Source organism: Anabaena sp. UHCC 0204, assembly GCF_009711975.1.
Classification (GTDB): Bacteria; Cyanobacteriota; Cyanobacteriia; order Cyanobacteriales; family Nostocaceae; genus Dolichospermum.
Genome location: NZ_VIKW01000004.1, coordinates 210,201 through 257,919, shown reverse-complemented (window position 1 = coordinate 257,919; position 47,719 = coordinate 210,201). Strand labels below are relative to the sequence as shown.

The window sequence follows — 47,719 nt, the reverse complement described above, 5'->3', positions numbered from 1 at the left end:
TGGTAATTTAACTATAGCTGCTAATACTAATATCACAGCCGATACAGATAGTGATGGAATAGGAAATTTTGCCTTGAATGGGACTCTATTCAATACTAATAATAATCCTCTCACGATCATTGCGGCTGATGTCCAATTAGATGGAGTATTAAATTTAGGTTCTGCCAACTTAACGTTACAACCTTCAACTGATAATAATACAGTTGGTATTGGCAGTGGTGCTACTGGTATTTTCAATCTCAATACAACTGATTTAACGAATATCACTACTACTGGTAATGTCACTATTGGCAGGATGGATAATACTGGAGTTGTGAATATTGCTGCATCTGGAAATCCTCTTGATTTGAGTGGTATAGATTATAATTTGATAGTCATAGGTGGTGGTGGTTTGAATATTAATAGCAATATTACTACAGAAAATGATCAAACCTATGATGGTGATATTAACTTATCAAATAATACGGTTTTAGAAGGTAAAAATATTGCTTTAAATGGTAATATAAATGCCTCGACAAATGGGGGACAGTCTTTAACTGTTAATGGTAGTGGAAATACTACTTTGGGGAGTGATGATACTCAAGAAGTTGGTGGAATTAATCGGCTAAGTTCTTTAACTATGAATGGTGCTGGTACAACTACTATTAAAACTAATGCAGTCAATACTACAGGTAATCAGACTTATAATAATGGTGTGATAGTAGGAAGCGATACAACTATAAACAGCAGCAATAATAGTAATGTTGCTTTTAATAATACTATTGATTCTGATGGTACACCACGTAGTTTGACTATTAATGCGGGGGGATTGACTAGCTTTAATGATTCAATTGGAAACACCAGTTCACTGTTTTCTTTAACCACGGATGTTGGTGGGACGATTGCTATTAATACTACCAGTATTAAGACAGCAGGGGATCAAACTTATGGTGAATTAATGTCTTTGGGTAGTGATGTAGTTTTAGAAAGTACAGATAATGGCAATATTACCTTCAATGATCAGGTTGATTCTGGTGGTGGTATAGCGAGAAACTTAACTGTGAATACTGGTGGTATAACTCGCTTTAATAATGCAGTTGGTGATAATAATCCTCTCAATTCTTTGACTACAAATATCGAGGGGAGTACAGAAATTAATAATAATGTTACTACCACTGGTACAGCAGGACAAACCTATAATGATCAAGTCAAATTTACCAATAATGCAATTATTACAAGTAATGCTTTAAACTTTGGTAATGATGTGAGCGGTGTTGGTGTAGAGTTGACAATTTTGCCAGTGACAGCAACTCAGGCAATTACTTTAGGTGGAACAAGTAATGATATCAGCGGTGTGCTGACTCTGAATAAATCAGAAATAGATTTCTTCCAAGATGGATTTAATTTAATTACCTTTGGCCGAGTTGATGGTAGTGGTTTAATTACATTAACGGGTGATGTGACATTTAAAGATCCTGTAGTTGTGCGATCGCCTATCGGTTCAGGAGCAATTAATGGTACTAATGCTAATATCACTGGCACAGGTGATGCTAGTGTAACTCTCCAAGCCAACCAAGATATTGTTACTGGTAATATTAGCACCCAAGGTCAAGCAATTAGTATCACTACTCCTAATGGTAAAGTGACAACAGGTTCTCTGATTACCAGTTCGACCACAGGAAATGGTGGTGATGTCACCCTTCAATCTTTTGGCAACATTAATACAGGCAATATCAATAGCAGTTCTACCTTTGGGGAAGGAGGTAAAATTGACATCACTATTACAGATAGAAATATCCCCGTCGAACTATTAACCGCAGAAATTCTCTCAACAGGATTGGTAGCTACAGGTAACATTGATAGTTCGGGTATTACTGGTGGTGATATCACCATTCAACCCTTCTCTTCCCTAATTACAGGCAACCTCAACTCCAGCGGTACTTTTGGCAAAGCCGGTGATGTTACTTTGGGACTAAGCAATCAAATTATTCAGATAGGTTCAATCAAGGCAGAAAGCATCAGCAATCAAGGTGGTAATGTAGATATCTCTGCATTAGTTTATTTTATTGCTAAAGATAGCTTCACCTCTCTAAATGGTCAAAAAGCCAGTATTTCCACCTTGGGCTTACCTAGTAGTGGTGTATTTTCACTCTTGCATGGTGCATCTATATTACAAGTTGGCACACTTCCCATAGATAGTTTAGGAAATATTACAGGTAGCGGCACAAAAGATGCAATTATAGTTGGTGAAACCAGACTCAGTAATATCAATATACCTGGTAATTTCAGCGTTCCTAACATTAATATCGTTAGCCAAGAACCACCTCCTAATGTTCCTAGAACTGCCTTATTGAGTGGTTCTCTCGGACTAGCAGCACCAAATAACACAGATGTATCGCCAAGAGGAGAAACTAAAATTCATAATGAAGTTTCTAGTGTTCTAGGTATTAATGTTCGGGAATTATCCGATACTGAAATTCAGAGTAGACTCACGAAAATTGTTGGCATTAAACCAGCTATTATTGAGGCCTTTTTTAAACCAGATTGGAACTTTCCACAAGGAAGTGCCAAAGAACAAGATTCAGATAAATTATATCTAGCAGTAATCACAGCAAATAGCCAAAAAATTGAAAAACCAGTACCAGGAGTAACCAGGAAAAATATCAAAGAGATTAGGCAGAACTATCTCAGGAGACTTCAGGATGCTAATTTAGCTAGAAGTGATAGTAAATCCTATCTAAATTATAGCCAAGAACTATATAATGCCTTAATTAAACCCATCGCTCAAGATTTAGTAGAACTGAAAGTTGATACTCTATCTTTTGTGATGGATACAGATTTACGTTCTTTACCAATTGCTGCACTTCATGATGGAGAAAGATTTATTTTTGAAAAATATAAAATTGGGATTATGCCCAGTACCTCACTCACATTACCGGAAAAACCAGAATCCTATGATGTGAGACAAACTCAAATTCTTGCTATGGGAGCATCAGAATTTGACAATATTAATCCATCATTAGATCCATTACCAGCAGTACCAATTGAATTAAATACAATTACAAACATCTGGCTAAATAACTCATCTGCAACCAAATCTCAAAACAGTAAGCCCTATTATCTCAACAAAGAATATTTTACAATTGACAATTTCATCAAAGCCCGGTCATTAAATCAATTTCGGATGATTCATTTGGCAACTCATGGTAAATTTGAAGGAGGATTAAAAAATTCTTATATTCAGTTTGGTGATGGAAAAGTAACATTAGATAATCTCGCAACTACATTAAACTTAAATAGTTCACCTTTTGTAGAGTTAATGGTACTTAGTGCTTGTGAAACAGCGATCGCTGATAAAGAAGCAGAAATGGGATTTGCTGGTATAGCAGTCAAAGCAGGAGTAAAATCCGTTTTAGCTAGTCTTTGGTCTGTAGATGATGCTGGTACATTAGCATTGATGGTCAGCTTCTATAAACATTTACAATCCAACCCTATTAAAGTAGAAGCACTACGACTAGCTCAATTAGATATGATGACAGGAAAAGTCCAATTTAAGGACGGTTATATAGTTATCAATGATGAACGGATCGAAAAATTACCCCCAGATTTAGAAGATTTAAAAGATATAGATTTTAAACATCCTTATTACTGGAGTGCATTTACTATGATTGGCAATTTTTGGTAATAAAAGGAAGAATTAGAAGTCGTAGGGGCGAAGCATTCGGACAATAGCCTTAGACAAAAATGGATAATTGATAGCCCGAATGCTTCGCTCGTACAGTAGTTAATTGTTAATTATCATCGTTACGCTATCAGCAAACATTAATTAAATAACCAGCAAATTAAATCGCTAATAAAATTATGATGTCTCAACTCAAATCAAAAATTGACGCTTTGTTATTCAATCCCCAATTATCTCAAGCAATATCTAGATGGAGTAGTAAAGTATTAATCGTCAGTGTGGGGATGACAGTTATAGTCTTGGGAATTCGCCAATTAGGGGGATTACAATCTTTAGAATTGCAAGCTTTTGATTATTTAGTCCGCCAACGTCCTAATGAACCTGAAGATAAAAGATTATTGATAGTTGGTTTCACAGATGAAGATATTAATAAAAAAATTCCCTATCCCATATCTGATCAAAAACTTGCGGAAATTTTAGAAAAGCTGCAACAGTATGAACCAGCAGTAATTGGCGTAGATATATTTCGAGATATCCCCATTGGTGAAGGCAATGAAACCTTAAATAAAACTTTTGAAGAGGCAAATACAACTATTATTATGCCTTGCGGGATGAGTGATGCTGAAAAAAATTCTGGTGTCAAACCACCCTCTAGCATTCCTTCTGAACAGGTTGGTTTTGCTAATAAAGACCCTGATTCAGATGCAATTATTCGCCGCAGTATTTTAGTTAGTAGTCCCCCCTCTTTAGACAAACCTTATCCAGACAAACATCTTTGTAATGATCCTCAACAAATCCTCTCTTCTTTTCCCTTTCTGATTTCACAATATTACTTTCCTGAAGACATCCAAATAGACCCACCAACAGACACAACACCCCTGAAAATAGGTAAAATTGCATTCCAACGCCTAGAAAGCAATGCTGGTGGTTATCAAAACTTAAAGGCCTCCGATTATCAGATTTTACTTAACTATCGTTCATCTCAATCACCTAGTCGGATAGTAAGTATTTCTGAACTCCTGAATAATCAGGTTGCTCCAGAATTAATCAAAAATAATGTAGTTTTAGTTGGCTATACTGGTACTAGTTTTAAAGATACTTTTCCCACCCCCTACAACCGCAACTCTGATACACCAGGAGTCGTGATTCACGCCCAAATTGTCAGTCAAATTATTAGTGCTGTTGAAGATAATCGTCCCCCTCAAATTCTGTATTTTCCTGAATTAGGAGAATGGTTATGGATTTGGGGCTGGGCTGTTTTGGGAGGGTTACTAACTTGGCCAAAATTAAAACCAACAGGGTTAGTTATCACCGCAATAGTAGTCATGGTAGGTGGATTATGTGTAGTTTGCTATGCGGGGTTATTTTTCTGGGCATATTGGCTACCTCTTATTCCTTCCGTATTAGTATTAGTAGGAACTTCTACCACTGTATTATGGATAGAACGTATCCGCATTGCTCCCGAAATGGACTGGGACGGTATACGGGAAGAAGAAACCAAAAAGAAAGGACAAGCTGAAAAAACCGCACGTCAAGAGTTTCTCAAACAATTAGCTGAAAAAGCTGATGAATTAAAAAGAGAAGCCATTGATTTCAATATGGAAGAAATTCAGGATTCCCTACCTTTTGAGCGTCTAAAATCTTCTTACATGGATAATTACTTAAATAAATTAGCTCTCAAAGCACAACAAATGCGAGATAATTGGCGCATCCTCACAGAAAAACCCTTTGAGCAAAAAAAAGCATCAATCCGCACCTTAGTAAAAAAATCTCAATATTTACGTAGCAAATTCGATTAATATAATACGGTTGAATAATCACAACTCTCATTAACGAAAATATATGCCGAAGATTATATCTTTTTACTCCTTCCGAGATGGTACAGGTAAATCAACTATTGTGGCTAATCTAGCAGCAGCGATCGCTAGAAAAACAAAATACAAAGTCGGAATTATCGAAACTAATCTTTCATCTCCAGGATTGCATTATTTATTCCCAGGACAAGAACGCCTGGATTACCTCAATCACTATCTGAAAAAAGAATGTTCCATTAGCAAAGCTGCATACAAATTTGATTTCCAGATGGAAAATCAAAGTTTTAACATTGACCTGATTCCTGCTAGTCCTAAAATGGGAGATATTGCTCAAAGTCTCAATTTGGAATTAGATAATCAATATCCTAAATATATTTATGATGGATTCAACACTGTAATTGAAAACTTAAACATTGACTATTTATTAGTTGACTGTCCAGCCGGAATTAGAGAACAAACTCTATTACCTATTAGCATTTCTAACACCATCGTCATCGTCTTGCGTCCAGATATCCAAGACCTCCAAGAAACAACTATGTCATTAGAAATTGCCGAAAAATTAAGTATTCCTAAAAAAATGCTAATTATGAATCAAGCCGTTAATAATGAAGAAGAATTGACAACCGAACTACATAAATTTTTCCATCGTCAAGCAACTGTAGCTGGAATACTACCTACCTCTGAAAAAATTATCCAGTTTTCTATACCCAAACAATTACAAAATAACAAAAAAAATACATCTAGTTTATTTTATGTAGAAAATCCAGAAGATCCATGGAGTAAAAAAATCGAAAAAATCGCTAACAAAATTATTGCCTAAAGCTATAAAAACCGCCACTCAAAATCATTCTTGTCACCAGCCTCTTTTCCTTTTAAATGCTACTAAATTACAGATAAATAACAAATTATAGTGGACGCATGAATCAGCGCACTTTGACTAACCAAAAACCCCTAAGTTACATTATAGATCCCACAGGAAATATCGTTGCTGAAGCTGGAGAAACATTTAAATTAAGAGTAACAGTATTTAATCAAGGTGGAGAAGATGCCCTGATTAATATCCGCATAGATAGCATCAAATATATAGATAAAAACTACTTCGGCCACACATTAAGAAATATCCCACCTAGCCAAAGTCTAGGTTTAAATGCGGAACAGAATGGAGAAGTAATATTTGACATTGAAATTCCATCTGATTCCATTGCTGGATTATACGAATATATACTTATATTAGATGCCCCAGAAGCATCACAACATTATCGAGAAGAACGCATTCAGCACCAAGGAAAACTATTAATCAAATCTTTTGTTAAATCATCTGATACAGCGAATGATCCTACCTTTACCGTTGAACCATATACCAGTTCCTCCTCACCGATTCCTCTCCAACCAGGTGATAAATTAGACCTCATAATTAAAGTTGATAATCGTTCACAACGGGTAGATAGATTCCGTCTGAGTTGTCCAGATTTAAACCTAATTTGGCCTGATTTTCCTAAAGATAATCTGCAAATTAACTATACACCAACTGGTTATACATCAAGATCACTTCCTACCTCCGACACACTAGAATTAAACCCTGGAGAAAAAGGAGACATTCAGGTTGAATTAACTATCCCATCTGATAGTATAGCTGGAGTTTACTCGCCTACCATTCGGATCTATTCAGATAACGAAGAATTTTCCCCTAACCAGCAGAAATTAGTCCTATTGGATATGTTTTATATCCAGGTAAAAGGGACTTATGAATTAGATATACAAATGCTTACCAAGGTAGGAAAAGTTCAAAACTTACCAGGATTATTTGAATTACAATTTTATAACAAAGGCAACACAGTTAGGGAATTAAAAATTAATGTAGAAAGTGCAGATCAAGAAAATATATGTACTTATCAATTAAACAAAGAAGATATATCGTTATTACCTGGAGCATCTACAAGCATTAATTTAACAGTACAGCCTCCTCAGTTATGGTGGCGACGACCTTTTTATGGTAGGTCATTTAACTTCATAGTAGAAATTATAGATACCCAGGACTTACCATTAATTAATAATCGGTTTCAGGGGGCATTAATTTGGGAATCTCGTCCTTGGTGGCACTTTATCATCTTAGCTTTAATAATTTTAGGCGTAATTACAGGTACAGGTTTTATCCTCTGGTGGCTATTATTTAAACCCAAGCCATTACCGCAGATTGTCCATTTGTATTCAGAAAGCACTTTTTATAAAGAAATTAATGATGATGCAGTTAGATTAAATTGGCAAATTACCGAAGCAAATAGAATTAAAAATATTCAAATAGTCGGTTTTTCCCCTGAAGGAATCATCACCAGCGCCCCTGTAGTTTACGATTTCCAACAGGGTATTCCTCCGCAACTACAAGATTCTTGTCAGATTAAACAGCAGGTATTGAACTGCGAAAATGTGATGACAGATGCTCGAAAATCAGGTGACTATAACTTTGAAATTACCATCTCTTACCAACAAGGAAAAGGCACATTATCTCAATCTCTAAAAACTAATAAAATCAATATTGAACCTATTCCTCAACCTCAGATTATTTCTTTAACATCAACTCAACCTGAATATCAAGAAAATGCCCTAGATAGGAAGGGTATTCTACTGAATTGGGAAATTAATAACCCAGAACAAATCAAAGAAGTAATATTAGTTGGTAAAACACCTGAAGGAGCAATACAAACTCAATTAAAAAAATATGATTTGCAGTCATTAAATAAATTGTGTTCTCAGCAAGCAGAAGTCCTCAGTTGTAAAAATGTTCCTACTGATGGTATTAATCCCGGAAATTACTTGTTTGAATTAGCAGTGATTCCCAAAAAAGGACAACCCGAAAAAATAGAAGTTAAAAAAACCGATTTAATTAAAATCAAACCCATACCTACCCAAATAGTCGAGTTTAAAATTCAAGGTGCAGAAGCCCGCCCCAACTATATAATTCCAATTATTGCTAATCAACAGATGCCCTTGAATGTATCATGGAAAGTCAAGGGTAGTAAGAATATTAAAGTTGAACTTCTTCCCTCACCAGGTGTAGTTCAACCAGAGGGAGCAATTTCTTATTTGTTAAATACTGCTAATCCTATTAAAGAAACAATTACTTTACAAGTAACTAATGAAGCAGGTGAAGTAATTACTCGTTCTACAGTTATTGAAACTCTTGTTCCACCAATATCACCCTCAGAAAAATCCTCAGATATTCCTAATATTCCGCCAGGAGCTTTGTCTCCAGAGAATCCTGTACCAACTGGTGCTGGTAATCAAACTGAAAAAACTCCAACTGCACCTAATGGAACAAAAACACCTCCACGAAGATATTTACCAAATTCTCCAGAAAATGACATATTACCACCTGAGGAATTACCACCTCAATTTCGCTAATAAATAGATTGATCATTTAGTTAGTAAATTCTCAAAATTAATTATGAAACATTTTTATTGGTTGCCACTGATATTCCTAGCGACATTTTCAATTTTAAATTTACCTGGAGAAGCTGCCAATAGAAGGCAGTTAGAACAATTATTAAAAACTGGAGAATGTATTAAATGTGATTTGCGAAATGCCAACCTGAGAGGAGCAGAATTAAATGGAGCAAATTTACAAGGCAGTGATCTTAGAGGAGCAAAACTTAATGATTTGAAAGCGACAAGAGCAATTTTAGAAAATACAAAATTAGAAAATGCTGATTTAGAAAATGCCAATCTTAGTAATGCCAATTTAAAATCATCTGATTTGTTAAGAGCTAAGTTAATTCAAGCTAATTTATCAGGAACGAATCTATCAGGTTCTAATTTATTCATGGCTAATTTGAAAAATGGCAATTTAGAAAATGCTGTTTTCAATAAAGCTAATTTAAAAGAAGCTAATTTAGAGGGAGTTAATTTAAATGGTGCAGATTTAACTGGAGCAAATTTAGAAAATGCTAATCTTCTGCACGCTGATTTGAGAGCAGCTAAAATTAGTCAGGAAACAGTTATAGATAGTAAATGGCTGTTTGTCTGGAAAGTAGCTAATCAAACTGCTGGTAAAGAATTAGCAGGAGTAGATTTAGTCGGTGCAAATTTACAGGGGATTAACCTAGATTATGCTAATTTATCAGGGGCAAATTTAGAAAATGCTGCTTTATTTATAGTTAACTTACGAGGAGCGAATTTGTATGAGGTAAATTTAACCAAAGCTCAACTTACCTATGCTGATTTAAGTAGAGCTAATCTGAGAGGGGCAAAACTTCTAGAAACTGATTTTCGTTATGCAAATCTAGCTGATACTGATCTAAGACAGGTGAATTTCCAAGATACAAAAATCAATGAAGGAACGATTATTGATCCAAAATGGCGCTTGGTTTGGGAAATTACCAATCAAGGAGGTGAAAGTAAGGATATGTCCCAAGTTAATCTGGAAGAAGCTTATTTAAGTAATGTGAATTTATATCGGGCTAGACTAAGTAATGCTAAACTATATGGTGCAAATCTAAGTAAAACTAATTTACAAGAATCTAACTTGTATAGTAGTGATCTCAAAGGTGCTAACTTACAGGGAGCTAACTTAAAAGGAGCTAATTTGGCAAAAGCTAACTTAGCGGGGGCGAATCTGAAAGCGGCTCAAATGGAAGGAGCTAACCTCAAAGAAGCCTATCTATGTAGAACAATTATGCCCGACGGCAGCGAACATAGTTGTGAAAAATAAAGGTAAAAATATTGAGGAATGGGTAATGGGAAATATAGGTTTACAAAAAGGGATAATATTTCAAACTATTCCTCGTTTATCTTCTTTGTTGCTGTTTAGTTTTTGTAGTTTGGCGTTAACTGTTTATCATCCTCAACCTGCCCAAGCAGAACAAGATTTAAAGGATTTTGATTACTGGGCTTCTTTATGTAGTGCTTGGGAAGTGGCGGTAAATAATAAGAAGTATGAGGATGCTTTAAAAGCTTGTGATACTGCTTTGGCAATTAATGCTCGTCCGCCTCAACTTTGGTTAGCACGGGGTAATGTATTATTAGCATTTAATAAGTTTACAGAAGCTGTTGCTTCCTATGAAAGAGTTATTAATTTAGATCCCAAAAGTTCCGAAGGTTGGACACAAAAATGTTCAGCATTAACGGAGTTAGCACAATATCCCCAAGCTATTATTGCTTGTGATAAGGCTTTACAAATAGATGCAAATTGGGGGAGAGCGACTCCGGCTGTAGCTTGGAATTATCGGGGTGTGGCGTTCAGTAAATTTGCCAAGCCAGAAGAGGCGCGTTTATCTTTTGATTGGGCGACAAAATTAAATCCAGATTATTCCCTAGCTTGGACAAATAGTTGTTTAGCTTTATATCAAGTTCCTAATTTAGAAGCAGCATTAAAAGCTTGCGATCGCGCCCTGGAAGCCAATCAATTTTGGGGTAGTTATAGCGCCGCCACTGGTTGGGCTAATCGTGGTAAAGTTACCTACGCTATGGGGTTATATGATGAATCTTTGAATGCCTACAATAAAGCTATAGCTACTAATGCCAACGACGGCAAAATTTGGACAGAATATGGCGTAGTTTTAGGAAAATTAGGCAAGTATGCCCAGGCACAAACGGCTTTTGATACAGCAGTCAAACTCAGTCCTAGTTATGCTTTTGCCCTAGCCAATCAATGCGCTAACTTTAACCGGATTGGTAAGCATGAAGAAGCGGCGGCGGCTTGTGAAACGGCTTTACAAAAAAGTGATAATGTGTGGGGACAAGAAGGGGTGGCTTTAGGTTGGAATCAATATGGCAACGCCTTGACGGGATTGGGTAAACATGAAGAGGCTTTAGCTTCATTAAATAGAGCGATCGCTATCAAACCCAATTATGCCAGCGCCTGGAGTAATAGAAGTGTCACTCTTTGGTATCAAGGCAAATATAATGAAGCTTTACTTTCCAATCAACGAGCAATTGAAATAGAACCTTTTTCTTCCCAAGCTTGGTACAATCAAGGGCGAATTTTTACCTCTTTGGGACAAGTAGAAGAAGCCCTAGCTGCATACAATCGCGCTCTGAAAGGAGATGGTTATATCGGCGATAGAACCATGTTAGCGGAGATTTGGGTAAATCAAAGTGCCACATTATTACGTCTAAAACGTTATCAAGAAGCGATTACTGCGGCTGATAATGCGATCGCTTTTAATCCTCAATCTTCAATAGCTTGGTATAACAAAGCTTTAGGATTAATGGCTTTAAAACGTTATCAAGAAGCAGCAAATACTTATGAAAGAGCAATCAGTATTGAAGCTAAAAACCCTAATTTCTGGGCAGGAAAAGGCATAGCATTGAGATTTTTGGCCAGATATCCAGAGGCTAGTGAAGCCTTGAAAAAAGCTTTAGAACTCAATCCCAATCATCCCCAAGCCTTAGTAAATCAAGATATTGTGATGGAGAAATTACAACCACCAACTCCACAGTAAGTAGGTGGGCGTTAAAAATTGTCGTTGGTGCAAGGGAACAGGGAACAGGAAGAGAGTTTTGAGCGATTTTACTTTTCTTCACATACCTTTAATTTTTTCTGTTCACCTACTTAATTAATTATTTCATACTCACCCTGGCGACTAGAAGTCGCAGCTACACAGACAAAACCCACCTATTCCTTCGGTCCCGTAAGGGATACGTGGGTTAATTATATTCGCCTAAAACTTTTCAAATATCCTCTAAACAGGTAGAAAGCGTTAATTTGCTATTGTGCTGTAAGTGAATGGGTTGTAGAATACTGCTTATATTTTCAACTCATTGTGTAGTTCATACAAATATGGAAGCAAGCTTTTTGAGTGCAGTTGTTTTACCCACATCCTTAGCTATTATTATGCTAGGGATGGGATTATCTCTTCTACCCGAAGATTTTCAACGGATAAAAAAGTATCCTAAAGCTGTCTCAGCCGGCTTAATCAGTCAGTTAGTTTTTTTACCTATTATTGGTTTTATTGTTGCTACAGTTGTACCCATGCAGCCGGAAATCGCCATGGGGTTAATGATCATCGCACTGTGTCCAGGTGGGGCATCCTCGAATATAATTACATTTTTGGCTAAGGGTGATGTTGCACTTTCAGTAACTTTGACAGCTTTTAGCAGCGTGATTACAGTATTGACAATTCCATTGTTAGGAAACCTCGCATATCAGCACTTTATCGGCACAAGTGGGGCGATCGCCATACCCATCGGAAAAACAATACTGCAAATTTTTCTAATGACGCTTTTTCCTATCGGCTTAGGAATGGGTTTACGGCAGATTTTTCCAGAATTTGCTTTATCTTTAGAAAAAGTGACTAACCGTCTCGCCGGTGCATTACTAGCTATAATTATTTTATTGCTAACTATTCGTGAATGGCAGCGTATCCCCGACTTAATTCAGCAAGTGGGAGTTGGCGTTGTCTTGTTGAATACTATCTCCATGTTTACAGGGTTTTGTATTAGTAAGCTATTGAAACTTAATCCTGCTCAACAAATCTGCATTACAATTGAAGTTGGTCTTCAAAGTGGATCACTAGCGATCGCTATTACCGCCGGACTACTCAAAAATCCTGAGATGGCTATCCCGGCTGCGGTTTACAGTTTATTTATGTATTTAACAGGGTTTATTGTTATTTGCTACGGTAGAAAATTGGCTGCAACCAACTCTTTATAACAATTGACAATTGACAATTGATAGGTGAAGAAGGTGACAGGTAACAAGCAATAGGGAGGAGAAGAGAAAAAATATTTTTCTTGTTTCTGATAGCGTAGCGTAAGCCATACTCCTGACTCCTTCCTTAACTTACTCTAACAAAATATAACTATTCCCATCTCTCATTTCCAGATAGGATAAGATTTTTATATCCAGAAAGTTAAACACCGCGCTATAATCATTAAAGAATAAATTCAAAGTATTCCCAATTAGATATTCCCATACTTGGGGAAATATATGTTACAACTTATAATTACTGTTTTTATGCTTATTTTAGGGTCAGCGTTGTGTTCTTGTACAGAAACGGCGCTGTTTTCTGTTTCAACGTTAAGAGTTAGACAATTAGCGCAATTAAAAAATCCTTCCGCAGTTGCACTTTTAGCGATTCGTGAAAACATGAATCGGCCGATTGCTACTATTGTTATCCTCAATAATATTTTCAATATCATTGGTAGTATTCTCACAGGAAGTATTGCTACTCAAGTATTAGGAGATAAATGGCTTGGTGTATTTTCAGGAATATTAACATTTCTGATTATTATCTTTGGAGAAATTATCCCCAAAACTATTGGAGAAAGATATTCTGAACAAATTGCTATACTCACAGCCATACCTGTAACTGGAATTTCTATTGCTTTTACACCCTTGGTTTGGATTCTAGAAAATGTCACTGCACCCTTTTCTAGAGGGAGGAAAAGACCGACGACAAATGAAGCAGAAATAAAGCTGTTAGCAAGGATTGGTCAACAAGAGGGAATTATTCAAAGTGATGAAGCAGAGATGATTCAGCGGGTATTTAGATTAAATGATGTAACAGCTTCAGATTTGATGACACCCCAAATCATGCTCACATATATCCGTGGTAATTTAACTCTTGCTGAGTCTAAAGCCGATATTATTGCTTCCCAACATACCCGAATTATCGTTATTGATGAATCTATTGATCAAATTATTGGATTTGCTTTAAAACAAAGTTTACTAACAGCAATGATTGAAGGGAATAATGATAAAAAAATTGCAGATTTGTGTCGAAAGGTGCGTTTTGTCCCGGAAATGATTCGCGCTGACAAACTTCTGAAAAACTTCATAGAAGCCCGCGAACACCTTGCGGTAGTTGTTGATGAATATGGCTGTGTTGCTGGTGTTATTACCTTGGAAGATGTACTTGAGGTAATAACTGGTGAAATTGTAGATGAAACTGATAAAAGTGTTGATTTGCAAGAAATTGCTCGGAAAAAACGGGAAAGAATGTTACAATCTATCAATATTCCTCAACCAAAAGAAACAACTGAGGAATCAGAAATTAGGGTTTAGCTACTAATTGGGAATTGGTGATTGGTAATTTTATTCTTCCTCCTGACTCCTGACTGGGCGCAGGCCCTGCGCCCCTACTAAATAAATCTCTCCTGATCATTAATATTAGTAATAATCTTTTGTGAATCTGATTTTATGAGTTCATTAGCTTCTTTTAATAAAGCTTGTTGTTCATTATGAATAACTTCTAAACGATAGGTAATTTCGGCTAACCGTTGCTGTTTATCTGGATAAATATTGGTAGAAATTAACTTTATTCCTTCAGAATTATCATCATTTAACTGATTATCAGTAACTGGTTTAATTCTTAAATTTCCATATTTTCCAAACACTATCCACAGAGATTTTAAGGATTTTTGTAGTAAAATAAAAGGAATTTTTAAAAGAGACCAACTAGCAGTTTCTATTAACTTAACAATTGCTTTGATAATACTCCAAAGTAAAGCAATTATAAACAAGAGAATGATCACACCCCTGACAGGGTGATTTATTCCCCAAGTGAATATTTCCAATACCTTGAAAACTAAGGGATATTTTGATAACCAATCATGAACAGAAGTATTAATAGCATTTTGCATTACTCCTGATGTCGTATTGGTAAATTTTTCAACAGTGTGCCAATTATTTTCTAAAGAAGCTTTAGTATTATCAGTGGTTTGTGTGGCTGTTTCTTGTACAGATTGAGTGAAAGAATTCAAATTCTGATAAATACTATCTTTCAGAATTTGCCAACGTTGAATAGCTGCCTCTGATAAGTTTGAATTTAGCTGCATAAGCATCAAATATCTTAATTTCAAATACCCGACTTATTAAAAAAGTCAGGTATCTATTAATTAATTAGTAAACAAGTCCAAATCTGTAACTGCACCAACACTACTAGAAGATACTAATTTAGCATATTTTGCTAGTACGCCTTTCGTGTATCGGGGTGGAAGTGGTTGCCAATTGGCACGACGACTGGCTAATTCTGCATCTGATACATTAACTTGCAACAAACGAGCATTGGCATCAATGGTAATGCTATCACCTTCTTTGACTAAGGCGATATTTCCGCCTACGGCTGCTTCTGGGGCAACGTGGCCGACTACCATACCGTAAGTACCACCAGAAAAACGTCCGTCGGTAATTAATCCTACAGAGTCACCTAACCCAGCCCCAATAATGGCTGAGGTGGGGGCGAGCATTTCCCGCATACCGGGTCCGCCTTTTGGTCCTTCGTAACGGACGACAATCACATCACCGGCTGTGATTTTTCCGGCTAAGATGGCATCTAAACAGGATTCTTCAGATTCAAATACTCTGGCTGGTCCTGTAATTACAGGCTTTTTGACTCCGGTAATTTTGGCTACTGCCCCTTCTGTAGCGAGATTGCCTTTGAGAATAGCTAAGTGTCCCTGGGCATACATGGGATTATCCCAAGGACGAATTACATCTTGGTCTGTCCGTGGTTCTGCGGGGATATCTGCTAAGACTTCGGCGACGGTTTGCCCGGAAATTGTGAGACAATCATCATGTAGTAAATCATGAACTAACAACATTTTCATGACTTGGGGAATTCCACCAGCTTTGTGTAAGTCTGTGGCTACATATCTACCACTGGGTTTCAAATCACACAAAACGGGAACACGACCGCGAATGGTTTCAAAGTCGTCTATTGTTAAATCTACACCAGCGGCACGAGCGATCGCCAGAAAATGTAATACTGCATTAGTAGAACCACCCACAGCCATAATGACAGAAATGGCGTTTTCTATAGATTTGCGGGTGATGATTTGTCGGGGTAATATCTGCTTGCGAATGGCTTCAACGAGAACAAAGGCTGATTTTTCCGTGCTGTCGGCTTTTTCTGCGTCTTCTGCGGCCATTGTTGAGGAGTAGGGTAAACTCATACCCATAGCTTCAAATGCTGAAGACATGGTATTAGCTGTAAACATCCCTCCACAAGAACCTGCGCCGGGACAAGCACTGCGTTCTACTGCTAACAGTTCATTTTCGTCAATTTTGCCGGCACTGTATTGGCCAACGGCTTCAAAGGAACTAACAACAGTTAAGTCTTTACCGTCATAATGTCCAGGTTTGATTGTGCCACCGTAAACAAAGATAGCAGGGATATTCATCCTTGCCATGGCTAACATGGCCCCCGGCATATTTTTATCACAACCACCAATTGCCAATACACCGTCCATACTTTGTCCAGTACAGGCAGTTTCAATAGAATCAGCGATAACTTCCCGTGACACGAGGGAGTATTTCATCCCTTCTGTCCCCATAGAAATCCCGTCACTAATGGTGATTGTACCGAAAATTTGGGGCATTGCACCGGCGGTTTTTACAGCGGCTTCTGCCCTTTGTGCTAATTGATTAATCCCCATGTTACAAGGGGTAATGGTGCTGTAACCATTGGCTACACCAACAATGGCTTTATGGAAATCTGCATCTTGAAACCCCACAGCCCTCAGCATAGCCCGATTAGGCGATCGCTGCACCCCTTGTGTGATAGCTTTACTTTTTAAATTCTCTGGCATTATTTTTTCACTCATGATCATTACTCAATTAAATCTCTGTACGAATATGATATGTATACTTTTTTAATATGTCCAATATATATTTATTTAACATTAAGACTTATAAAATATAATAAAGATGGAACTACGACACCTGCGTTACTTTATCGCTGTAGCTGAGGAATTACATTTCAGTAAAGCCGCAGAAAAACTGCACATAGCTCAACCACCTCTCAGTCAACAAATCCAACAGTTAGAAGCAGAACTAGGAGTAAAACTTTTTGATCGCAAAACTAAGCGACAAGTACAGCTAACAGAAGCTGGTAAGGTATTTTTACAAGAGGCTTATCAACTACTGGTGCAACTAGAATCCGCAGTGACACTAACACAAAGAACTGGAAGAGGTGAAACAGGTAAACTGCGAATAGGATTTACGAGTTTGGTAATTTACGACCTATTACCCTTGATTTTGCGTAAATTTCGTGAGCAATTTCTAGAAGTAAAAATAGAATTACTAGAATTAACGACGAGTCAACAGGAAGAAGCACTGAGAGATTCCCTAATTCAAGTAGGTTTTGCTCATCCTCCTTTGGAAGATGACACACTATCTTATGAGTGTATTCACAAGGAGACTTTAGTTGTAGCTTTGTCGTCAACTCATTCATTAGCTCAAAAAGAATACGTCTCAGTTCGATCACTTCTAAATGAACCTTTAATCATGTTTCCCCGCTATTTAGCACCAGGACTTTATGATCGCATCATGAGCCTTTTTCACCAGGCAAATTTCAGCCCTAATATTACTCAGGAAGCAATTCAAATGCAAACAATTATTGGGTTAGTATCGGCTGGAATGGGTGTGGCCATTACACCATCTTCTATACAGAATCTGCAAAGGTCTGGCGTAGTTTATCGTCCAATACTCGAAGAAGTACCTTTAATAGAAACCGCTATTATCTGGCAGCAAAACAGTTTAACGCCTATTTTAGAGAATTTTTTAAAATGTACTCAAGAGTTTATTTAATAGTCATAACTCATTAGTAGATGGGCGTTAAAAATTGTCGTTGGGGCAAGGGAACACTTCGGCTTCGCTCAGTGCATCGCAGGGAACAGGGAACAGGAAGAGAGTTTTGGGCGATTTTACTTTTCTTCACATACCTTTCAATTTTTCTGTTCACCTACTTAATTAGGAATAGAGAAAAAGGAACAAGGAAAAGGCAAAATCTAAAAGATAAATAATTCTTGCCCAGTCCCCAGTCTCCAGTTCCCAATTTTCTAAAAAGGCAAAAACTGTAATAAAACTGAACCTAAACTCCCCACAAAATCCATAAAGCTGGGTTTACCCGCATTCACTGTTTCTGAATAAGGTGTTTTTAATTCTGTAATAAAAGCTTGCGCTGTTTTTAGTCCTTCAGCATTTTTTTCTTTTTCAAATAATTCTGCTGCCATTTGGGCATCTTGTAAGGCGCTTTTTCTGTCTAAACTTTGATAACTAGCAACACCACGGGCTAAATATGCTCCAGCATAATCTGGTTTGAGGGCGATCGCTTGACTAAAATAATCAATCGCTGGTTTAAGATTACCCTTTTCTGCGGCTGCTACACCCCAGGCATAAAAATCTTCAGATTTAGCAATTTGTGCAGGTATTCCTACCGCACCTTGAAAATTTGTCCCTGTAATATCCGCACCTTTTAATTCAGCATTCATTAAAAAGGTATTTCTTAAATCAGCACCTGTTAAATTTGCACCACTGAGTTTAGCCTCACTTAAGTTCACACCAAATAAACTCGCACCCCGTAAATCAGCACCCCGCAAGTCAGCACCAGCTAAATTTGCTCGACTTAGGTTCGCACCAGCCAAATTTGCACCGCTTAAATTTGCCCCTGATAAGTCAGCCATTACCAACCCAGCATTATTGAGAACACATTTTTGGCATTGTTTCGTTGCTAATAACTGTCTAATATCTTCATAATTTGCAGCTTGGACTGTATTTGATAAGCTGACTGTGAGTAAAAATACAGATGTAGCCAGAATTTTATTGTTCATAATAATCTGTTTTTTTATTAACCCAAGTTTCTAGTTTACTTTGGTATACTCAAAACGGTTAGAAACTGCACTTTTTTTGACCAAAAAATAACTTCTAAGCCTCTCCCCGTGAACGGGGAGAGGTTTGGAGAGGGGTTCAGTTTTAAGACGTTTGCAGTATAACAGGTAATTGGTAATGGGTGATTGGTAAAAATTCTTGCCTGTTCCCTATGCCCTTTTCCCTACTTCCTTTCACTCAGCTAAGTTTAAACCGATAATACCGATAATTATTAAAGACATAGAAATTATTTTGATCAGCGTCAAGGACTCATGAAACCAAATCACGCTAATCATGGCAATTATCAGTGTACCAACACCCGCCCAAATGGAATAAACTATACTCACGGGAATTGTTCTCAGAGATAGGGTTAAAAATGTTAAACAAAGTCCATAAAATACAAAGATGAAAATTGAAGGGATAAGTTTAGTAAATTCTGCTGACAGTTTCATGCAAGTTGTACCAGAAACTTCAAAAATAATTGCTGCAATTAAGTAAAGCCAACTTGTTAACATAACTGTGATCTCACTTCTCTGTAATTTGGATATTTACTGAACAATTTAGGTAAAACATCAGCAAATTCTCAATTTATATATTCAGAACTAGAGACGTTCCCATGGAAAGTCTCTATATGTAAACTTTAATTATCAAATATGTATAATAGGTGAAGAGAAAAAAAACAAAATATGTAACGAAAAGTAAAAACTCTCTTCCTGTTCCCTTGTCATAACGACAATTTTTAACGCCAACCTACTTATTAATTAAAGGCATTTTTACAGAAAATTAGGACAATTGCTGTTTGCTCCGCTACTTGATAAAATTATATTTTTAGTGTGATATCTTTGACAAATGCTCAAAACTTTTACTTATTTCCGAAATTTGGCAATTTTTAGCTTAATCTGCCTAATATTAAGCTGGTCAATCCCTGTGCAAGCTCAAACTAAAATAGATTCCCAACTAGAACAACAAGTTTTAGAAATTATCCGCAAAAACCCAGAAGTCATTATTGAATCTGTGGAAGCCTACCAGCAGCAACAGCAACAACAATTACAACAATCACGACAGGAATTTATTAATGATTTTCAAAAAAATCCCCAAGCTGTAATTGGTGATTCTCCCACTATTGGTGCAACTGAATTAAAAACTGTATTGATAGAATTCTCTGATTTTGAATGTCCTTATTGTGCCGAAGCACAGAAAAGTCTCAAAGATTTATTAGTGAAATATCCTAATCAATTCACCTTAGTTTATAAACATTTCCCACTTTATCAAATTCACTCACAAGCCTTACCCGCAGCTACCGCATCTTGGGCTGCATATCAGCAAGGTAAGTTTTGGGAATATCATGATGCCTTGTTTACAAACCAAAAGCAATTGGGTGAGAGTTTATATTTAGATACTGCTAAAAAACTAAATTTAAATCTCGTAAAATTTAATAGCGATCGCAAATTAGCCAATAATCCTATCCAAAAAGACCTACTACTAGCCAGAAAATTAGGATTAGGTGGAACACCTTCTTTTATTATGACTAGTCCGAACTTTGTTGGTCCTGTCAAATTGACAGAAATTGAAAATATATTACAGGGGAAACAATAATATCTGATAATTTGGCAATATTTTATACTACTTTTAGTGATATTGCCAACAAATCTGCATCTTTAGCTAGAGGTTGCACGTACTCCCTAAATGTTCTAATTGCAATAAGTGTAAGGAGTAGTCTTATGAGAGGTGAGGAGTATAACTTTTCACTTCTCAATTCCTAAATAAATAGGTGACAGGTTACAGGTTACAGGTGACAGATAATAGGTAATAGGTAATAGGTAATAGGTAATAGGGAGGAGAAGAGAAAAATGTTCTTTATTCTTAACTCCTGACTCTTTTTTAATTTTTAATTTTTAATTTTTAATTCCGCCCTGCGGTACTAGTAATCGAAGTTGACGCCCCAGCATCCCCAGCTTTTTTCCTTCTTGGAAACGAGCAAGAGAAGGAGGTCGCCCACTGCGACACAGGAAAGGATACTCTATGCCATAGCGGAACCTGAGTCTAGACCCCACTGCTGTTTAAGTAATTCTTGATAAGTGGCTTCACGTACAACCATTTGTTCATAAAGCTTAACTAAAAAGTCTTGGGCTTGTTCGTGGCTCATGTGTTGGACTTGTGTAGCAAAGGAGCAAATGCTAAATTGCTGTTCCAAGGACAGTTCAATTGGTTGATTCATGATGAACTCCAAAACAAACAACGTGTAATATCAACATCAACAACAGAATTGAGGGTTTAGGAGTGAACGATAAAACAAGTTTTAGCTTGTTTCGGTTTATTTACTCCCTTTATCTACAATCTGCTATAGAACATAAAAGAGACAAGGGTGATACTTTGGCTAAATTTTGTTTGACATTTGTTTCTCTATATTAAGAAAGATAACAAATGTTTGACAATTTGCCCATGTTTTTGAGGTTATTTTTTTTGAGTATATACTGCACTAAGTCTACTGATATACGAATCTAATCCGCTACGAGCGGGTTTATATACTAAATTGGGATAGTTTAGTCTTGGTGAAGATTCTTTGAATAGCAGTAGCTATGGTTTTTTTATTTAGGGGTCAGGAGTAAGAAATCAAGGGAACGACAAGTTTGATACTTGGCTTTTTATCTAGATTCTGTAATTTAGTAACCCTCTATTTGCTGTCTATTTAAGACATCTTACAAAGTGCAATATGTCAATGGTGGAAATTATAGAAATTTAACTCCTGTAGTAATTTCTGGAGATTAAAAATATTTTTATCAATTTATGAAAAGGAAAAATGCTCAAATTGAACAAATTCTTGAGTATATTTACAAAGAAGGGAACAGGGAACGGGGAACAGGGAACAGATAAGAAATATTTATTTGCACCAGTTTAAAGCATGGAGAGAAAAAAATTAAAATATACCTTTTTATAACCATCATAGAGACGTTCTCTAGAACGTCTCTACATTTTCGCTTAGGATTCTACAGATACTAGGACGACGGTAATATTATCATGTCCACCTTGTTCTTTTGCAGCTTCAATTAGGGCATGAGCAGCTTTTTCTAAAGAAGGCGCATCTTTAACGTAGCCAAAAATTTCTTGATTAACGAGTTCTTCTGTGAGTCCATCACTACACAAGAGTAGGCGATCGCCACTTTCTAAATCCAGTAGTTGAACTTCAATCTGATTGAGGTCTTCCCTACCTAAACAACTGGATAAAACATGGCGATAGGGATGAATTCTCGCTTCATCAGCACTAATATCACCCATTTTCATGGCTTTGGCAATCCATGTATGGTCTTCTGTAATTTGTTGTAATTGTGATTCCCGTAGACGGTAGAGGCGTGAATCGCCAACATGACCACAGACAGGAGATTCGGATGGACGAATCACTACTACTACGGCTGTTGTTCCCATATCAGCACGTTCAGGATGATTTTGCTGATCCTGAATAATAGCTTGATTGGCAGTAGATAAAGCTTGTTCTAAAAGTTTTGATGACGATTCCGAGGATTGCCAATTATTCTCTAAATAAAAACGAATTTCTTGGGTAGCAATGCGACTGGCTTCTTCTCCCCCTGCGTGACCTCCCATCCCATCAGCGACTATAAAGAATCGCCCTGTGGGGTCAATATAGTAGGAATCTTGATTATAAGCACGAATAAGTCCCGGATCTGTACAACCGGTAGAGTCAAGTTTCATAGATTTTTCGTGAACAATTAATACATCCGATCATAACGGTCGAGGCGTAAAAGCAACCGGATCAGTATGAACGAAACTGAGGCTGCAATTAGACCAATGAAGGCTGCTAACCACACATAATGGCTAACTAAAAGAATGGTGGCAGCGATTGTAAAACCACTGATGATAAGAGCATAGCTCATTCCCAGTTGAATATTACTTTGTCTCCGTAACAGGCGTTCAGTTTCTACGGAGCGAACTCGTAGACGGATATCCCCACGTTCGATTTTATCTAGGGTATCTTCTAATCTCCGAGGTAATCCTAAAGCAGTGCTACTGACTTGAACTGCTTGACGACTTAATTCATTCAAGAAGCTATTCCCCTCTGAACCACTATTATCTGTCATAAGCTGCATTGCATAAGGCTGGGCAACTTCCATAAAGTTAAATTCGGGATCTAGACCTTTACCAACTCCTTCTAGAGTGGAAAAGGCACGCATGACAAAAGTAAAAGTTGCTGGAAATCTAAATGGTTGATTGTAAGCCAGTTCATACAAATCTTCACTAATAGCTGCCACAGATTGGTTTTCAAAAGGCTTATCCATGAAGTTGTCCAGCATATACTGAACAGAACGGCGAACAGGTCCCATGTCATCAACAGGAGCGATTGCTCCTAAATCAATTAGGGATTTTACCACGCGATCGCCATCTTTTTGGGCGATCCCAAACAGCGTTTCCATTAGTCCTTCTCGGACATTAGATTTAATTGTTCCCATCATCCCGAAATCGTAGAAAATTAAAGCCCCGTCAGGACTAACTGCGAGATTTCCAGGATGAGGATCAGCGTGAAAAAAACCATTATTCAGAAGTTGATGTAAATATGCTTGAGCGCCATAGCGAGCGATCGCCTTTCTATCCACACCCGCAGCTTCTAAAGCATCATATTGACTAACCTTAATCCCCGGCATATACTCCAAGGTGATCACCCTAGAAGTGGCATAACGCCAATAAACTCTCGGCACTTTCACCCAGTCATAGGTGCGAAAATTACGGCGAAAAGTATCAGCATTGCGTCCTTCATTTAGATAATCAATCTCTTCCCAAAGAATGCGACAACATTCTTCATATATACCCATCCAATCCCTTCCTCGTCCCCATTTAGGATGATTTTGGAAATAACGAGCAATCCCCTTAAGAATGTCTAAATCAATCTCAAATAGCTTTTTGAGTCCAGGACGTTGAACTTTCACAACTACCGACTCACCCGAATGTAACACAGCCTTATGAACTTGCCCCAAACTAGCCGCAGCTAAAGGAATAGGTTCAAAACTGTGAAATAGTTGAAAAATTGTTTTCCCTAATTCCTGTTCAATAATTCCTTCAACTTGTTCATAACTAAATGCTGGGACTCTATCTTGTAACTTAGACAGTTCCTCTACATATTCACTAGGAAAAATATCAGCACGAGTAGAAAACAATTGGCCAACTTTAATAAAAGTCGGACCCAAATCCAAAAATGTATTTCTAACCCAGATTGCTTGGGCTTTGCGTCTAGCCGATTGTTTAACTTCGGTTACACCGCCAGGGTAACTCCAAGCTTTGTTATAGCGCCATATCTTGAACATCAAGGTCAAGACAAAAGACCAAATATCCACAAAGCGGCGTTTGCTAGAGTATTTTTCCCGATTCCAACGGTATGCTTTGTCTGAGTAACCTTGTTCCATATTTTTCTTATACCGTCGGGTTGTCACGGAGTCATCTGATTGAAGGCAGGTAGAAGGGACAGGGAGCAGGGAGAATATTTATCTTACCCATTACCCATTACCCATTACCTATTTTGCAGTATTGCGATATTTCTGCAATTCAGTTCTTAATAGAGCAATTTCTGCCCTTAATTCGTCAATTTCGGTTTGTAAGTCTACTGAATCTCCACCGGTTGAACTATTACCTGTGGTTGTTCCAGTTGCAGACGATTCTGCTGCCCGATTAGCTCGTGCAATCACTTCTTCTGTAAACTGGCGTAGTTGCTCTTTAGCCTCAGCATCAAATTTACCCAGTTCACTCAAAGCGTCAGTCAAGGCGACTTCCACACGCTCATTAATCACTTCAGCTACTGCTCTGCCTACAAAAAAGGCTTGCACAAGGGGATTACTCATAAATTTTTGTAAAGTTGCTCCGCAAAAAAATTATAACCTGCATTCAGGTTCTAGTGTTGACAATCATTCAGGAGTTTGTCAGTATTGGCTGGATTTTTAATTTGTATAATTTAAATAGAGTAATTTAGCTTGGGTTAAGAAATCGCTCAAACCAACATAATATTTAATAATATTACCGTAGGGGCGCAGGGCCTGCGCCCAGTCAGAAGTCGTAAGGGCGAAGCATTTGGTGTAAGGGCGTATCCCTGACCGTGCTGGAAGCGTCAGCATTCGGTGTAAGGGCGAAGCATTCGGAAAATGAACTTGGGAAAAAACCGATAATTAATCGCCCGAATGCTTCGCCCCTACTGGGGAAAAACCGAGAATTTGTCGCCCGAATGCTTCGCCCCTACTTGGACAAAATCGCATTGCTCCCAAACAGCAGTAGAGACATTCCATGGAAGTCTCTACTACAAATCTACAAAAATTCTAAAAGATGATCAAATTCAGGACATTTTTAATGATGGTGATGGTGGTGAGCAATAGTTGATTGTGAATTAACAGCCATTCCTTCTGTTTCCATCAACTCGGCAATATGTGCATTTGCCCAATTAGCAGCCATCGCTAAAAATTCTGGATTATCATTAACACAAGCCATTTGTAAATAATCTACATCTGGATGTTGTTTTTCTAAATCATGAATAATGTGATGAACATCTAGCAAAGTTTCATGATTTTCTGTAGCAAAACCAATGGGCATAAATAGCAACGCCTTCGCACCCAATTGAATCAAGTTTTGAGCAGCTACTGTAGCATTTGGTTGTGTCCATTCAATTAATGGAGTGTCATGGTTCAACCAACCCACAGAAATTAACGGGTAATTGTTAATTAACTTATTTCTAACTAACTCATACATTGCTTGACTTTCATCAATCCCAGAGGTAAAGCCTTTCGCTTTGTGGGGACAACCATGATTCATCAAGATAATCCCAATTTGCGAAGGTAAATAACCTGTAGCTAAATCGGTATGGATTTTTTCTTCTACTAAATGCGCCATTAAATCAATATATTCTGGTTCATTGTAGAACGAAGGAATATATCTTTGGGCTTTTACCCAATGTTCATCACCGTCTGCTAATTCTACAAGTGCATTATTCACTTGTTCAATAGCAATACCACTGGTAAATATGGAATCAACAACCAATAATGGATAAATCAGAAGTTTGCTAAAGCCTTGATTTTTAATTTCGGCTAAAACTTGGTTTGGTAAAAAAGGAGCGCAAAAGTTAAAAGCTTTGAAAACTTGAACACCATTACCCCATTTATGTTGTAATTCATGTTCAATACCCGCTCTTTGTCTTTCAAAGATGGCATTATGTGGGGAGATAAAATCGTGATGTGTGTGTCCCCATTCATGTCGATCAAATATTGCTAAAAGCTTTGCTAAAGGGGGATAAATCCAAGTAGGAACAGGAGCGAATTTAGCAGTCAGTAAATTTAAAGCTTGTTCGTTATAGTTAGCAAAATCTTCGTAGCTTTCGACTTCGCCATATCCCATAAGCAACACGGCTACACGGTCTTGACTGGGTAGATGCTCGTGGGTATGGGTAGCGTGCAGTTTTTCCGGGGTTGCAACCACAATGAGTTCCTCAAGATAACCAAAATCAGGAGAGAACCCTAGAAAGTCCCTAGATTATTTCTCTCACTTCGTAGTATGGTATCCTATCCCCCCGGATAGGATAAATATAAACATAAAAATATACATCTGAGGTGTTAAACGGTCTTTTTTACCAGAAGGGAGCGGGAGTATCAAGTTCCCAGTCCTTCTGTAAGGGCGAAGCATTCGGTGTAAGGGCGAAGCATTCGGAAAATAAACTTGGGAAAAAACCGATAATTTATCATCCGAATGCTTCGCCCCTACTATCAACAACCCCTAATTAGAAAAACCAACCGTAAGAATGTAAACCCTTACCCAAAAGATTTACACCTAAATAACAAATCCAAACCACAACAAAACCAGTTGCGGCTAGAATTGCTGGTTTTCGCCCTTGCCAACCGCGAGTTATTCTAGAATGCAGATAAGCAGCGAATACTAACCAAGTAATTAACGCCCAAGTTTCTTTAGGGTCCCAACTCCAATAAGAACCCCAGGCTTCATTCGCCCAAACTCCACCGGCAATAATCCCAATAGTGAGCAGGGGAAATCCCAAACCGATGATGCGATAGCTGATATTATCAAGGGTTTCAGCCAAATTGAGACGTTGGGGCGAAAGGGTTTCCGTAGCTACTAAAGTGGGGGTTTCCGTGACATTGATTAAATCTAAAACCGCAGTCCCATTACCATTGTTATTACTTCCCCCACGAGAAAAGCCGTTAGTTTCCGCAGCAGGTGAAGGTGTAACTAATTCTCCGGCTTTGAGTAACTTATAACCATTATTACGATAGCCACCTGTACCCACAGAACTACCTTGTAATTGGATATTTTGGCCGCGAGTAACGATTAAAAAGGCGATCGCTAACAATGCACCTACCATCAAAGCGGAATAGCTCAACATCATGACACTGACGTGCATCATCAGCCAATTCGATTTTAATGCAGGAACTAAAGGCTCTGAAACCTGCATTGTTGATGGCAAGGTGAGAGTAGCAAAAGCAACAATTCCCATGGCTACAGGAGAAGTCACAACTCCCACCAAGCGACTACGACTGTTATTTTCAGCAATTAAATGTACAGCCGTAATTCCCCAAGTTAAGAAAAATAACGACTCATAGAGATTGCTGAGGGGAAAATAACCAGCTTCTATCCATCTTGCTCCTAAGAGAGTGGCGATACACAAATTAGCGATCGCCATTCCAGCCGTCCCCAAAGCCGCTGTTACTGATAAACTTGGAAAGGCTGCCCCCACCCAATACACCAACATAGTGCAGAATAAGACAGCAAAGGAGGCATTATCTAGCCAGTTCTGGAGTACAACCAGATTCATAAACACTTCTCTCCAGTGGATGCTTGAAAATATCAATTCCGATTACTTTGATCCTATCTGCTTTTGGTAATTGGGAAGAGTCTCCTTTAATCTTGATAATTCATTGCCCCTAAGTATTTAGTTAAAAAAGGTGAAAAAACCTCATAAATTAAAGTCAGTGGTTGTCCATGATGCCAAAATAAATAATGGCGACCCCAAAATGGTCCCTTTTCCTGAAAACCCGACTCTAAAGCTTCTGAATCACCATAATAAATACCTTGGACATCCCTATACAACTCAGTTCGTAACCGAGCTAAACTTGCCCAAATCGGTAAAGACTTGTTTTGTAAATACTCATCTACATGACTTGCTTCCCACCAAGATGCCGCATAGTATAAACGCTGACCAGAGGCAGTCCGCACCCATACCTGTCGTCGTACTCTCGGACCTGGTAGCATCTGCATCATCGCAGGCGCACCATCTGAATTCATCCCAATTGCTGACATATCAATCACATCTACCTCCGTTGGTTCACCCGTTAACAGTTGGACGTGTCTAGTCGGAGAACCATCACCCAAAAGCAGTAATTGCCAAGTTGGTGATAACTGGGTATGAGGTAAACCGCGTTTAACCACTTCTTCACCACCTTCCCAAATTGGAGTTAGGCAATGCCAATCACTTGGCAGAGTAGAGTTATTTGCTGGATTAAAAGTAGTAGTCAATGTTCTTTACAAAACTTCATCTAATTATATCAAAGCACAAAAAACCAGCATCCATTCAGGCAAGCTGGCAAAAAAAACTAAGATTAACTTTTATGGTGAAAATGTAACCCCGCTACTATGATCATTTCCCTGACCATAAAAGCGGATAACTTACATCCAAAAAATGCGGATGGCGAGACTCGAACTCGCAAGGGCTATGCCCACACGCACCTCAAGCGTGCGCGTATACCAATTCCGCCACATCCGCAAGAATTTAACACAGACTATATCATAACATAAAAAAATTACTTAAATACAAGATTTTCCAAATATTTCCCCAAAATTTTTTGAATAGGTATGAGACAGACAGAAATATAGGAACAGCAAAGGTGATATTAAAAGGTCTAGCAAAGATGCCACATAATCCAATAGTCTGCTAAGAATGAGGTTTGGGAATCTCCTGTCACGATTTACAGTAATGCAACAGCTTTATGTCAACAGGATGGGAGAGAATGTCAATCTACTGGTACTGATATCGCAACTAGAAAATGAAATTTGATAAAATATTAATTGCCAATCGAGGAGAAATAGCCCTTCGCATTCTCCGTGCCTGTGAAGAGATGGGAATTGCCACAGTTGCCGTTCACTCCACTGTTGACAGAAATGCACTGCACGTTCAACTTGCCGATGAAGCCGTTTGTATTGGTGAACCTGCCAGCAGTAAAAGTTATTTGAACATTCCCAATATTATTGCGGCTGCATTAACACGTAATACTAGCGCCATCCATCCTGGCTATGGTTTTTTATCAGAAAATGCTAGATTTGCCGAAATTTGTGCAGATCATCACATTGCTTTTATTGGTCCTAGTCCCGAGTCTATTAGGCTAATGGGGGACAAGTCCACAGCCAAAGAAACCATGCAAAAAGCTGGTGTACCCACAGTTCCCGGTAGTGAAGGGTTAGTAGAATCAGAAGAACAAGGATTAGCGATCGCTCACAAAATTGGTTATCCTGTGATGATTAAAGCTACCGCAGGCGGTGGTGGTAGAGGAATGCGACTTGTCCGCTCAGAAGATGAATTTGTCAAACTCTTTTTTGCAGCCCAAGGAGAAGCAGGAGCAGCTTTTGGCAATTCAGGCGTTTATATAGAAAAATTTATTGAACGTCCCCGTCACATTGAATTTCAGATTTTAGCCGATAGCTACGGTAACGTCATTCATTTAGGTGAAAGAGATTGTTCCATTCAGCGTCGTAACCAAAAACTGCTAGAAGAAGCTCCTAGTCCTGCCCTTGATCCAGACTTACGGCAAAAAATGGGAAAAGCTGCTGTCAAAGCAGCCCAGTTTATCAACTATACCGGCGCAGGAACTATCGAATTTCTCCTCGATAAATCCGGTAAATTCTACTTTATGGAAATGAACACCCGGATACAAGTTGAGCATCCAGTTACAGAAATGATCACTGGAATAGATTTAGTAGTTGAACAAATTCGTATTGCTCAAGGCGAAAGACTAAAGCTGACACAAAAAGAAGTAGTTCTCAAAGGACATTCCATTGAATGCCGCATTAACGCTGAAGATCCAGATCATGATTTTCGCCCCGCCCCTGGAAAAATCACTGGTTATCTTCCACCAGGAGGACCCGGAGTGAGGATTGATTCTCATGTATACACAGATTACCAAATCCCCCCTTACTATGACTCCCTGATAGGTAAATTAATTGTTTGGGGACCAGATCGAGCTACCGCTATTAACCGCATGAAACGCGCATTGCGAGAATGTGCCATTACTGGACTACCGACAACTATTCCCTTTCATCAAAAAATTATGGAAAATCCGCAATTTTTGCAAGGTAATATTCACACAGGCTTTGTCCAGGATATGAAAACGCTGTAATTGGTCAGTTGTCAGTTGTCAGTCGTCAGTTGTCAGTTGTCAGTCGTCAGTTGTCAGCTGTCAGTTGTCAGTTGTCAGTTGTTAGTTGTCAGTTGTCAGTTGTCAGTTGTCAGTTGTTAAGAAGTTTTCCCTACTCCTCTGCTCCTCTGCTCCCCTGCTCCCCTGCTCCCTGCTCCCTGCTCCCTGCTCCCTGCTCCCTGCCCCCTGCTCCCTGCTCCCTATTGCCTGTATAACATGGTCAGTAATCCTTGCTGGCCTAGTAAAATTTCCCGAATGAAGCTGAAAATACCTACCCATAAAATGGGAGTAATATCTACACCGCCAATAGGCTGTATTAACTTCCGTGACGGGATTAAAAAGGGTTCAGTCGGCCAAGCGATGAGATTAAAAGGCAGACGATTGAGATTGATTTGGGGATACCAGGTCAAAATAATGCGGAAAATAAACAAAAACGTCATCACCCCCAACACGGGGCCAAGAATCCAAGTCGTCAAGTTAACACCAGTCATTTTGTTTAGCTACTATCTGTGAGAAAATCCAAAACTTGAGCGCAAGTTGAAAAACTTTAAGCTTTGTAACGTATTCTTTCTTCAATTTTAACCAAATGGTGTCATTTTGTTGTGAGAATAGAAAAACAAAGTTATTGACTTGAGAGCAAAAATCAAGTAGATACCAAGTTAGATATATAATCCTGGTCTACTTTCCAAGAAAGTGATACAAGATTAAAATAAGAATGAACTGTGTAAAAAAAGGTTGAGAACTATGACACCCTCTTTAGCAAATTTTCTTTGGAGTCTGGTTTGGGGTACTGCGATTGTGGTAATCCCAGCTACTATTGGTCTAATTTTCATTAGCCAAAAAGATAAAATCCAGCGTTTTTAATTTTTAGGGATTGGGGATTGGGGACTAGGGACTGGGGATTGGGGAGGAGTTCTGAGCTTTCTTCTGACAATGCACCATAGTGTAAGCTATAGTTCTGAACTCCCTGATTCTTCTTCAATAATATTGTGACTAGTTAAAGTAGTGATAGTAAATGTAACTCGCTAACATAGATTTGATATTAGGAAAACACTCATGATTAATTTTGGGCTGAATTCAGCCAGTGTTTTAGCTCAGGTAAATTTTGGAGCGAACTCAGCCAGTATTCTCGGAATTTTCCTGGCTGTAGCTGGAGCAGCATTGTATTTTCTGCGTTCTGTCCGTCCAGAACTTTCAAGAGATCAAGACATATTTTTTGCAGCGGTTGGGTTATTGTGCGGCTTTATTCTTGTTTTCCAAGGATGGCGGCTTGACCCCATTTTGCAATTTGGTCAGTTATTATTGGTAGGTTCTACAGTATTTTTTGCTGTTGAAAGTATTCGTCTACGGAGTATTGCGACTCAACAAGCGAAACGGAATACTCCTATTGTGGATGATGAGCGAGAGGTAAGTAGAAAATACTCTTATTCTGATCGACGCAATTATCAAGCGGAGATGGATGCAGATTTAGAACCGCTACCTTATGAAGAAGAGGAAGCCCCTCCACGTCCAAGAATTCGCGGTAGTCGAGATGAACGTTCTCCCCGTGATGATTATTATGAAGCCCAACCACCACGCAGTTCACCAAACGCACGGACTAGGGAAAAACCAGATACATCAGAAAGAAAGCGTCGTCCTAATTCTGGGCGTTCAGTCGGTCGCCCAAATGGGAGTGATGTAGATGATGAAAATTGGGGTTCTGCGTCCAGAGAAGTTGATGATTGGGAAAGTTCTCAAGAACAAGTAAGAAAACCATCACGTCGTAGTAATAGCGGTAATAGTAGACCTCAGTCAACGGGAAACCGTGATGTCAGCCGTGAGGATGATGTTGCTCCTACTCCTAGACCGCGAAAGCGTCGTCCACCTAGAGATTCAGCGCCTCCTAGAAGACAGGATGATGATGAGGCGATACCAACTGACTATGTACCTTATAATCCCATTAATAAGTCAAATAACGAGCCAGATAATACCGATTTTGATGACGACATTTAGAACTTTTTGGGGTGGGCGACGGAAAAGAGTGATGTGAAAACATTTACACCTAGTTTTTGGCTCCAAAAATCAATTTATTGGAGCCTAATTTTTGGTTTGACAAGTTTGCTGATATCTTGTGCGGCTGATAATATCCCGACGGGAGTAACTTCTCTGAACAGCCGATATGCTGAAGAACAACCTGCATTAAGTGGAAATGGACGTTTTTTGGCGTTTATATCTAATCGTTCTCGTCATCAGCAGTTGTTGGTATACGATTTAGAAAGTCAAAGTTTTATTTCTACACCAGGTTTAAACCGACAATCAGCGATCGCGGAAAGTCCTAGTCTCAGTTATACAGGTCGCTATATTTGTTATATTACCAGTGATCAAGGTAGACCTGTGGTTGCACTATACGATCGCGCTTCGCAAAGATCACAAATCCTTACTCCTAGCTATCGTGCTTGGGTGAGAAATCCTAGTATCAGTCCTGACGGGCGTTATGTTGTCTTTGAATCCTCTAGTCGCGGACAATGGGATATTGAAGTTTTAGATCGCGGACCAACTATTGAGTTAGATATTCCTAATGGTGTAACGGTAAAAATTGACAATTGACAATTGACAATTGACAATTAAAAAAACTTCTATTTTTGCCTGTTGCCTCTTTTCTAAATGAATTATAAATTCTCAATTATTTTATTTCTATGCTCAATTCTCTTAACTGGGTGTTTTGGTTATCCGCGTTTACTAAGTTACCCTTTTGATCCAGGTGGAAGGAGTCTCAACAGTTTTGCGTCGGAATTAAACCCCCAAATTTCTGGGAGATATCTTGTGTTTACTACTGATCGGAGGGGTAGTCAAGATGTATATATGTTTGATACGGTAACTCGGAATTTGGTAGATTTACCTGGTTTAAATTCCTTCGATATGATTGCTTCTCATCCTGCGGCTTCTGAAAATGGTAAATTTATTGTCTTTACAGCTAGTCGTGAAGGTCGAGCCAATATTATTTTTTATGATAGAGATGTGCGCCAATCACGGAATTTAACTGGTAATCTGCAAGGAGAAGTTCGCAATCCGACAATTAGTGCTGATGGTAGTAGAATTGCCTTTGAGTATAGTAATAATGGACAATGGGATGTTTTGGTTTATGATCGGTTTGGGCAAAAATTGAATATTCCTCAAGATCCCAGTTAGTCAGGGGTGCAGGGGTGCAGAGAAAAGAAATATTCTTTTACAACTGACCACTGACCACTGACCACTGACCACTGACAACTGACAACTGACTAATCACTCTTTTGTACAGATTCGATGAGCGATCGCACTTGTTGAGTTCCTTGAGAGGGTTCAAAGGAAAGGGGAAATTTACCTCGCGCCAGCATTCTTAAACCCAAAGGTGCAAGACTAAGTAATCCTTGAAGATCGCGGAAGTAATTACCAACTACCTGAATACCAAATTGGCGTTCATCAATCCAACCACCTTGTTTTACTAAGTCTACTAAAACTTTGCGGTGGCGAATTGCCCGACTGTCACTCTTCTCTTTACGTTCGAGAATTTCCTGTTTAATTTTGGTAATTTGCTCTAATGGGGCAACTTCCATGGGACAAACCGAATCACAGTAAAGACAACGAGTACAACCCCAAACGCCTTGAGTTCCTTGACTATAGTTTTCTAATCGTTCTTCTGTGTTATTATCACGAGAATCTGTTACCATGCGATATGCTTTAGCCAGAGCATGGGGACCCACAAACTCAGGATTAACTTCCAGAGCATTACATTCAGAATAACAAGCCCCACACATAATACAATTGCCAGTTTGATCAAGGAGCGATCGCTCTTGTGGCGTTTGTAAAAACTCTCTTTCGGGAACTTGTCTACCTGCTGTACTCACATAAGGGGCAACTGTCTCCAAATTATTCCAAAAACTACTCATATCTACAACCAAATCTTTAATTACAGTCATGTTCCCTAAAGGTGCGACTGTGATTTCTGGAATAGTCTGAGACTGATTTAGAGATGATGAGATTTTTTCTAGTCTGGCCAGTTCACTACCCACATTTTCCTTACAAGCCAAAGCAGAACGGCCATTAATCCTCATCGCACAGCTACCACAAATTGTATTGCGGCAATTTTTGCGAAATGCTAAAGTTCCATCTTGCTCCCACTTAATCTGATTAAGACAATCCAAGATAGTATTACCTGGTTCTACCTGCAAAAGGTAGGATTTTAAAACAGGGTAAGAATTTTGTTGTTGTCGAGTAATCTTAAAAATAACTTCCATTATTACCAATCCCAGTCTTGAAATTGACTCACCTTCCTCAAAAATTATGAGGATAGGGAAAGATGAAGTTGGAAGCGTAAGGTATAAAAATAAGTTTTCTTTTATCCTTGAGTCTCCAGCATCCTTCAGCCTTTACCCTTCATCCTTGACACTTAAGACTTCTTTCGTCAAGCCCTAGATAGAAAAATTCTACATCTTCAAATATGTAGAAGTGTTAAAGCTAGTGAACATCTCTGCTAGTAGCTATCAAACAGATGATAGATGTGGTAAATTTATTCTTCCCCTAGACAGACGTGCATAATCTAATGGCCGCTTTGGATTTGATGGTGATAAACAATAGAGATTTTCTACCCCGCTTTTTGTCTCTAGTCATTGATAGCTTAGGTGGTGAAGCCATAAAAATTCTAGAATTTAACCCACTCATTCCCAGAAAACTAGCCCGAATTAGATTAACTTTTATAAAAGTCTTGACATCATCCTTATCACAGCATCTAGCCCCAGGAAAATCTCCACTGCTTTTTACATCCTCAACTCCAGGGATTTAGATCAAAATTTATTGGGAATTTGAATTTTAAATTCAAAAAATATTTTGCTATTATTATTTCATGCTAGTATTTAATAGAAAATTACGAAGTAACAAAATCAGGAACAATAACCGCATAAGCACGGCTAATACTTCTCGGTTTTTTCGTAATGTAGAGACTAGAAAATTCATGTCTCTACTGGCAGAATAAAAGGGTGTATGTCCGTTAGACCACATACAAATACTATGCTATCTTTAGCTAAAGATGAGGATTAGGCATTAGTCTAAAAATCAACGGCAAGAAAGATTAGCATTGAATGTGAAAAACCTGTATTTTATTGACTCTACGCGGCAGTTCCTCTATTTGGAGAAACCCCAATACCGGGCTGTCTTAACTTTTTTGGAGTAGAACTAACCTGATTTGTAACGGTGGCTTGAAGTTACACCGCACTCAGTAGACCAAAGAGAAAATAATTTAATTTCTGATGGCCAATGATGGTTAAAAACGCAGTAAAATCACTGAAATTAATGTTTGTGGCAACTATGACTTAAAACCCTATTATAGACAACTATGATAGAGTCCCTTGTTGCTTTCATTTCAGCAGGAATTCACCCAACACCCTTACGTCTGTCAGTGTCTGAGGTCTAGTGGCGCTTATTGCTCCATGCTGGAATCAGAGGACAACGACATTATTGATCAGTTTGAAGAGATTAAGGAAAATTAGAGCATAATGACTGAAACTGCAACTGCCCCATTAACAGGAAAAGCACTGCTGGCGAAAGTTAAAGAACTTTCGACTTTACCACGTCGGGAAAGAGCAAAGCAATGTGGTTATTACACCGTTACTAAAAATAGCCAGGTTCGGGTTAATCTCACAGATTTTTATGATGCTTTATTGTCAGCAAGAGGCATTCCTCTCAGCCCAGAAGCACCCAAAGATGGACGTGGACGCGAACCGACATATCGGGTAAGTGTACATCAGAACGGTCAAATCGTGATTGGTGCAACTTACACTAAAGCTATGGGCTTAAAGCCTGGTGATGAATTTGAAATTAGACTAGGTTACAAACATATTCACTTGATTCAGCTTGGTGAAAGTGACAAACAATTAACTCCGTCAGATAATGAAGCTGATGAATCAGACGCAGAAGAATAAATTTTTCACTGATCTGAGTAATTTATCCCTAAAGCTACGGCTAACTAATAGCAGTAGTTAAAGAATTAAGGTGAAATAAAGACATAAAAAACGATTTGGCTGCTTCCATAAGTCACAAATTCTAGTAGAGTCTTGATTATTAATCAAGCAATCTATTTTTGTGGGAAGTTAGTCATGTTTCTTATGTCTATTTCACTCTCATTTTTAGAGCCATCGGCCAATACTTTGCTGGAGTATCTTAAAAATACACCAGTATTTTTAGTCGTGGCTTTTTTTATTGTCTGGGTAGGTTGTTGGTTGCCATTAGTAGCAATTTTAGCTCTTGTCTTTAAATGGCAAATTAACAAATCTTTACAAACAGAGCAAAAAATTCCTTTATTGCTATCTCTTTATTTATTAGTTCCCCTAATTCTGTGGGGATTTCAATGGTTGAAATTGGGTTCTTTCCCTGATTATGGATTAGTAGGGAAAGTTAGTATTTTGGGTTCTTTATTCCTGGGTTTTAGCTTGGGAGTCTTGAGTCTAGCTATAGTATTCTGTGGTCAAATTGCTGCTGGTTGGTGCTATTTAGAAAAATCCCATCTCCAGTTAATACCATCTAGTTTATTAACTATTTCCTTGGTGGCTTTGTTTGTGGGGGGAATAGAAGAACTTGTATTTCGGGGCTTTTTATTAACTCAGTTAGAACAGAATTACTCAATTTGGTTAGCGGCAATTACTTCTAGCTTGATTTTTGCTGTCTTACATTTAGTATGGGAACAAAAAGAAACTATTCCTCAACTGCCTGGACTATGGTTGATGGGGATGGTATTAGTATTAGCCAGATTAGCTGATGGGAATAACTTAGGGATAGCTTGGGGACTTCATGCGGGTTGGGTATGGGCGATCGCGACAATAGATACAGCAGGATTAATTACCTACACAGATAAAGTTTCTGAATGGGTGACAGGGATAAATAAAAAACCCCTTGCGGGGTTAACAGGTATTGTCTGCGTTTTAGCGACGGGGGGAGTGCTTTTATGGATGTTTTAGTTTTTATGTAATTTTTTTCTCACGCAGAGGCGAGGCAGCGCGGTCTTGGGGGTTTCCCCCATGAGTGACTGCCGTCGCAGAGGCACGGAGAGGAGGAATTGGTAGGGGTAATTCATGAATTACCCTTTGCTTGCGGCTAAGAACTGACGTAAGCTGACTAAACTCAGGGTTTGTCCTAAATTTAAGGGTAAGATGGATATGCCTTCTAAACGGGATTGTACCCAACCTTCTCCCCAATACCATTCGTGAAAGCCATCTATACCTCCACTAAGTAGTAAGCGTAAACAGTTGGGTTTGACTATTTCTACTCGATGATGAATGGATACAGGTCCTGTCCAGGTGGTGAACTCGAATCCTGGTGGCAGTTCTGTGGGCATTTCTGAGGGGAAACGTTGTCCCAACAGCCATTTTTTCAGTTGCTCCGGATGAAGAATACTGTCATGAATAGCATCGGCTGATGCTTCAATTTCGATGCGGATTTGGCTTTTCTGAAATTTACCTAGCATGATAATTGTCAGTTGTTAGTTGTCAGTTGTCAATTGTCAGTTGTTAGTTGTCAGTTGTCAGTTGTCAATTGTCAATTTAAGAGATGTATTAATCTCTGCTTTAGAAGGGCTGTTGTTAGTTGTCCGTTGTCAATTGTCAATTGTCAATTGTCAATTATTAAACTGCCCCCTTTTCCCCTAGTCACGAAACAACCTAAAATATAAAAGTCACCTTGTAAAGAATTGTAAGGTTTTTCATGGCAGATCAATTAATTCGTGCCACTGCGGCTGATGGTGGTATTAAAGCAGTAGGTGTGATTACCACCCGGTTAACAGAAGAAGCTAGACAACGCCATAAACTTTCTTATGTGGCTACAGCAGCACTAGGAAGAACTATGACTGCGGGTTTGTTAATGGCTTCAAGTATGAAACGGGTAGGTTCTAGGGTTAATGTTCGAGTTAAGGGGGATGGCCTTTTAGGTGGTATACTGGTAGATGCGGGCTTAGATGGCACAGTTAGGGGCTATGTGGGTAATCCATCGGTAGAATTGCCACCCAATGATCTGGGTAAATTAGATGTTGGGGGTGCAGTCGGTAAAGGCTATCTTTATGTAGTCCGCGATATTGGCTATGGCTACCCTTACTCTAGTACGGTAGAACTGGTTTCTGGGGAAATAGGTGACGATGTTGCTCACTACTTGGTTAGTTCCGAACAGACTCCTTCAGCTTTAGTTTTAGGTGTATTTGTGGGACAAGAGGGAGTAACAGCATCTGGAGGAATATTGATACAAGTGTTACCCAAAGCTGCTAGAGATGAAGAGCTAGTAGCCATATTAGAATCACGGGTTTCGGCTTTATCAGGGTTTACACCATTACTCCAAGCTGGTAAAACACTGACAGAAATCTTTAATGATTTGTTAGGAGATATGGGATTGAACATATTTCCCGAAACTCAGATGTTACGCTTTCATTGTGGCTGCTCTTTTGATCGGGTACTAGGGGCGCTGAAAATATTAGGCGAAGCGGAACTGCAAGACATGATTGTTAAAGATGATGGTGCAGAAGCAATTTGTGACTTTTGCGGTAATGTTTATCAGGCCAGTAGTGATCATTTAACTCAGTTAATTGTTGATTTGCAAAAAGAATCTGCAATTTCTGGTTAATGTAACTAGTCATACTCAAACCAAAAAACAGTAATGTTATTGATGGGAGTGGTAAATGCCAAGGATAGCTTTTTATTGATGGGAAAGTTAGGATAGCCAACATAAAATTATCTAGATCGATCTACCTGTAAAAGATCGCTATTCATTTAGTGTGGTGTGAGCAATGACAGAGCGGGATATTCCAGATAATTGGTCTGCGGATCAAGTAGGAGAACCAATTGGGCGGAAGCACAACTACATAGAAAATCATCAAAATACGGATACCGCTGCTATTGGTTCTAATGTTAAGTCAGTGAAGAAAAGAAAAAAACAAGATGGGGCGGATTTGTCTATAAATAATGATTCGGAAGCTGCTTTTAATCTCGGACTAATAACTGAGAAACTGCCACACTGGATGAAAAACTGGGTACTGTGGGCGGTAATACTAACTTTAGTGCCTGGGAGTATGGGTTTTATGGCAATATCTATGCTGTTTAAACTGCCCTCTGCTCCTAATTGTCCACAGATTTTTTGGCCTTTGGCCAGTGCGTCAGTGAGGATGCACTGCGCTCAGTTGGCGGCTTCTAAACAAACAATTAATGATTTGTTGCAAGCGATCGCTCTAGTTAAACAATTACCAGATAATCATCCTCTCCGGAGCGAAATTAATCGTTTGTTGGAGGAGTGGTCACGGGATATTCTCAAGCTGGCTGATGAGAGTTTTCAGACGGGGAATTTGGAGGAAGCAATCAAGACAGCCCGTCAAATTCCTGCTGATGTCACAGTTGGTCAACTAGTAGAAGCACAAATTGAAAAATGGCAGTTGATTTGGTCACAGGCTGAAGAAATCTACCAAGATGCCGAAAAAGAACTGCGTCAAAGAAATTGGCAATCGGCTTTTATGCTCACCGCTAAATTATTGCGGGTAAATAACAAATACTGGTCAACTACTAAATATGACCAATTAAATAACATTATTGTCACGGCCAGGGAAGACGGGGATAAACTTTACAAAGCCGAAAATTTAGCCAGAAGTCGAAGTGTGGATAATTTACTCAATGCTATTAAACTAGCTGAGTCAATTAAACCAGAAAGTTATCTATATCAAAAAGCACAAGAGTTAATATCTGGATTTGCTCAAAAAATGCTCACACTGGCACAAGCTAAAATGAGAGAGCGAGATGCCGATACAGCCTTGGAAATTGCCCGCCAAATCCCCCCTATTCCTGAACTACAAGCTGAAGTTGATGATTTTATTATTTTAGGTGAGGCCAAAAGAAGCGCCTATATTGGAACTGTGGCTGGGTTAGAAACAGCAATTTCTCAAGCGCAACAAATAGATGCTTCTAGGGATGTTTATAATGAAGCACAACAATTAATTGCTCGTTGGCAATTGGAAATTGAAGATGTTTCTCGGTTAGAAAAAGCCCGGAATTTAGCCAGTCAAGGCACAGTTAATGATTTAACAGCAGCTATTTCCGAAGTACAGCTAATTCCTGGGAGTAATCCTCGCGCTACAGAAGCACGTCAAGAAATGGGGCGCTGGCGGGGTCAAGTGGAATCTATTGAAGATAGACCATATTTAGATCGGGCTGAACAAATAGCTATTAATGAAGATGTTAGCTCATTACAAACAGCGATCGCTGAAGCTAGTCAGATTCGTTCTGGTCGAGCATTATATCCAGAAGCTAGAAAAAAGATTAGACAATGGACAGCAACAATTGAACGTATTCAAGATCAACCATATTTAGATCAAGCTAAAGCCTTAGCAGACAGCGGTAGTTTAACAACTGCTATTAGTGAAGCCCAAAAAATTGCCTCATCAGGACGCGCTTTATCTGGTGAAGCCCAAACAGCTATAGATAGTTGGCAAGAGCAAATCCGTGCCAAAGATAGTTGGCAGAAAGCCAGGCAAGTCGCTGTTGCTGGTACACCGGACGCTTTAGTTCAAGCTATCCAGTTGGCAAATCGGGTATCTAGTCGTAATGTTTTACGTTTAGATGTGAATATTGCTATTGACCAATGGAGTCAACAATTGTTACAAATGGCACGTTCTCAAAGTGAAGTGGATGTTGCCAGAGCCATTGATACAGCCAAGTTAATTCCTCGTGGTAGTGGTGCTTATACGGATGCTCAAGAACAAATTAAAACTTGGCGACAATTTATGACTCCTAAATCACCACCTAGTCCGTCTATGGAATCTATTCCTGAACAAACACCAATCATGGAAGAAGTTGAGCCTTCAGCCAGCCCTAATTAATTTATCACTTTGCTAATTTTAAGTATGAATTAGTCTCACGCAAAGGCGCAAAGTGAGGAATCTTTGATTTTTCAATTTCATACTTAAATTTAGCAACATCCTCATCTAATTCTCCGCGTTCTCTGCGCCTCTGCGTGAGACAAAATCTTGAATTTGTCTAACTACTGTCAAAGCTGAATAACTCACCCCCGCAGTTCCTTCTCCAGGATGAGTAGAATCACCAACTAACCATAAATTATTAATAGGTGTTCTATTAGCAAAACCAAAGGGTCCAAAAGTAGGAATTCTTTGACCAATACCGCCAACAATACCCGATTTTCTGCCTGTATAATGAGCAAAGGTGCGGGGTGTGGCTGCTTCTACATAAATGATAGTTTCAGGTTTTAAATAGAAATATTCAGAAAGTTTAGAAATAGCATCTTGAGTGAATTTTTGTTTTAAACTTTCATAATCTTGTGTTTCCGACCAGGGAGTAAAATCAACAAAGGAAGAAGCGATAATTGTGGCTTTTCCTAATGGTGCGCGGCCGTCTCCTTCATGACTCACAGATACAAACAGGGAATTGTTTTCACCAATGGGTTTATTAATATCATATAAAAATTGTAAATGCGGTGGACAATTAGGAGGAATTGCACTTTTTTCTACACCTAAATAAATCACAAATGCACCGGAAGCTGGTGGGAGTTTTTCTACTCTTTGTTTATATCCAGATGGCGCATTTTCTCCTAATAATTGAACTAAGTTCTGAACGGTGACGTTAGCAATGATATGATCTGCTGATTCTGTCCAAGTTTCCCCGGTTTTCTGATTTTTAATAATTACGGCTTTAGCTTGGTTATTTTCAACTTGGATTTTTTCGACGGTGTGGCGCATTAATAATTTACCACCATCTCTTTCTAAGGATTCTACCAAGCGATCGCTCAAAACTTGCATACTTCCTTGCAGATGAAACAATCCTTGGGGTAATTGGGATACACTCAAGGCTGTGGCTGCATAAAGTAAAGCTGTTTCTTCGGCACTAACTTGAGAATATAATTTCAGTTGTAAATCTAAAAATGTCCGCAGTCGCTGGTTATTTCCTAAACCACACAACCGTAAAGCATCACCGACAGTAAATAAGGTGAAGGGTGCGGTAATCAATGTATTTGGACGCACGGCTTTGATTAATTGTCCTAAATCCCATAAATTCCGGGGTGGTAAAACAGGATCTCGTCCTTGAAATTCCCAACTAGCTTTAAATAAGGTTGTTAATAATTGCCAAAATGGTTCACTACCAGGAAACTGTTTTTGGCGTTCTTGTTGCCATTTTTGAGGATCACGCCAGACATTAATTGGTGTGGATTCTCCTGGTAGATATACCGCGCAAGCTGGGTCACAAGGTGTAGCTGCGGGTAATTCTATATTTAATTCTGAGAAAATGCGGTGATGAATTCCCCCTGGTTCTAAACCTGCAACTTGCGTTGCACCAACATCAAAGGTAAATCCTTGACGTTTGAAGGTGGAAGCACAACCTCCAGGAACTATTGCTTGGTCGAGAATAAGCACATTATAACCTCTGTGGGCTAATAATGCTGCTGCTGTGAGTCCACCTATACCCGCACCGATAACGATTATCCGGGATTGATTTTTGGTATCAGTAATATTTGACATTGATGATTAACTTTATAATTCTTCATATTGCTTATTATTAGTTTACAATAATTTGTTTGTTTATTCTCTAGTAGGAATTGTATAAATTCTTATAAACGAGCTTTAAAATAGGTAAATTGTCAGAATCAGGATTTACAGGATTTAAGGATGTACAGGATTAAGACTGAGATTTTATCATTGAGAGGATTTACGCATACTTTACGGAAAAATTAACCACTCCAGGCGCAGAGTTCATAGAGAAAAGAGACCTTGAGAGATATTTTGCGTAAGTCCTGACCTATCACCTATTAACGTAAGTTGTTAGTTAGAGAAGTCGTCTGAATCAGGATTTAAGGATGTAGAGAAATTGCAATCCATTAATGTAGGATCAATCTCAAATTCAGCACTGTTTCAATCCCTAATAGGGAGTAAGAGAAATTGCAATACACTACTTTTAATGGCGTAATTATCACCCCTGAAAACGGTTTCAATCGCTAATAGAGAGTAGAAGAAGTTTTTTGAAAATCCTATAAACTGATTAACCAGTGACAGATCGAGTCAACTTGAGTATCATTTGTCATATTAGCAGCATTGCTCAATTTACCAGATTCTAAATCATTCCATATTTCCTCAGCCATACGTTTTTCAATAGCTGCACCAATGAAAAATGTATGTGGTGACAACTCAACTTGAGAAAATGCCCTCCATATTCGAGATAAAGCAGTTCTCGCTGTTTTCCAATGTTCATCAGCACCAGCAGGATCAATTCCTCCTTTTAATTCCCCCAGTGCAATATAAAGATTGGGAATTTTATAAGTTGTTGGAGAAATTTCTTGATAACCACAGTTGAAAAGACAAACATCAATATTACTTTTGACTAAAGGAACTGTCAGATTATAAATTATTGTTCTATTTTTATTGCCAACAGACCAACTTAAACCCTTCACATATAAATCTATTCCTGCATCTTGTTCTGTCATCGGAATCCATGTTTTAGTTGTAGAATGTAACCAATAATAAGGAATACTAGCAAGTGCAAGATTAGCCAAAATTGCGCGAGTTAATTTACGCTGTGCTAACACTCCACCTACATTTCTCATTGAACCACCTAGCGTATCTCCTCTTGTTAGCAAAAATCTATAAACTAATTCTTCTACAAAATCTGAACCTGCTGGTTCTAAAAACTCCTTAATTAACCCTTGAATAGCTTGTATTTTATCATGTGGTTGTAAATAACCTCCCGCTTTATCAGAAATTCCAGATGCAGCTAATAAAGCAGGTTGTATTTCTACCAGATTAATTAAATCAGCAGGACTATTAACTTGAGAAGCAATAGTTTTTAATACTCTTGCTTGATCAATAAATGGTGTAGCCCGACGGTTTCTTTCAATAGCTAAAGCAACAAAACCAGCTCTAGTTTTTTCATAAGCTGTTACTAAATCAAGACCTGTATTTAAATGATTTTTATATACCAATTTTAGTTACCTTAATTTGATTAAATTAAACTTTTCTCCAAACATAAACGCATTTTCTCAGTGCATCACGTCCATGTATTCCCATTTGTTGGCTACTATTACCTTTAGTATTAGGTAAAACTAAAATATTTTCTACTTTAAATCCCAGATACTCAGCTATATTCGATAAAATCATATCTACTGAAATACTCACACCAGCATAACGCACATTATCATTAATCATAAACATCAGCCCTTGTGGTTTCAGGACTCGATAACATTCATAAATTATGCAAGCCATTTCATAAAAATAACCTTTTACCATTCTCGGAATATTATTATTATTTAATTGTTTTTTTGATTTTTGTTCTTCCAAATATTGCAAAATTGCTTGGAGTAATTTTTGCTGATCTGTAGCCAAAATAGCATTTGACCATTGAGAATTAATTGCTAATAAATCTTTCGGTCTATTCTCAACTGTACAACTTAACATTTGTTGTCTAAGATTAACTATTTCCTCTTGTCCTACTCCTAACAAAGCGAGTTCTAAAGCATAAGTTCTAGTGTAATCATAACGGTTGCAATAAGGAGGAGAAGTAAGAATTACATCATAATAAGAATTTGGCAATTGTGGCATTATATCTAAGCTAGAACCTGTAAACAAACGAATCCCACCTTGTTTAGTTTTACTGGGAAAAAGTTCACCTTGTTGACTACCAGTTTGAATATCTGCTAAAATTTCCCTAATTTTAATACTAATTGCCTGTTTAAAGCTGAGAATTTCTCCTTTGTTAAAAGGTATATTACCTTGTTGACGGCTAGAACGATAATCCCAACGTAAATATTGCCCGTCTTTGCGAGTGTAACTAATTGCTTCCAAAACACATAATAGTGCAAATTGTAATACTTGCTTGACTCTGCAATTTTCCTCTTGGTAAGCACTGATATATTTTTGAATTTCGTTTAATGTCTCTTGAGGATATGCACCTGTCGTAATTTTTATTTCTTGAATATTTTGTTGAGTTTTTGATTTCTCCCAAGGACAATTTTTAGACCAATATAAAATTTTTGTGAAATCATCCACTGTAAATTCTTGTTCTAAGATGAGCCTAGTATTTATAATTTCTTTTCCAATAGAGAGTAATTCAATTCCATCAGCATTTAATCCTATATTACTAGCTGCAAATAAAGTTGTTCCACTACCAGCAAAAGGGTCTAATATTTTGCCAGATTCGATTATATATTTATCTAGTAAATATTCTACTAATGAAGCAGAAAAAGCTTCTTTATATTTGTACCATCGGTAAATAGGTTTAAGTTTATTAGCCTGAAAACTAACAATCTTGCGGTTGAGGACATCTTCTATGCAGAATTTATCAGCAAAGTGCTGGTATAGTTGGGTGTTAATATGTTCAATTTCAATATTTTGTGTTTGATGATTTGGTATTTGAGGTTCTAATTGTTGAAAATCAAGCATTATTTAAAGTGATTAAAAATATTAGCAGACGTTTTACATCATAGCGTAAAAAAATTACCCCTCTATCTAATCCTAGAGGGGCTAAGACGTAAGGTGTTAATAATAACTCGCAGATTTGCGATAATGTACCGCCGTGACAGCATCTTGATTTAAGACCTTACCATCATCAACAGTGGCATAAACCAACCAATGATCACCGGCTTCCATACGACTTTGGACAGAACACTCCAGGTAAGCCAAAGCACCATTGAGAATAATCCCGCCATTATTGGCTTCTTGAGTTTCCAAACCAGCAAATCTATCTTGTCCGGGGGCGTAAACCTTCATAAATTGCTTCCGAATTTCCTTCCCTTCCGCCAAAATATTGACTACAAATTTGTTATTTTTATAAGTCATAATTTCCATAGCCCGGTCTTTAGCTACCGCAATAGTTAAACCAGGAGGATTAAAACTGGCTTGTGTCACCCAAGAAGCTAACATTCCTGTACTGACTTCTCCTTGTTTAGCTGTAACTACACATAAAGAACCAACAATGCGCCCCACTGCTTGTTCTACGTTACTTGCAGGTTGTTTAGCGACAACTGATTTTTTTGCCGCTCGTTTCAAGGCTTGGGCGAAGTCAGTTCCCGCTTCTTCGCAGGTTTGTAAAGTGACTTCATTGGGTTTGAATTTCACGCGAATAGTGTCAAAACCAAATCTGTAACCTGCGTCTTTGAGTTTACCTTCGATTAAATCAACTGCTTCTCCACTCCAACCAAAAGAACCAAACACACCGGCTAATTTATTATTAGTCGCAGTAGAGAGGACGATTCCTAAAGCTGTTTGCACAGGTGTGGGTGCATGTCCACCTAACGTGGGAGAACCAATTACAAAACCAGCGGATTTTTCGACTGCGGCTTTGATTTCTTCGGGTTCGGTAAATTCGCAATTGATAGATTCGACATTAACACCAGCTTTAGTAATGCCGCGAGCGATCGCCTGTGCTAAAGTTGCCGTATTGCCATAAGCAGAAGCATAAATTAAAGCCACAGTCATATCAGCGGCAGTTTGCTGCTTTGTCCATTCCCGATAGCCTTTGGTAATTTCAATTAAACCATAGCGGACTAGAGGACCATGACCAGTAGCGTACATTCGCACCGGCAAATCTGCCAATTTATCCAAAGCCGTTTCGATTTGTTTGGCATGAGGGGCCATTAAACAGTCAAAATAATAACGTCTATCTTCATTAAATACTTCCCAACCTTCATCAAATACCTGATCTCCGCAAATATGCGCCCCAAATAATTTGTCAGAAAACAAAATTTTTGTTTGTGGGTCCCATGTACAAAGTTCGTCAGCGTAACGGGGGTTAGGAGTGGGAATAAATTGTAAATGATGTCCTTTTCCTAAATCGAGGGTTTCTTCCCCCCGCATAATCAAAACTGGTAAATCTTGATTTTCCAAAGCAGCGCGTAAATTTATCGCCCCTGGGTTAGAACAAACAAAGGTAATTTGAGGGGCAATTTCTAGTAAAGCCTTTAATGTTGCGGCGCGGTTGGGGTTAACATGACCCAAAATTACATAATCAAGACTTTTGACATCAAACCGCTGTTGTAAAGCTTCCAGGTAAATTTCGGTAAAAGTTTCGCCAGGGGGGTCAAGCAGGGCATTTTTATCGCCTTGGATGAGATAAGAATTAGCCGTTGTTCCCTTAGCTAAAGCATATTCAATTTCAAATCGTAATCTTGCCCAACTGCGCGATCGCAATACGATGGTATTTGTACCAATGGGCAATATTTGCACGTCACGGGGTTTAGTAGTCATTGGTCATTAGTCATTAGTCATTAGTCAGTTGTCAGTTGTCAGTTG

Annotated in this window: 38 protein-coding genes and 1 tRNA gene; 20 read left to right on the top strand and 19 right to left on the bottom strand. The window is 38.4% G+C overall.

Annotated features, from left to right (window positions below; genetic code table 11):
- The 8 genes from FJR04_RS05395 to FJR04_RS05360 all read left to right on the top strand — a co-directional run.
- A partial coding sequence (locus FJR04_RS05395; RefSeq protein ID WP_168492464.1) for a CHAT domain-containing protein occupies positions 1–3,664 on the top strand: 3,664 nt, incomplete at its 5' end.
- A gap of 176 nt (positions 3,665–3,840) precedes the next feature.
- Positions 3,841–5,460: a CHASE2 domain-containing protein gene (locus FJR04_RS05390; protein WP_168492462.1), complete on the top strand. Its 1,620-nt coding sequence runs from the start codon at positions 3,841–3,843 to the stop codon at positions 5,458–5,460.
- 43 nt (positions 5,461–5,503) lie between these two features.
- On the top strand, positions 5,504–6,295 hold the full coding sequence (locus FJR04_RS05385) for a MinD/ParA family protein (protein ID WP_168492460.1): 792 nt from the start codon (positions 5,504–5,506) through the stop codon (positions 6,293–6,295).
- A gap of 98 nt (positions 6,296–6,393) precedes the next feature.
- Positions 6,394–8,874 (top strand): transcriptional regulator, encoded by a 2,481-nt coding sequence (locus FJR04_RS05380; protein ID WP_168492458.1) that lies wholly within the window; start codon positions 6,394–6,396, stop codon positions 8,872–8,874.
- A gap of 43 nt (positions 8,875–8,917) precedes the next feature.
- Positions 8,918–10,180 carry a pentapeptide repeat-containing protein gene (locus FJR04_RS05375; protein ID WP_168492457.1) on the top strand — a complete coding sequence of 421 codons (1,263 nt, stop codon included), beginning with the start codon at positions 8,918–8,920 and terminating at the stop codon, positions 10,178–10,180.
- Complete coding sequence (locus FJR04_RS05370; RefSeq protein WP_168492456.1) at positions 10,170–11,912, top strand: tetratricopeptide repeat protein; 1,743 nt, start codon at positions 10,170–10,172, stop codon at positions 11,910–11,912. The genes FJR04_RS05375 and FJR04_RS05370 overlap by 11 nt, the downstream gene beginning before the upstream one ends.
- A 338-nt stretch (positions 11,913–12,250) precedes the next feature.
- Positions 12,251–13,123 carry a bile acid:sodium symporter gene (locus FJR04_RS05365; RefSeq protein WP_254445202.1) on the top strand — a complete coding sequence of 291 codons (873 nt, stop codon included), beginning with the start codon at positions 12,251–12,253 and terminating at the stop codon, positions 13,121–13,123.
- A 276-nt stretch (positions 13,124–13,399) separates the two neighbouring features.
- Positions 13,400–14,476: a hemolysin family protein gene (locus FJR04_RS05360; RefSeq protein WP_168492452.1), complete on the top strand. Its 1,077-nt coding sequence runs from the start codon at positions 13,400–13,402 to the stop codon at positions 14,474–14,476.
- A gap of 77 nt (positions 14,477–14,553) precedes the next feature.
- Here the strand turns inward: FJR04_RS05360 and FJR04_RS05355 are convergent, their stop codons facing one another.
- Both FJR04_RS05355 and ilvD read right to left on the bottom strand, forming a co-directional pair.
- Positions 14,554–15,249: a hypothetical protein gene (locus FJR04_RS05355; RefSeq protein ID WP_168492451.1), complete on the bottom strand. Its 696-nt coding sequence runs from the start codon at positions 15,247–15,249 to the stop codon at positions 14,554–14,556.
- 60 nt (positions 15,250–15,309) lie between these two features.
- Complete coding sequence (gene ilvD / locus FJR04_RS05350; protein WP_168492485.1) at positions 15,310–17,001, bottom strand: dihydroxy-acid dehydratase; 1,692 nt, start codon at positions 16,999–17,001, stop codon at positions 15,310–15,312.
- 118 nt (positions 17,002–17,119) lie between these two features.
- On the opposite strand from ilvD, the gene FJR04_RS05345 reads away from it, so the two are divergent.
- Positions 17,120–18,001, top strand: a complete 882-nt coding sequence (locus tag FJR04_RS05345) for a LysR family transcriptional regulator (RefSeq protein ID WP_168492449.1) — start codon at positions 17,120–17,122, stop codon at positions 17,999–18,001.
- A 251-nt stretch (positions 18,002–18,252) separates the two neighbouring features.
- On the opposite strand, the gene FJR04_RS05340 is transcribed toward FJR04_RS05345, so the two are convergent.
- Both FJR04_RS05340 and FJR04_RS05335 read right to left on the bottom strand, forming a co-directional pair.
- Positions 18,253–19,023 (bottom strand): pentapeptide repeat-containing protein, encoded by a 771-nt coding sequence (locus tag FJR04_RS05340; RefSeq protein WP_168492448.1) that lies wholly within the window; start codon positions 19,021–19,023, stop codon positions 18,253–18,255.
- 231 nt (positions 19,024–19,254) lie between these two features.
- On the bottom strand, positions 19,255–19,575 hold the full coding sequence (locus FJR04_RS05335) for a multidrug efflux SMR transporter (protein ID WP_168492447.1): 321 nt from the start codon (positions 19,573–19,575) through the stop codon (positions 19,255–19,257).
- Between the two features lie 334 nt (positions 19,576–19,909).
- Here FJR04_RS05335 and FJR04_RS05330 point away from each other — a divergent pair, with 334 nt between their 5' ends.
- Positions 19,910–20,656, top strand: a complete 747-nt coding sequence (locus FJR04_RS05330) for a DsbA family protein (protein ID WP_168492446.1) — start codon at positions 19,910–19,912, stop codon at positions 20,654–20,656.
- 424 nt (positions 20,657–21,080) lie between these two features.
- On the opposite strand, the gene FJR04_RS05325 is transcribed toward FJR04_RS05330, so the two are convergent.
- The 8 genes from FJR04_RS05325 to FJR04_RS05290 form a co-directional block, all read right to left on the bottom strand.
- Positions 21,081–21,278, bottom strand: a complete 198-nt coding sequence (locus tag FJR04_RS05325) for an NblA/ycf18 family protein (RefSeq protein ID WP_168492445.1) — start codon at positions 21,276–21,278, stop codon at positions 21,081–21,083.
- 761 nt (positions 21,279–22,039) lie between these two features.
- Positions 22,040–22,768, bottom strand: a complete 729-nt coding sequence (locus FJR04_RS05320) for a Stp1/IreP family PP2C-type Ser/Thr phosphatase (protein ID WP_168492444.1) — start codon at positions 22,766–22,768, stop codon at positions 22,040–22,042.
- Between the two features lie 17 nt (positions 22,769–22,785).
- Positions 22,786–24,471, bottom strand: a complete 1,686-nt coding sequence (locus FJR04_RS05315) for an AarF/ABC1/UbiB kinase family protein (RefSeq protein WP_168492483.1) — start codon at positions 24,469–24,471, stop codon at positions 22,786–22,788.
- 108 nt (positions 24,472–24,579) lie between these two features.
- Positions 24,580–24,903 carry a DUF6825 family protein gene (locus tag FJR04_RS05310; RefSeq protein WP_168492443.1) on the bottom strand — a complete coding sequence of 108 codons (324 nt, stop codon included), beginning with the start codon at positions 24,901–24,903 and terminating at the stop codon, positions 24,580–24,582.
- A gap of 496 nt (positions 24,904–25,399) precedes the next feature.
- Positions 25,400–26,521 (bottom strand): ferrochelatase, encoded by a 1,122-nt coding sequence (locus tag FJR04_RS05305; RefSeq protein ID WP_168492442.1) that lies wholly within the window; start codon positions 26,519–26,521, stop codon positions 25,400–25,402.
- A 298-nt stretch (positions 26,522–26,819) separates the two neighbouring features.
- On the bottom strand, positions 26,820–27,866 hold the full coding sequence (gene ccsB, locus FJR04_RS05300) for a c-type cytochrome biogenesis protein CcsB (RefSeq protein WP_168492441.1): 1,047 nt from the start codon (positions 27,864–27,866) through the stop codon (positions 26,820–26,822).
- Between the two features lie 86 nt (positions 27,867–27,952).
- Entirely contained in the window at positions 27,953–28,567 is a 615-nt protein-coding gene (locus tag FJR04_RS05295) for a chorismate lyase (protein WP_168492439.1), read from the bottom strand.
- A gap of 164 nt (positions 28,568–28,731) precedes the next feature.
- Positions 28,732–28,814, bottom strand: a tRNA-Leu gene (locus FJR04_RS05290).
- Between the two features lie 280 nt (positions 28,815–29,094).
- On the opposite strand from FJR04_RS05290, the gene accC reads away from it, so the two are divergent.
- Entirely contained in the window at positions 29,095–30,441 is a 1,347-nt protein-coding gene (gene accC / locus FJR04_RS05285) for an acetyl-CoA carboxylase biotin carboxylase subunit (protein WP_168492437.1), read from the top strand.
- Between the two features lie 218 nt (positions 30,442–30,659).
- Here the strand turns inward: accC and FJR04_RS05280 are convergent, their stop codons facing one another.
- The gene (locus tag FJR04_RS05280) at positions 30,660–30,950 is read right to left on the bottom strand and encodes a YggT family protein (RefSeq protein WP_168492435.1); all 291 of its coding nucleotides are present in this window, start codon (positions 30,948–30,950) and stop codon (positions 30,660–30,662) included.
- A gap of 253 nt (positions 30,951–31,203) precedes the next feature.
- Between FJR04_RS05280 and psbX the strand changes: the two genes are divergently transcribed.
- From psbX to FJR04_RS05260, 4 genes are all read left to right on the top strand, one after another.
- Positions 31,204–31,323 (top strand): photosystem II reaction center X protein, encoded by a 120-nt coding sequence (gene psbX, locus FJR04_RS05275; RefSeq protein ID WP_096669626.1) that lies wholly within the window; start codon positions 31,204–31,206, stop codon positions 31,321–31,323.
- A gap of 192 nt (positions 31,324–31,515) precedes the next feature.
- Positions 31,516–32,451, top strand: coding sequence for a Ycf66 family protein (locus tag FJR04_RS05270; RefSeq protein WP_168492434.1), 936 nt, complete (start codon positions 31,516–31,518; stop codon positions 32,449–32,451).
- 33 nt (positions 32,452–32,484) lie between these two features.
- Positions 32,485–33,045 (top strand): PD40 domain-containing protein, encoded by a 561-nt coding sequence (locus FJR04_RS05265; RefSeq protein ID WP_168492432.1) that lies wholly within the window; start codon positions 32,485–32,487, stop codon positions 33,043–33,045.
- Positions 33,046–33,102: 57 nt separating this feature from the next.
- Positions 33,103–33,627, top strand: a complete 525-nt coding sequence (locus FJR04_RS05260; RefSeq protein ID WP_168492430.1) for a PD40 domain-containing protein — start codon at positions 33,103–33,105, stop codon at positions 33,625–33,627.
- A gap of 89 nt (positions 33,628–33,716) precedes the next feature.
- On the opposite strand, the gene FJR04_RS05255 is transcribed toward FJR04_RS05260, so the two are convergent.
- Positions 33,717–34,712, bottom strand: a complete 996-nt coding sequence (locus FJR04_RS05255; RefSeq protein WP_168492428.1) for a succinate dehydrogenase/fumarate reductase iron-sulfur subunit — start codon at positions 34,710–34,712, stop codon at positions 33,717–33,719.
- A gap of 305 nt (positions 34,713–35,017) precedes the next feature.
- On the opposite strand from FJR04_RS05255, the gene FJR04_RS05250 reads away from it, so the two are divergent.
- The 3 genes from FJR04_RS05250 (at position 35,018) to FJR04_RS05240 (ending at position 37,424) form a co-directional block, all read left to right on the top strand.
- Positions 35,018–35,257, top strand: a complete 240-nt coding sequence (locus FJR04_RS05250; protein WP_168492426.1) for a hypothetical protein — start codon at positions 35,018–35,020, stop codon at positions 35,255–35,257.
- Positions 35,258–35,966: 709 nt separating this feature from the next.
- A complete protein-coding gene (locus FJR04_RS05245) occupies positions 35,967–36,392 on the top strand; it encodes an AbrB family transcriptional regulator (protein ID WP_168492425.1) in 426 nt (141 codons plus the stop codon).
- A gap of 174 nt (positions 36,393–36,566) precedes the next feature.
- The gene (locus FJR04_RS05240) at positions 36,567–37,424 is read left to right on the top strand and encodes a CPBP family intramembrane glutamic endopeptidase (RefSeq protein WP_174763502.1); all 858 of its coding nucleotides are present in this window, start codon (positions 36,567–36,569) and stop codon (positions 37,422–37,424) included.
- 119 nt (positions 37,425–37,543) lie between these two features.
- Here the strand turns inward: FJR04_RS05240 and FJR04_RS05235 are convergent, their stop codons facing one another.
- Positions 37,544–37,930, bottom strand: a complete 387-nt coding sequence (locus FJR04_RS05235; RefSeq protein ID WP_168492423.1) for a hypothetical protein — start codon at positions 37,928–37,930, stop codon at positions 37,544–37,546.
- 236 nt (positions 37,931–38,166) lie between these two features.
- Between FJR04_RS05235 and hslO the strand changes: the two genes are divergently transcribed.
- Complete coding sequence (gene hslO / locus FJR04_RS05230; protein WP_168492421.1) at positions 38,167–39,072, top strand: Hsp33 family molecular chaperone HslO; 906 nt, start codon at positions 38,167–38,169, stop codon at positions 39,070–39,072.
- A 163-nt stretch (positions 39,073–39,235) separates the two neighbouring features.
- Positions 39,236–41,311: a chromosome segregation ATPase gene (locus FJR04_RS05225; RefSeq protein WP_168492419.1), complete on the top strand. Its 2,076-nt coding sequence runs from the start codon at positions 39,236–39,238 to the stop codon at positions 41,309–41,311.
- A 105-nt stretch (positions 41,312–41,416) separates the two neighbouring features.
- Here FJR04_RS05225 and crtD read toward each other — a convergent pair whose 3' ends face one another.
- From crtD to FJR04_RS05205, 4 genes are all read right to left on the bottom strand, one after another.
- Positions 41,417–42,961 (bottom strand): C-3',4' desaturase CrtD, encoded by a 1,545-nt coding sequence (crtD, locus tag FJR04_RS05220; RefSeq protein ID WP_168492417.1) that lies wholly within the window; start codon positions 42,959–42,961, stop codon positions 41,417–41,419.
- A gap of 506 nt (positions 42,962–43,467) precedes the next feature.
- Positions 43,468–44,415, bottom strand: a complete 948-nt coding sequence (locus tag FJR04_RS05215; protein WP_168492415.1) for an AvaI/BsoBI family type II restriction endonuclease — start codon at positions 44,413–44,415, stop codon at positions 43,468–43,470.
- 25 nt (positions 44,416–44,440) lie between these two features.
- The gene (locus FJR04_RS05210) at positions 44,441–45,871 is read right to left on the bottom strand and encodes a DNA methyltransferase (RefSeq protein WP_168492413.1); all 1,431 of its coding nucleotides are present in this window, start codon (positions 45,869–45,871) and stop codon (positions 44,441–44,443) included.
- 96 nt (positions 45,872–45,967) lie between these two features.
- Positions 45,968–47,674 carry a diflavin flavoprotein gene (locus FJR04_RS05205; RefSeq protein ID WP_168492411.1) on the bottom strand — a complete coding sequence of 569 codons (1,707 nt, stop codon included), beginning with the start codon at positions 47,672–47,674 and terminating at the stop codon, positions 45,968–45,970.
- Positions 47,675–47,719 lie beyond the last annotated feature (45 nt).

Bases quoted from the DNA above. Each gene is read 5' to 3' on its own strand.
- FJR04_RS05390 (WP_168492462.1), top strand. From the start codon at position 3,841: ATGATGTCTCAACTCAAATCAAAAATTGACGCTTTGTTATTCAATCCC.
- FJR04_RS05385 (WP_168492460.1), top strand. From the start codon at position 5,504: ATGCCGAAGATTATATCTTTTTACTCCTTCCGAGATGGTACAGGTAAA.
- FJR04_RS05380 (WP_168492458.1), top strand. From the start codon at position 6,394: ATGAATCAGCGCACTTTGACTAACCAAAAACCCCTAAGTTACATTATA.
- FJR04_RS05375 (WP_168492457.1), top strand. From the start codon at position 8,918: ATGAAACATTTTTATTGGTTGCCACTGATATTCCTAGCGACATTTTCA.
- FJR04_RS05365 (WP_254445202.1), top strand. From the start codon at position 12,251: ATGGAAGCAAGCTTTTTGAGTGCAGTTGTTTTACCCACATCCTTAGCT.
- FJR04_RS05360 (WP_168492452.1), top strand. From the start codon at position 13,400: ATGTTACAACTTATAATTACTGTTTTTATGCTTATTTTAGGGTCAGCG.
- FJR04_RS05355 (WP_168492451.1), bottom strand. From the start codon at position 15,249: ATGCAGCTAAATTCAAACTTATCAGAGGCAGCTATTCAACGTTGGCAA.
- ilvD (WP_168492485.1), bottom strand. From the start codon at position 17,001: ATGCCAGAGAATTTAAAAAGTAAAGCTATCACACAAGGGGTGCAGCGA.
- FJR04_RS05345 (WP_168492449.1), top strand. From the start codon at position 17,120: ATGGAACTACGACACCTGCGTTACTTTATCGCTGTAGCTGAGGAATTA.
- FJR04_RS05340 (WP_168492448.1), bottom strand. From the start codon at position 19,023: ATGAACAATAAAATTCTGGCTACATCTGTATTTTTACTCACAGTCAGC.
- FJR04_RS05335 (WP_168492447.1), bottom strand. From the start codon at position 19,575: ATGTTAACAAGTTGGCTTTACTTAATTGCAGCAATTATTTTTGAAGTT.
- FJR04_RS05330 (WP_168492446.1), top strand. From the start codon at position 19,910: ATGCTCAAAACTTTTACTTATTTCCGAAATTTGGCAATTTTTAGCTTA.
- FJR04_RS05325 (WP_168492445.1), bottom strand. From the start codon at position 21,278: ATGAATCAACCAATTGAACTGTCCTTGGAACAGCAATTTAGCATTTGC.
- FJR04_RS05320 (WP_168492444.1), bottom strand. From the start codon at position 22,768: ATGAAACTTGACTCTACCGGTTGTACAGATCCGGGACTTATTCGTGCT.
- FJR04_RS05315 (WP_168492483.1), bottom strand. From the start codon at position 24,471: ATGGAACAAGGTTACTCAGACAAAGCATACCGTTGGAATCGGGAAAAA.
- FJR04_RS05310 (WP_168492443.1), bottom strand. From the start codon at position 24,903: ATGAGTAATCCCCTTGTGCAAGCCTTTTTTGTAGGCAGAGCAGTAGCT.
- ccsB (WP_168492441.1), bottom strand. From the start codon at position 27,866: ATGAATCTGGTTGTACTCCAGAACTGGCTAGATAATGCCTCCTTTGCT.
- accC (WP_168492437.1), top strand. From the start codon at position 29,095: ATGAAATTTGATAAAATATTAATTGCCAATCGAGGAGAAATAGCCCTT.
- FJR04_RS05280 (WP_168492435.1), bottom strand. From the start codon at position 30,950: ATGACTGGTGTTAACTTGACGACTTGGATTCTTGGCCCCGTGTTGGGG.
- psbX (WP_096669626.1), top strand. From the start codon at position 31,204: ATGACACCCTCTTTAGCAAATTTTCTTTGGAGTCTGGTTTGGGGTACT.
- FJR04_RS05270 (WP_168492434.1), top strand. From the start codon at position 31,516: ATGATTAATTTTGGGCTGAATTCAGCCAGTGTTTTAGCTCAGGTAAAT.
- FJR04_RS05260 (WP_168492430.1), top strand. From the start codon at position 33,103: ATGAATTATAAATTCTCAATTATTTTATTTCTATGCTCAATTCTCTTA.
- FJR04_RS05255 (WP_168492428.1), bottom strand. From the start codon at position 34,712: ATGGAAGTTATTTTTAAGATTACTCGACAACAACAAAATTCTTACCCT.
- FJR04_RS05250 (WP_168492426.1), top strand. From the start codon at position 35,018: ATGGCCGCTTTGGATTTGATGGTGATAAACAATAGAGATTTTCTACCC.
- FJR04_RS05245 (WP_168492425.1), top strand. From the start codon at position 35,967: ATGACTGAAACTGCAACTGCCCCATTAACAGGAAAAGCACTGCTGGCG.
- FJR04_RS05240 (WP_174763502.1), top strand. From the start codon at position 36,567: ATGTTTCTTATGTCTATTTCACTCTCATTTTTAGAGCCATCGGCCAAT.
- FJR04_RS05235 (WP_168492423.1), bottom strand. From the start codon at position 37,930: ATGCTAGGTAAATTTCAGAAAAGCCAAATCCGCATCGAAATTGAAGCA.
- hslO (WP_168492421.1), top strand. From the start codon at position 38,167: ATGGCAGATCAATTAATTCGTGCCACTGCGGCTGATGGTGGTATTAAA.
- FJR04_RS05225 (WP_168492419.1), top strand. From the start codon at position 39,236: ATGACAGAGCGGGATATTCCAGATAATTGGTCTGCGGATCAAGTAGGA.
- crtD (WP_168492417.1), bottom strand. From the start codon at position 42,961: ATGTCAAATATTACTGATACCAAAAATCAATCCCGGATAATCGTTATC.
- FJR04_RS05210 (WP_168492413.1), bottom strand. From the start codon at position 45,871: ATGCTTGATTTTCAACAATTAGAACCTCAAATACCAAATCATCAAACA.
- FJR04_RS05205 (WP_168492411.1), bottom strand. From the start codon at position 47,674: ATGACTACTAAACCCCGTGACGTGCAAATATTGCCCATTGGTACAAAT.